This window comes from Streptomyces incarnatus (assembly GCF_001027185.1).
Lineage (GTDB): Bacteria > Actinomycetota > Actinomycetes > Streptomycetales > Streptomycetaceae > Streptomyces > Streptomyces puniciscabiei.
This window is the reverse complement of the sequence record NZ_CP011497.1, coordinates 932187-989206: the sequence shown is the minus strand read 5'-3', so window position 1 is coordinate 989206 and position 57020 is coordinate 932187. Positions and strand designations below refer to the sequence as shown.

Annotated in this window: 50 protein-coding genes and 4 pseudogenes (2 of these 54 cut by a window edge); 33 read left to right on the top strand and 21 right to left on the bottom strand. The window is 71.6% G+C overall.

The features are described 5' to 3' along the window. Together ABB07_RS04345 and ABB07_RS04340 are read left to right on the top strand one after the other, a co-directional pair. On the top strand, window positions 1-969 hold the 3' portion of the coding sequence (locus ABB07_RS04345) for a sodium/solute symporter (protein WP_208897430.1). It extends 768 nt beyond the left edge of the window; the window shows 969 of its 1737 coding nt (coding positions 769-1737); the start codon falls outside the window, past its left edge; the stop codon is at window positions 967-969. Between the two features lie 423 nt (window positions 970-1392). After that, a complete protein-coding gene (locus tag ABB07_RS04340; protein WP_208897429.1) occupies window positions 1393-2589 on the top strand; it encodes a sensor histidine kinase in 1197 nt (398 codons plus the stop codon). Between the two features lie 76 nt (window positions 2590-2665). Here the strand turns inward: ABB07_RS04340 and ABB07_RS04335 are convergent. Both ABB07_RS04335 and ABB07_RS04330 read right to left on the bottom strand, forming a co-directional pair. Next, a pseudogene (locus ABB07_RS04335) lies at window positions 2666-3671 on the bottom strand (zinc-dependent alcohol dehydrogenase). Further along, window positions 3664-4095 (bottom strand): tautomerase family protein, encoded by a 432-nt coding sequence (locus ABB07_RS04330; RefSeq protein WP_208897428.1) that lies wholly within the window; start codon window positions 4093-4095, stop codon window positions 3664-3666. Before ABB07_RS04330 ends, ABB07_RS04335 begins: the two are co-directional and overlap by 8 nt. A gap of 119 nt (window positions 4096-4214) precedes the next feature. Between ABB07_RS04330 and ABB07_RS04325 the strand changes: the two genes are divergently transcribed. Continuing rightward, complete coding sequence (locus ABB07_RS04325) at window positions 4215-4805, top strand: TetR/AcrR family transcriptional regulator (protein ID WP_208897427.1); 591 nt, start codon at window positions 4215-4217, stop codon at window positions 4803-4805. A gap of 81 nt (window positions 4806-4886) precedes the next feature. Here the strand turns inward: ABB07_RS04325 and ABB07_RS04320 are convergent, their stop codons facing one another. After that, complete coding sequence (locus ABB07_RS04320) at window positions 4887-5657, bottom strand: maleylpyruvate isomerase N-terminal domain-containing protein (protein ID WP_208897425.1); 771 nt, start codon at window positions 5655-5657, stop codon at window positions 4887-4889. A gap of 332 nt (window positions 5658-5989) precedes the next feature. On the opposite strand from ABB07_RS04320, the gene ABB07_RS04315 reads away from it, so the two are divergent. Genes ABB07_RS04315 through ABB07_RS04305 form a run of 3 tightly spaced genes read left to right on the top strand, consistent with a single transcriptional unit; the run spans window position 5990 to window position 9300 of the window. After that, window positions 5990-6784, top strand: coding sequence for an SDR family oxidoreductase (locus ABB07_RS04315; protein WP_208903272.1), 795 nt, complete (start codon window positions 5990-5992; stop codon window positions 6782-6784). Window positions 6785-6820: 36 nt separating this feature from the next. Continuing rightward, a complete protein-coding gene (locus tag ABB07_RS04310) occupies window positions 6821-8263 on the top strand; it encodes a cytochrome ubiquinol oxidase subunit I (protein WP_208897423.1) in 1443 nt (480 codons plus the stop codon). Next, window positions 8260-9300, top strand: a complete 1041-nt coding sequence (locus ABB07_RS04305) for a cytochrome d ubiquinol oxidase subunit II (protein WP_208897421.1) — start codon at window positions 8260-8262, stop codon at window positions 9298-9300. The genes ABB07_RS04310 and ABB07_RS04305 overlap by 4 nt, the downstream gene beginning before the upstream one ends. 29 nt (window positions 9301-9329) lie before the next feature. Here the strand turns inward: ABB07_RS04305 and ABB07_RS04300 are convergent, their stop codons facing one another. Next, window positions 9330-11168, bottom strand: coding sequence for a glycoside hydrolase family 15 protein (locus ABB07_RS04300; protein WP_208897419.1), 1839 nt, complete (start codon window positions 11166-11168; stop codon window positions 9330-9332). Window positions 11169-11380: 212 nt separating this feature from the next. Here ABB07_RS04300 and ABB07_RS04295 point away from each other — a divergent pair, with 212 nt between their 5' ends. From ABB07_RS04295 to ABB07_RS04265, 7 genes are all read left to right on the top strand, one after another. Then, on the top strand, window positions 11381-11716 hold the full coding sequence (locus ABB07_RS04295) for a hypothetical protein (protein ID WP_208897417.1): 336 nt from the start codon (window positions 11381-11383) through the stop codon (window positions 11714-11716). 12 nt (window positions 11717-11728) lie between these two features. Continuing rightward, window positions 11729-12460, top strand: coding sequence for an SDR family oxidoreductase (locus tag ABB07_RS04290; RefSeq protein ID WP_208897415.1), 732 nt, complete (start codon window positions 11729-11731; stop codon window positions 12458-12460). 255 nt (window positions 12461-12715) lie between these two features. Next, a complete protein-coding gene (locus ABB07_RS04285; protein WP_208897413.1) occupies window positions 12716-14626 on the top strand; it encodes a glycoside hydrolase family 15 protein in 1911 nt (636 codons plus the stop codon). Beyond that, window positions 14619-16034, top strand: coding sequence for an MFS transporter (locus ABB07_RS04280; protein ID WP_244189212.1), 1416 nt, complete (start codon window positions 14619-14621; stop codon window positions 16032-16034). Before ABB07_RS04285 ends, ABB07_RS04280 begins: the two co-directional genes overlap by 8 nt. Window positions 16035-16178: 144 nt before the next feature. Next, the gene (locus ABB07_RS04275) at window positions 16179-16610 is read left to right on the top strand and encodes an SHOCT domain-containing protein (protein WP_208897409.1); all 432 of its coding nucleotides are present in this window, start codon (window positions 16179-16181) and stop codon (window positions 16608-16610) included. Between the two features lie 66 nt (window positions 16611-16676). Continuing rightward, a complete protein-coding gene (locus ABB07_RS04270) occupies window positions 16677-17105 on the top strand; it encodes a DUF7144 family membrane protein (protein ID WP_208897407.1) in 429 nt (142 codons plus the stop codon). A 116-nt stretch (window positions 17106-17221) separates the two neighbouring features. Continuing rightward, window positions 17222-18568 carry a diacylglycerol kinase family protein gene (locus tag ABB07_RS04265; RefSeq protein WP_208903271.1) on the top strand — a complete coding sequence of 449 codons (1347 nt, stop codon included), beginning with the start codon at window positions 17222-17224 and terminating at the stop codon, window positions 18566-18568. Window positions 18569-18731: 163 nt separating this feature from the next. Here ABB07_RS04265 and ABB07_RS04260 read toward each other — a convergent pair whose 3' ends face one another. From ABB07_RS04260 to katG, 3 genes are all read right to left on the bottom strand, one after another. Continuing rightward, a complete protein-coding gene (locus tag ABB07_RS04260) occupies window positions 18732-19562 on the bottom strand; it encodes a class II glutamine amidotransferase (RefSeq protein ID WP_208897405.1) in 831 nt (276 codons plus the stop codon). A 93-nt stretch (window positions 19563-19655) separates the two neighbouring features. Continuing rightward, on the bottom strand, window positions 19656-20375 hold the full coding sequence (locus ABB07_RS04255; protein WP_244189211.1) for a YihY/virulence factor BrkB family protein: 720 nt from the start codon (window positions 20373-20375) through the stop codon (window positions 19656-19658). Between the two features lie 274 nt (window positions 20376-20649). Further along, window positions 20650-22842 carry a catalase/peroxidase HPI gene (gene katG, locus ABB07_RS04250; RefSeq protein WP_208897404.1) on the bottom strand — a complete coding sequence of 731 codons (2193 nt, stop codon included), beginning with the start codon at window positions 22840-22842 and terminating at the stop codon, window positions 20650-20652. Window positions 22843-23262: 420 nt separating this feature from the next. On the opposite strand from katG, the gene ABB07_RS04245 reads away from it, so the two are divergent. Continuing rightward, the gene (locus tag ABB07_RS04245) at window positions 23263-25509 is read left to right on the top strand and encodes an RICIN domain-containing protein (protein WP_425264677.1); all 2247 of its coding nucleotides are present in this window, start codon (window positions 23263-23265) and stop codon (window positions 25507-25509) included. 92 nt (window positions 25510-25601) lie between these two features. On the opposite strand, the gene ABB07_RS04240 is transcribed toward ABB07_RS04245, so the two are convergent. Further along, a complete protein-coding gene (locus ABB07_RS04240; protein WP_208897402.1) occupies window positions 25602-25874 on the bottom strand; it encodes a hypothetical protein in 273 nt (90 codons plus the stop codon). 64 nt (window positions 25875-25938) lie between these two features. Between ABB07_RS04240 and ABB07_RS41710 the strand changes: the two are divergent. Further along, a pseudogene (locus tag ABB07_RS41710) lies at window positions 25939-26019 on the top strand (hypothetical protein); the annotation flags it as partial. A 187-nt stretch (window positions 26020-26206) separates the two neighbouring features. Here ABB07_RS41710 and ABB07_RS04230 read toward each other — a convergent pair. The 6 genes and pseudogenes from ABB07_RS04230 to ABB07_RS04210 all read right to left on the bottom strand — a co-directional run bounded on the left by ABB07_RS04230 (window position 26207) and on the right by ABB07_RS04210 (window position 29167). After that, on the bottom strand, window positions 26207-26578 hold the full coding sequence (locus tag ABB07_RS04230; RefSeq protein ID WP_208897400.1) for a DUF2255 family protein: 372 nt from the start codon (window positions 26576-26578) through the stop codon (window positions 26207-26209). Window positions 26579-26634: 56 nt separating this feature from the next. Further along, window positions 26635-26897: pseudogene (locus ABB07_RS40515) on the bottom strand (IMP dehydrogenase); the annotation flags it as partial. Between the two features lie 46 nt (window positions 26898-26943). Beyond that, entirely contained in the window at window positions 26944-27351 is a 408-nt protein-coding gene (locus ABB07_RS04225) for a (R)-mandelonitrile lyase (RefSeq protein ID WP_208897399.1), read from the bottom strand. A gap of 68 nt (window positions 27352-27419) precedes the next feature. After that, window positions 27420-27752 carry a carboxymuconolactone decarboxylase family protein gene (locus ABB07_RS04220; protein WP_208897397.1) on the bottom strand — a complete coding sequence of 111 codons (333 nt, stop codon included), beginning with the start codon at window positions 27750-27752 and terminating at the stop codon, window positions 27420-27422. A 245-nt stretch (window positions 27753-27997) separates the two neighbouring features. After that, on the bottom strand, window positions 27998-28525 hold the full coding sequence (locus tag ABB07_RS04215; protein WP_208897396.1) for an MFS transporter: 528 nt from the start codon (window positions 28523-28525) through the stop codon (window positions 27998-28000). Window positions 28526-28768: 243 nt separating this feature from the next. Continuing rightward, window positions 28769-29167 (bottom strand): VOC family protein, encoded by a 399-nt coding sequence (locus ABB07_RS04210; protein WP_208897394.1) that lies wholly within the window; start codon window positions 29165-29167, stop codon window positions 28769-28771. Between the two features lie 98 nt (window positions 29168-29265). On the opposite strand from ABB07_RS04210, the gene ABB07_RS04205 reads away from it, so the two are divergent. Continuing rightward, window positions 29266-30255: a helix-turn-helix transcriptional regulator gene (locus tag ABB07_RS04205; protein ID WP_208897392.1), complete on the top strand. Its 990-nt coding sequence runs from the start codon at window positions 29266-29268 to the stop codon at window positions 30253-30255. A gap of 60 nt (window positions 30256-30315) precedes the next feature. Here the strand turns inward: ABB07_RS04205 and ABB07_RS04200 are convergent, their stop codons facing one another. Both ABB07_RS04200 and ABB07_RS04195 read right to left on the bottom strand, forming a co-directional pair. Then, window positions 30316-31536, bottom strand: coding sequence for a metallophosphoesterase (locus tag ABB07_RS04200; protein ID WP_208897391.1), 1221 nt, complete (start codon window positions 31534-31536; stop codon window positions 30316-30318). Window positions 31537-31758: 222 nt separating this feature from the next. Then, window positions 31759-32355 (bottom strand): GNAT family N-acetyltransferase, encoded by a 597-nt coding sequence (locus ABB07_RS04195; protein ID WP_208897390.1) that lies wholly within the window; start codon window positions 32353-32355, stop codon window positions 31759-31761. A gap of 1353 nt (window positions 32356-33708) precedes the next feature. Here ABB07_RS04195 and ABB07_RS04190 point away from each other — a divergent pair. From ABB07_RS04190 to ABB07_RS41945, 3 genes and pseudogenes are all read left to right on the top strand, one after another. After that, entirely contained in the window at window positions 33709-34038 is a 330-nt protein-coding gene (locus ABB07_RS04190) for a hypothetical protein (RefSeq protein WP_208897389.1), read from the top strand. Window positions 34039-34197: 159 nt separating this feature from the next. Continuing rightward, window positions 34198-35211 carry a glycine-rich protein gene (locus tag ABB07_RS04185; protein ID WP_279617373.1) on the top strand — a complete coding sequence of 338 codons (1014 nt, stop codon included), beginning with the start codon at window positions 34198-34200 and terminating at the stop codon, window positions 35209-35211. Then, window positions 35208-35366, top strand: a pseudogene (locus ABB07_RS41945) (Ig-like domain repeat protein); the annotation flags it as partial. The gene ABB07_RS04185 and the pseudogene ABB07_RS41945, both read left to right, overlap by 4 nt. Window positions 35367-35842: 476 nt before the next feature. Here ABB07_RS41945 and ABB07_RS04180 read toward each other — a convergent pair. Continuing rightward, complete coding sequence (locus tag ABB07_RS04180) at window positions 35843-35980, bottom strand: hypothetical protein (RefSeq protein WP_208903836.1); 138 nt, start codon at window positions 35978-35980, stop codon at window positions 35843-35845. A 436-nt stretch (window positions 35981-36416) separates the two neighbouring features. On the opposite strand from ABB07_RS04180, the gene ABB07_RS04175 reads away from it, so the two are divergent. The 4 genes from ABB07_RS04175 (at window position 36417) to panD (ending at window position 39979) form a co-directional block, all read left to right on the top strand. Next, window positions 36417-37244 (top strand): alpha/beta fold hydrolase, encoded by an 828-nt coding sequence (locus ABB07_RS04175; RefSeq protein ID WP_208897388.1) that lies wholly within the window; start codon window positions 36417-36419, stop codon window positions 37242-37244. 116 nt (window positions 37245-37360) lie between these two features. Then, entirely contained in the window at window positions 37361-37726 is a 366-nt protein-coding gene (locus ABB07_RS04170; protein ID WP_208897387.1) for an alcohol dehydrogenase catalytic domain-containing protein, read from the top strand. After that, window positions 37657-38418, top strand: coding sequence for a zinc-dependent alcohol dehydrogenase family protein (locus tag ABB07_RS04165; RefSeq protein ID WP_208897380.1), 762 nt, complete (start codon window positions 37657-37659; stop codon window positions 38416-38418). The genes ABB07_RS04170 and ABB07_RS04165 overlap by 70 nt, the downstream gene beginning before the upstream one ends. A gap of 1141 nt (window positions 38419-39559) precedes the next feature. After that, the gene (gene panD / locus ABB07_RS04160; RefSeq protein ID WP_208897378.1) at window positions 39560-39979 is read left to right on the top strand and encodes an aspartate 1-decarboxylase; all 420 of its coding nucleotides are present in this window, start codon (window positions 39560-39562) and stop codon (window positions 39977-39979) included. Between the two features lie 513 nt (window positions 39980-40492). Here the strand turns inward: panD and gndA are convergent. Beyond that, window positions 40493-41935, bottom strand: a complete 1443-nt coding sequence (gene gndA, locus ABB07_RS04155) for an NADP-dependent phosphogluconate dehydrogenase (RefSeq protein WP_208897376.1) — start codon at window positions 41933-41935, stop codon at window positions 40493-40495. Between the two features lie 273 nt (window positions 41936-42208). On the opposite strand from gndA, the gene ABB07_RS04150 reads away from it, so the two are divergent. Then, entirely contained in the window at window positions 42209-43408 is a 1200-nt protein-coding gene (locus ABB07_RS04150) for a transglycosylase family protein (RefSeq protein ID WP_208897374.1), read from the top strand. Here ABB07_RS04150 and ABB07_RS04145 read toward each other — a convergent pair. After that, window positions 43398-44564, bottom strand: a complete 1167-nt coding sequence (locus ABB07_RS04145; protein WP_208897372.1) for a DMT family transporter — start codon at window positions 44562-44564, stop codon at window positions 43398-43400. The genes ABB07_RS04150 and ABB07_RS04145 overlap by 11 nt on opposite strands. 228 nt (window positions 44565-44792) lie before the next feature. Here ABB07_RS04145 and ABB07_RS04140 point away from each other — a divergent pair, with 228 nt between their 5' ends. The 7 genes from ABB07_RS04140 to ABB07_RS04110 all read left to right on the top strand — a co-directional run bounded on the left by ABB07_RS04140 (window position 44793) and on the right by ABB07_RS04110 (window position 54443). After that, window positions 44793-45542, top strand: a complete 750-nt coding sequence (locus tag ABB07_RS04140; protein ID WP_208897371.1) for a (2Fe-2S)-binding protein — start codon at window positions 44793-44795, stop codon at window positions 45540-45542. A gap of 40 nt (window positions 45543-45582) precedes the next feature. Then, on the top strand, window positions 45583-46734 hold the full coding sequence (glgA, locus tag ABB07_RS04135) for a glycogen synthase (protein ID WP_208897369.1): 1152 nt from the start codon (window positions 45583-45585) through the stop codon (window positions 46732-46734). 50 nt (window positions 46735-46784) lie between these two features. Next, window positions 46785-48005: a glucose-1-phosphate adenylyltransferase gene (gene glgC, locus ABB07_RS04130; RefSeq protein WP_208897367.1), complete on the top strand. Its 1221-nt coding sequence runs from the start codon at window positions 46785-46787 to the stop codon at window positions 48003-48005. Window positions 48006-48021: 16 nt separating this feature from the next. Further along, window positions 48022-48306 carry a hypothetical protein gene (locus ABB07_RS04125; RefSeq protein ID WP_208897365.1) on the top strand — a complete coding sequence of 95 codons (285 nt, stop codon included), beginning with the start codon at window positions 48022-48024 and terminating at the stop codon, window positions 48304-48306. Window positions 48307-48532: 226 nt separating this feature from the next. Beyond that, window positions 48533-50854, top strand: a complete 2322-nt coding sequence (locus tag ABB07_RS04120; protein WP_208897363.1) for a GH92 family glycosyl hydrolase — start codon at window positions 48533-48535, stop codon at window positions 50852-50854. Between the two features lie 153 nt (window positions 50855-51007). Further along, on the top strand, window positions 51008-52339 hold the full coding sequence (locus tag ABB07_RS04115; protein ID WP_208897362.1) for a wax ester/triacylglycerol synthase family O-acyltransferase: 1332 nt from the start codon (window positions 51008-51010) through the stop codon (window positions 52337-52339). A 610-nt stretch (window positions 52340-52949) separates the two neighbouring features. Next, on the top strand, window positions 52950-54443 hold the full coding sequence (locus tag ABB07_RS04110) for an SDR family NAD(P)-dependent oxidoreductase (RefSeq protein ID WP_208897360.1): 1494 nt from the start codon (window positions 52950-52952) through the stop codon (window positions 54441-54443). A gap of 150 nt (window positions 54444-54593) precedes the next feature. Here ABB07_RS04110 and ABB07_RS04105 read toward each other — a convergent pair whose 3' ends face one another. Beyond that, window positions 54594-54989 (bottom strand): hypothetical protein, encoded by a 396-nt coding sequence (locus ABB07_RS04105; RefSeq protein WP_208897358.1) that lies wholly within the window; start codon window positions 54987-54989, stop codon window positions 54594-54596. A gap of 409 nt (window positions 54990-55398) precedes the next feature. Between ABB07_RS04105 and ABB07_RS04100 the strand changes: the two genes are divergently transcribed. Both ABB07_RS04100 and ABB07_RS04095 read left to right on the top strand, forming a co-directional pair. Then, window positions 55399-55572, top strand: a complete 174-nt coding sequence (locus tag ABB07_RS04100; protein ID WP_107100716.1) for a hypothetical protein — start codon at window positions 55399-55401, stop codon at window positions 55570-55572. A 62-nt stretch (window positions 55573-55634) separates the two neighbouring features. Continuing rightward, window positions 55635-56129 (top strand): GNAT family N-acetyltransferase, encoded by a 495-nt coding sequence (locus tag ABB07_RS04095; protein WP_208897356.1) that lies wholly within the window; start codon window positions 55635-55637, stop codon window positions 56127-56129. Between the two features lie 3 nt (window positions 56130-56132). Here the strand turns inward: ABB07_RS04095 and ABB07_RS04090 are convergent, their stop codons facing one another. Beyond that, window positions 56133-57020, bottom strand: partial view of an amidase gene (locus ABB07_RS04090; protein WP_208897355.1) — the 3' portion only. 456 nt of this gene lie beyond the right edge of the window; the window shows 888 of its 1344 coding nt (coding positions 457-1344); the start codon falls outside the window, past its right edge — the gene reads right to left on this strand; its stop codon occupies window positions 56133-56135.

Below are 57020 nucleotides of genomic sequence, written 5' to 3'. Positions count from 1 at the left end.
CTCGGCGAGGGCCGGCACCGGATCGGCGCGCGGACCGCCCTCGGCTTCCCGGCCGGCGCCCGGGTCCCCCTGCCGGACCCCGCGGCCGGCCGCGCCGCGCCCTCCAGCTGGGCCAGGCCGCTGTCCGCGGACCGCGCACAGCACGGCCTGTACGCCACCTACGGCCTGATCCTCGCCACCTTCCTCGGCACCATGGGCCTGCCGCACGTCGTCGTCCGCTTCTACACCAACCCCGACGGCCGCGCCGCCCGCCGCACCACCGTCAGCGTGCTCGCTCTACTCGGCGCGTTCTACCTCCTCATCCCCCTGTACGGCATGCTCGGCCGCCTGTACGCCCCCGACCTGCTGCTGACCGGCGACACCGACGCCGCGGTCCTCGTCCTGCCGCAGCGGCTGATCGGCGGGGCCGCCGGGGACCTGCTCGGCGCCCTCGTCGCGGGCGGCGCCTGTGCGGCGTTCCTGTCCACGGCGTCCGGGCTCACCATGTCCGTCGCGGGCGTCCTCGCCCAGGACGTGCTGCCCACGCTCGGCGTGCGCCACTTCCGGCTCGCCACGCTGCCCGCGATCGCGGTGCCGACCGCCGCCGCTGCCGTGGTCAGCGATCTGCCGGTGGCCGACGCGGTCGGCCTGGCCTTCGCCGTCTCGGCCTCCTCCTTCTGCCCGTTGCTCGTCCTCGGCATATGGTGGCGCGGCCTGACCCCGCCGGGCGCGATCGCCGGGCTCGTCCTCGGCGGCGGCTCGGCGCTCACCGCGGTGACGGCCACCATCGCCGGCGGCGCCCGCTCCGGCTGGCTGCACACCCTGCTGGCCTGGCCCGCGGTGTGGTCCGTCCCCGTCGGCTTCACGGCGATGATCCTGACCTCGCTGGCCACCCGCGGCCGCGTCCCACCCGGCACCGCCGCCACCATGGCCCGCCTCCACCTCCCCGAACCACCGGCCCCCGACCGGCCCCGGCCGGCGACGACTTGACCGAGGAGCCGCTGTGCAGACCGACGACACGGACAGCCGGGCCGGTGCGCCCGCCGACGACCGTCCCGACACGCCTGCCGACCGAGGCGGCAGAGCGGGCCGGCGGGGCAGCGGAGAACACGAGAGGCTCCCGGACCGGCCGAAGGACGACCCTCCACGGCCCCGGCAGGAGCGCCCGGCTGGCTGGCCCGGGCGCGAGCCCGACGCCAGCCGGTATCGGCCAGGTCCCGGGGCCGGCTGGCATCGGCGAGGTTCCGGTGCCGGGTGGCATCGGCGAGGTTCCGGTGCTCGGTGTCACGGGAGCGGCCCCCATGACGGTCGGTTCCGGCACCGAGGAGACGCCGTACGGAGGACCGGTCACGCGCTCGGTGGCGCCCCTCGGTGCTCCGCCACCCGCCCCCTCGGCCCGAACCCGCGTCGCCCATGACCGTCCTCGGTACCGCGGCGCTCGCTCTCGCCGGGTTCGCGCTGTTCGTGCTCGGTGCCGCTCTCGGGCACGCGGCGGCGCGCCGGCAGCAGGAGCACGCGGCCGACGCCGACGGGGCCTGGCACGCCCTCGCCCGTGGTCTGCACACCGCCGGGCTCGCCGCGGCACCCCTGCGCACCGGGCTCACCCCGGACACCGCCCGCAGGGCGGTCCGCAGGCTGCGCCCCCTGCTCGGCACCCCCGCCCTCGCCCTCACCGACGACACCGCCGTGCTCGCCTGGGACGGTGCCGGCGAACACCACCGCGCGGAGGTGACGGCACGCCTCGCCCGTCCACCCCGCGCCCGGGCCTTCCCGCTGTCCTGCGACGACGCCGGCTGCCCCGTCCGCTGGGGCGCCCTGGTGCCGCTCACCGCCGACGGCGGCACCTCCGGTGCCCTCGCCGTGTTCGCCACCGCCGAATCCACCGCTCTCGTCCGGGCCGCCGGGGAAGCGGCCCGCCGGCTCTCCCTCGAGTTCGAGCTCGCCGGCCTGGACCGGGCCCGGACCAGCGCCCATGAGGCCGAGGTCCGGGCCCTGCGCGCCCAGATCTCCCCGCACTTCGTCTACAACTCCCTCGCGAGCATCGCCTCCTTCGTCCGCACCGATCCCGAGCGCGCCCGCGAACTCCTGCAGGAATTCGCCGACTTCACCCGCTACTCCTTCCGCCGGGGCGGCGAGTTCACCACTCTCGCCGAGGAGTTGCGCTCCATCGAGCAGTACCTGGAACTCGCCCGCGCCCGCTTCGGCCGCCGCCTGAAGGTCACCCTGCGCATCGCGCCCGAGGTGCTGCCGGTGACGCTGCCCTTCCTCTGTCTGCAGCCCCTCGTCGAGAACGCCCTCAAACACGGCCTGGAGGGGTCCGTGGAGCGCATCGGCGTCACGATCGTCGCCGAGGACGAGGGCACCGAGGCCCGGGTCGTCATCGAGGACGACGGCATCGGCATGGAACCGGAACGCCTGCGCGCGATCCTGCGCGGCACGGCCGGACCCGCCACCGGCATCGGCCTGAGCAATGTCGACCGCAGGCTGCGCCGGGTCTACGGCGACGACCACGGCCTCGTCATCGAGACCGGAGTCGGAGCGGGCACGAAGATCACCCTCCGCGTCCCGAAGTACCGCCCCGGCATCCAGGCCGGCCCGGCCCAGCCCTGAAGGCCTGCCGTCACATTCCCGTCTGCCCCGCGACGCCTGGCACGCTCCCTTGGCACCCGGTGTCGTTCCCCGCCGCTCAGCCGTCGGCGCGGACGAAGACGGGCTTGAGGTGTTTCTCGGGCAGGGCCTCGGGGAGCCGCTCCCAGTCGAGGACGTGGGAGACGACACGGGCGGGGTCGACGCGTCCGGAGCGGGCGAGGTCGAGGGCGTCGGGGATGTGGCCCCGGACGTTGTCGCGGGCGATGCGCAGGGTGACACCGGTGAGGTACATGTCGAGCAGGGGCAGCTCACCGGGGCGGAAGTGGTTGCCCGCCGACTCGCACATGCCCTCCGGTACCAGTGACTTGACGGCGAGGGCCAACTGGTCGACCCGCCCGGTCGCCTCCACGGCGATGTCGAAGCCGTGCCGGACGGGCTCGAGAAGCTCGGCGGTGGCGGCGCCGTAACCCCGGGCGATCTCGCGGTGTTCCGGGTGCGGGTCGACGTACAGGACCTCGGACGCGCCGAGCGCACGCGCGATGTCACAGACGTACAGCCCGATGCTGCCGCGCGCGACGACCAGGACCCGGGCGCCGGGCCTGGCCTTCAGATGCGGGGCCACCAGGCGCCAGGCCAGGGACCAGTTGTCGCTCGCCGAGGCCATGGCCACCGGGTCCAGACCGGCCGGCAGCGGGACGAGCATGGCGTCCGCGTACGGGACCCGGACCAGGTCGGAGAAGAGCCCGCCCCAAGTGCCGCCGATGGGCGCGCCGTACATGGCCATGTGCGGTACGGCCGTGCAGTGCGCGGTCAGTCCGCCGCGGCAGTCGCCGCAGCTGCCGCAGCTGATGGACCAGGGGACGACCACCAGGTCACCGGGCCGTACGGCGGTCACCGCGTCGCCGGTTTCCACGACCCGCGCCACGCACTCGTGTCCGAGGGCGAAGGGCGGGTCGATGAAGCTGTGCCCGGCCAGGATCGCGGTGTCGACAGGCGGTGGCTGCCACCGGCGCGACGATCGCCTCCAGGTCCGACCGCAGCCCCGGATCGGGCGCCTCGCGCCACTCCACGGTGTCGCGGGCGACGTAGGTCAGTTCACGCATCGGCCCGCTGTCCCTTCGCGAGCCCGACCAGGTCGGCGTAGCGGATGACCGAACCGCCGGCGCCCCAGGTGCCGTCGGGCTGCTCGTGCACCAGCACCCACACCCGCAGGGCTTCGTCCGCCGGGAGCCCTGCGGCCGCGAGGACGGTCCTGGTGGCGTCCTCGACCAGCCCGGCCTTGCGCCGCTCGGACAGGGCGCCCTCGGGCACGGTGACGTCCACGAGGAAGCGCGGCGCGTCGTCCTCGGCGGTGGCCTGCGCCCCTTCGGGCAGCTCGACGAGGTGGCTCCACGCCTGCGCGCGGAAGAACGCGGTGTCGGGCGCGCCTTCCCAGCGCAGCAGTACGGCGGCCAGGTCCCGCTGGACGTTCCCGCGGCCCTCCTCGGTCAGGGCACCGGACGGCACGGTGAGCCGGATCATCGGCATGGCGAACTCTCCCCTCGCGCTTCTGCGCACGGTCACGACGGCCTCGGTCTATAACAGTCGTTATAGCCGGTGGTCACGCTAGACTATGACGAGCGTTATAGCCAGAGGGGAGTACGGCCGTGCCCAAGCCCAGCGCGCCGTCGCGCGAGCGCATCCTGGTCGGTGCCGCCGACATGATCAGCCGGCGCGGCCTGAACGCGACCAGCATCCGCGAGCTGGCCAAGCACGCCAGCGCGCCGCTCGGCTCGACCTACCACTTCTTCCCCGAGGGCAAGCAGCAACTGGCCACGGAGGCGGTGCGGTACGCCGGAGAGGCGGTCGCCCGGATCCTGCGCAAGGAGCTGGACGCGGGCCCGGTCGCCGGCCTGCGCGCCTTCCTGACCCTGTGGCGCGGCATCGTCGTCGACAGCGACTTCCGGGCCGGCTGTCCCGTGCTGGCCGTCTCCGTCGAGGAACCGCCGTCCGAGGAGATCCCGCCGGCCCTGCTCGCCGCCGCCGAGGTGTTCGAGGGCTGGCAGCGGCTGCTGACCGAGGCGCTGACCGCGCACGGCGCCGACCCCGACCGGGCGCCCGCTCTCGCCACCCTCGTCGTGGCATCGGTCGAGGGCGCCATCGCCCTGTGCCGCGCCCAGCGCAGCATGCGGCCACTCGACCGGGTCGCCCGGGAACTCGAGACCCTGATCACCGCCGCCCTCGACCGCCGTGCCTGACAGCTCGGCACGCCTTCGGCCCGGAGCCGCACCGAGCCACCGTCAACCCTGGTGCGGCAGGAGAGACGCGCGGAACCGTTCTCAGTAGCCGCCCAGCAGGGCCCGTACCCTGAGCAGCGTCTCCGGGCCGGCCGAGCTGTGCCAGCGGTTCGGGTCGGCGGGACGGCGGCCCCACAGCAGCAGGACGCGTACGGCGGCGTCGCTCTCGATCGTCGCGGGGCCCTCGGGAGCGGCGAGCCGGATGCCGGTGCCGTCGGCGTCGGCGGTCACGACGACGTCGTCGGTGCCCGGCGTGCGCAGGCGGCCTTCGACCCGTCCGTCGGGTCCCAGGTCGAGCCGGGTGCGGCCCTTCGCCAACAGCGGACGGCCGACCGAGACCACGCTGTGCTCCGTCATCCAGGGCTCGTTGAGCGCCTGTACGGCCGTGCGGTCGTCCCCGGTGAGGTCCCAGCGGTGCAGGATCAGCTCCTCACGCATGTGTTCCGCGAAGAACGGGGCCGTCACGGTCCGGCCCGTCCACCGCACCTCCGTGCCCGGGGACAGGTCCTGGGCGGCGGCCGCGGCGACCTCGGTGAGCTCTTCGCAGCGGCTCATGAACGCCGCCCAGAGCTCGCTGTCCGGCAACCGCCGGTAGGGCGCCTCACGCTCGAAGCCCCTGGTCTCCACCGGCGACCCCTCGAGGAACGCCCGGAGCACCCGGGCCAGTTCCTCGGCGTTGCCCGTCTGGTGGATCAGGACGTCGCGTACCGTCCACGCCTCGCACCAGGTGCCGTCGTCGGGCCGGCGCCCCTGGACGGCGTGGACGAACGGGGCCAGCTCCGGCAGCGTCTCCTCGACCCGGGAGGGAATCATGCGCCATGAGTAGCCTGCCCGGTCGCCGGGCAAACCGGCCGACGCCCGACGGACGGCGACGGCAGGGCCCTCGCCCAAGCCCGCCACGTGCGCGGCCACCTGCCGGAACGGCTCGGCCTGCCCTCCGCGGGCGACCCGGCCCCCGACCGGGCGAAGAACCTCAGCCGGGCAGCGCAACGCGGTCGGCTCCGGCATGCCGCCCCTCCCGGGCGGTGCTTGTCTGGTGCCCGGACCTCCGGGCGACGGGCCCGGCGGAGACGGGCACGCAGGCGGAGGAGCAGGGCATCGTGAGTTCGACCGAGGGCACACCCCAGGGCGTGGTCCCCGCCCACCTGCTGCGGGGGCAGAAGGCGCTGGTGACCGGCGCGAACTCCGGGATCGGCAGGGCGACGGCCATCGCCCTGGGCCGGGCGGGGGCCGATGTCGTGGTGAACTACGTGGCCGGCCGCGACGAAGCCGAGCAGGTGGTCGAGGAGATCACCGGATTCGGGGTCCGGGCGGCCGCCTACGAGGCCGACGTGTCCGACGAGCAGCAGGTCGTCGCCATGACGGAGCGGATGGTGAAGGAGTTCGGCACCATCGACATCCTGGTCGCCAACGCGGGGCTCCAGCGGGACGCGGCGGTCACGGACATGACCCTCGCCCAGTGGCAGAAGGTCCTGGACGTCAACCTCACCGGGCAGTTCCTCTGCGCCCGCGAGGCGGCCAAGGAGTTCCTGCGCCGCGGGGTCGTCCCGGAGGTGTCGCGCGCGGCCGGGAAGATCATCTGCATGAGTTCGGTCCACCAGATCATCCCCTGGGCCGGCCACGTCAACTACGCCTCGTCCAAGGGCGGCGTGCAGATGATGATGGCGACCCTCGCCCAGGAACTCGCCCCGAAGCGCATCCGGGTGAACGCCGTCGCCCCCGGAGCCATCAAGACCCCCATCAACCGCAGCGCCTGGGAGACGCCGGACGCGCAGCAGGATCTCATGCGGCTGATCCCCTACAAGCGGATCGGCGACCCCGAGGACATCGCCCACGCCGTCGTCGGCCTCGCGTCCGACCTCATGGACTACGTCGTGGGCACCACCCTGTACGTCGACGGGGGGATGACGTTGTTCCCGGGCTTCGCCACCGGCGGCTGACCCACCCCACCCGCGCCGGCCCCGGAGACACCTCGCATGCACACGGTCCTGCTGCTGGCGGACGTGCCGCCGCAGACGCTGCCGGCCAGATCGATGATGGCCTTCACCCTGGCCTCCCACATCGTCCTGGTGCCGCTGGGCGTGGCGCTGCCGCTCATCACGCTCGTCATGCACGGCTACGGCCTGCGCCGCGGCGATGCCACCGCCCTGCTGCTGGCCCGGCGGTGGTCGGCCGTGATGGCGGTCCAGTTCGCGATCGGCGTCGTCACCGGGACCGTGCTGTCCTTCGAGTTCGGGCTGCTGTGGCCGGGCATGATGGGCCGGTGGGGCGATGTCTTCGGCATCGGGTTCGGCGTCGAGGCCTGGGCGTTCTTCCTGGAGGCCGTCCTCATCGCGGTCTACCTCTACGGCTGGCGAAGGCTGCCCGCCCGCACGCACTTCCTGCTCGGACTGCCGCTGCCGTTCGTGGCCCTGCTCGGTGCCTTCGGCATCCTGGCCGCCAACTCGTGGATGAACACCCCCCGGGGCTTCACCCTCGACGCCGCGGGCGACCCGGTCGACGTGAAGATCCGGCAGGCGGTCTTCACCCCCATGTTCGGCCCGCAGTACTGGCACTTCGTCGTGGCGATGTTCGTGACGGCGGGCTACGTCGTGGCCGGTGTCTACGCCGTCGGATGGCTGCGCGGCCGCCGCGACCGCTACCACCGGCTGGGTTTCACGATCCCCTTCACGCTCGCCGCCGTGTGCACCCCCGTGCAGTTCGTGCTCGGCGACTCCATCGCCCGGCAGGTCTTCCACAAGCAGCCGGTGAAGTTCGCCGCCATGGAGATCGTCTGGAAGACCGACACACACCAGCCCGAGTACCTCTTCGGCCGGCTGCATCCGGACGGCAGCATCTCCGGCGGCATCCGGATCCCCCAACTCGACTCCGTCCTCGCCGGATTCCACGCGTCCACCGAGGTGACCGGGCTGACCTCGGTGCCCGCGAACGACCGGCCGACGGCCACCCAGGCCACCCTCGCCCACTGGGCCTTCGACATCATGGCCGGGATCGGCTCCCTGCTGGCGCTGCTCGCCCTCTGGTACGCGGCGTTGTGGGTGCTGCGCCGCCGGCTGCCCGCAAGCCCCTGGTTCTTCCGGTGCGCGGCCGTGGCCGGCCTCGCCTCCGTCGTCGCCGTCGAGTGCGGCTGGATCACCACCGAAGTGGGCCGCCAGCCGTGGATCGTGTACCAGAACATGCGCGTCGCCGAAGCGGTGACGGCCACGCGCTCCACCAGTCTGTGGATCATGTTCGGCCTGGTCGCCGTGGTGTACGCGTTCGTCTTCGGTTCGTTCCTCGCGGTGCTGCTGAAGATGCGCGCCCGCTGGCGGCTCGCCGGCCGGCCGGGCGGGCCGGGGCCACCGGAGGAGACGGCGCCGCCGGACCCGCCGGAGACGGACACGCCGTACGGGCCGCGCTCCGCCGGGAGCCGGCGGTGATCGCGGGCGTCATCGCCGTCGTCCTGCTGCTCGCCGTCGCCGCCTACGCCTGCGGCGGCGGTACCGACTACGGAGCCGGCTTCTGGGACCTGACCGCCGGCGGAGCGGAGCGCGGCAGGCGACCGCGATGGCTCATCGACCACGCGATGGAGCCCGTCTGGGAGGTCAACAACGTCTGGCTGATCTTCGTGCTGGTCATCATGTGGACGGGTTTCCCGGTGCTCTTCCAGCAGGTGTTCACCACGATGTGGCTGCCCCTGGCGCTGGCCGCGGTCGGCATCGTGCTGCGCGGCGCCGGTTTCGCCCTGCGCAAGCCGGTCCGGCGGCTGGCCGGCCGGCGCCTGTACGGTGCCGTCTTCGCCGTCTCCTCGCTGCTCACGCCGTTCTTCCTCGGCGCCGCGGCCGGGGGAGTGGCCTCGGGCCGGGTGACCGCGACGACGACGGCGTCGACCGACGCCTGGGCCAATCCGACGTCCCTGCTGTTCGGGCTGCTCGCCATCGCGGCCACGGCGACGCTCGGCGCCGTCTTCCTCGCCGCGGACGCCCGGCGCTTCGCCGCGCCCGACCTGGACCGGTACTTCCGCCGCCGGGCCCTCGCCGCCCTCGCCGCCGTAGCCGTGCTCGCCGTTGTCACCCTGTTCGTCACCCACGGGGACGCGCCGCACGTGTGGCACGGGCTCACCCACGGCGTGGGCCTCGTCTTCGTCGTGGTCGCGGCGCTGGCCACGCTCGCCACCGCAGGGCTGCTGACACGTCCTTCCGGAGCCTGGTCACGGGTCACGGCGGTCGGCGTGGTCGCGTCGGCCGTCATCGCCTGGGGCATGGCGCAGCGCCCCTACCTCGTCCCGACCTCGCTGACCGTCGCCCAGGGCGCGGGCGCGCACACCACCCTGCGCTGGCTCGGGCTCGTCACCCTCGTCGCCGTCGTGCTCGTCGTCCCCGCCGTCGCCCTGCTGTACTGGCTGGACACCCACGGCGAGCTGGAGGGCCTCACCGACGCCGACCTGCGGCGCGGCGGTGCCGGTGACGAGGGCTGACCTCGGGGTGAGCACGCCCCCTGACCGGACTACCGCCGGTCGAGTGCCTCGTTCAGGGTGAGGGCCGAGTCGATGAGGGCGAGATGCGTGAACGCCTGGGGGAAATTGCCCAGTTGACGGCCCGTCGGGTCGATCTCCTCGGAGTACAGGCCCAGATGGTTGGCGTACCCCATCATCTTCTCGAACACCAGCCTCGCCCGGTCGATCCGGCCCGCCCGCGCCAGGGCGTCGACGTACATGAACGTGCACAGCGAGAAGGTCCCCTCCGAGCCGCGCAGGCCGTCGGGCGAGGCGTCGGGGTTGTAGCGGTAGACCAGGCTGTCGCTGACCAGTTCCTCCTCCATGGCGTCCAGGGTCGACGCCCACAGCGGATCCTCGGGGCTGAGGAACCCGACCGTCGCCATGCGCAGCAGCGAGGAGTCCAGGACCTCACTGCCGTAGTGCTGGACGAAGGCCCGCCGGTCCTCGCTCCACCCTTTCGCCATCACCTGCTCGTAGACGGCGTCCCGCTCGGCGTGCCAGCGGCCGGCCGCCGACGGCCACCCCTTCGACTCGGCCAGGCGCAGCGCGCGGTCGAACGCGACCCACGCCATGACACGGCCGTAGGTGAAGTCCTGGCGACCGCCGCGGGTCTCCCAGATGCCCTCCTCCGCCTGGTCCCAGTGGTCGGCGAGCCAGTCCAGGTCCGCCCGCATCGAGGTCCATCCCCCGTGCCCGACCTGGAAGCCGTGCCGGTGCGCGAAGTAGATGCTGTCCAACGCCTCGCCGTAGATGTCCAGTTGGAGCTGCGTCGCGGCACCGTTGCCGATCCGCACCGGCGCGGAGCCCGCATAGCCCTCCCAGTGGCCGAGGATCTGCTCCTCCAGTTCGGAGGAGCCGTCGACCTTGTACATGATGTTGAGCGGGCCCGTGTCCCCGCTGCTGCCGGCCCGCTCCTTGACCCGGTCGCCCAGCCAGATGATGAACGCCCGGGCCTCCTCCGTGAAGCCCAGTCCCAGCAGGGCGTACACGGAGAAGGAGGCGTCCCGGATCCAGGTGAAGCGGTAGTCCCAGTTGCGTTCGCCGCCCAGTTGCTCCGGCAGGGCCGCCGTCGGGGCGGCGACCACGGCACCGCTGGGGGCGAAGGTCATGAGCTTCAGCGTGATCGCGGAACGCTCCACCACCTCCCGCCAGCGGCCGGTGTAGCGCGACTGCGCCAGCCAGGACCGCCAGAACGCCACGGTCTCGTCGAAGAGCCGTTGGTAGGCGTCGAGGCGGATCTCCTCGGGCGGCCCCTCGGCGCCCGTCTCCAGGAGCAGCCCGCGGTGCTGGCCGGCCCGCAGGGACAGCGAGAGGTGCAGGTCGGCGTCCCGGTCCGTGAGGAGGTCCAGAAGCTGTTCGTCCTCCGGTTCGCGGATGGGGTGCACGGTGAGCTGCGTGCCGTCCTCCGCGGCGAAGACCGCTCCGTGCTGGGTGATGTGCAACTGGTGGCTCTTGCGCCCGTAGTCGAACCGCGGGGCGACCTCCACCTGGAACGTCATGCTGCCGCGCACACAGCGGACCAGGCGGACCAGCCGGTGCCGGGGAGTGGCCGTCGTACCGGTCACGGGCATGAAGTCGAGCACCTCACCGGCGCCCGCCTCGGTCATGAAGCGGGTCACCAGGACCGCCGTGTCGGGCAGGTACAACTGCTTCGTCGCATGCGTCTGGTGCGCTGGCCGGACCGTGCAGTGCCCGCCCTTCTCCCGGTCCAGGAGCGCCCCGAACACGCTCGGCGAGTCGAACCGCGGGGAGCAGAACCAGTCGACCTCGCCCTCGGTGGTCACCAGTGCGGCCGTCTGCAGATCGCCGATGAGCCCGTGGTTCTCGATCAGTGGGTAGTCGTCCATCGGGGCGCCCCTCTCGGCGTGCGATTCACCCGGACGCGCCCCCCTCGATCAGCGTAAGCCGCGGGTCCCGCGCCGGCCACGGGGCCGCTGCCGCTCCCCGGGCCCAGGGTGCGGCCCCGTTCGTCCGTCCTCGTCGTGCGGCTCCGTCCCATCTGGCGGATAGTGAGGAGAGGACGAGATTCCCGGCAGCTCCCCGTACCTCAGGAGGCGTGATGCCCCCTTCACGGTTGTTGGCCGCGCTGACCGGCATCACGCTGCTCGGTATCGCGCTCACCGCCTGCCAGGACCAGGCGTCCGGCCAGATCGTGGCGCGCAACGGCGTCAGGATCGTGGAGACCGTCTCCAACCCGTCGACCCACGGATGTCACCGTTTCTCCGAAGGCGTGACCCACATCGACAATCAGACACAGAGCAGCCTGCTCCTGTACACCACACCGGACTGCACCGTGCCGCCGGGTGGACAGAGCACCTTCCTGGACATCGGGGCGTCGGACCGCGCGGTCCTGACCACCGGCCTGTGGCGCAGCTTCTCCTTCGCCCCCGAATGACGGAAACCTCTCATGAAGTTCGCAGTCGTCGGCGGCACCGGTCTGATCGGGTCACGGGTGGTGGAGAACCTGAACGCGGCCGGACATCAAGCCGTACCGCACTCCCTGTCCACGGGCGTGGACATCATCACCGGCGAGGGCCTGGAGGCGGCGGTGGCGGGCGCCGACGTCGTCGTCAACCTCACGAATTCCCCCACCTTCGACGACGCCTCGCTCGCCTTCTTCCGGACGTCGATGGACAACCTTCTGACCGCGAGCGAGAAGGCCGGGGTCGGGCACTTCGTCATCCTGTCGATCGTCGGCGTGGACCAGGTGCCCGAACTGGACTACTACCGGGCGAAGGTGCTTCAGGAAGACATCCTCAAGGCCGGGCCGATCCCCTATTCCATCGTCCGTGCCACGCAGTTCATGGAGTTCATGGACGCGACCCTGGCCATGACCGCCGAGGGCGACACCGTCCGCCTGCCGCGTACGCCGATCCAGCCGATCGCCGCCGCGGACGTCGCCGGCATCGTCGCCGAGGTCGCCGCAGGCAGTCCGCTGAACGGCGTCATCGACATCGCCGGTCCCGACGTGTACGCCCTGGACGAACTCGGGCGCCTCACCCTGACCGCCCAGGGCGATGCGCGCTCCGTCGTCACCGACGACAGCGCAGGCATGTTCGCCACCGTCCACGGAGACGCCATCACCGCCCCGAGCGGCGCCCGGATCGCCCCCACCCACTACACGGACTGGCTGCCCTGAACGGGCCTGTGCCACGACGACCGCAGCCGGGACACCTCCGGGTGACGCGGCTGCTTCACCTCGCCACCGCCCCGACCCGCGTCGGAGGTTCACGGGGCGGTCACGAGGTCGGCGACGCGGTCGCGGAGCCAGGCGGGTCGGTTTTCACCCGCGAGGGGTGAGGCGACACCCCTCGCGCTGCCGGAACGCTGGACCCCGGCGGGCCCGGGAAGAGGCGCCTGCCCGGGGCGCACCTGCGCAGTCGCAGGAGGTCACATGCACCGGTATCCACCCATCGCCGAGCACGGCATGATCGGCGACCTTCAGACAGCCGCGCTCGTGTCCTCCGACGGGACCCTCGACTGGTGGTGCACGCCCCGCTTCGACTCGCCCAGTGTCTTCGCGTCGCTCCTGGACGGCGAGCGCGGAGGAGACTGCCGTCTGGTCGGCGAAGCCCCCGACGGCAACGGCATGACCACCCGGCAGCTGTACCTGTCCGACACGGCCATCCTGGTCACGCGGTTCATGACGCCCGGCGGAGTCGGTGAAGTGGCCGACTTCATGACGCCCACGGAGTCGTCGGCGCCCGAGGACACGCACCGTGTGGTCAGGGTCGCCCGTGTCGTGCGGGGCACCATGGCCTTCACCTTCGCCTGCCGCCCCCGCTTCGACTACGGCAGGGCCCCGCACACGCTCGCACGGACCGGCGAACATGCTGCGGTCTTCCGCGGACCGGGCAGGGACCTGCACATCCAGACCACCACCGGATTCCCGCTCGGAGCCGACGGCGGCGACGTCACCGCCCGCTTCACTCTTTCGGCGGGCCAGGCCGCCGCGGCCGTGCTCACCAGCACGGCAAGCGGCGCTCCCGCTCCCCGGCCCCCGTCTCTCGAAGAGGTCGCCGACGCCTTCGAGTCCTGCCGCGCGTACTGGCTGTCGTGGCTGCGCGCCTGCACGTACCGCGGCCGGTGGCAGGACGTCGTCAACCGCTCGGCCATCACGCTCAAGCTCCTCACCTACCGTCCCACCGGGGCACCCATCGCCGCCGCGACGATGGGACTGCCCGAGCAGATCGGCGGTGAGCGCAACTGGGACTACCGCTACACGTGGATCCGTGACGCCGCGCTGTCCGTCCGGGCGCTGATCGACTTGGGATTCCACGAAGAGGCGCAGGCCTTCCGCCGCTGGTTGCGGGACCGCATCGAGGCCGGGCCCACCGCTTCCGGTGAGCCCCTGCAGATCATGTACCGCGTCGACGGCGACCCCCACCTGACCGAGGAGATCCTCGGCCACCTGGAGGGTTACCAGGGGTCGCGTCCGGTGCGGGTCGGCAACGCCGCCGCCGATCAGCTGCAGCTCGACATCTACGGCGAGGTCTCCGATGCCCTGGTCGTCGGTGACGACATCGGCGCGATCCGTGGGTGGAAGGCGCTCAGCGGCGTCCTGGACTGGCTGGCCGACCACTGGGACCGGCCGGACGAAGGCATCTGGGAAACCCGTGGCGGACGGGAGAACTTCACCTTCAGCCGGCTGATGACATGGGTGGCCTTCGACCGTGCCATCGACGCGGCCACCCGCTTCTCCCGCCCGGCCGACACGGCCCGCTGGACCGGCGCCCGGGACGCGGTCTTCGAGCAGATCCTGGAGCACGGCTGGGACGACAAACGGCGGGCCTTCGTACAGCACTTCGGCACCGATGTCCTGGACGCCTCACTGCTGCTCATGCCGAGGGTCGGCTTCCTCATGCCACAAGACCCCGACTGGGTCAGCACCCTGGACGCCATGAACGAGGAACTGGTCAGTGACAGCCTTGTCTACCGATACGACCCCGCGGCGTCTCCCGACGGCCTGCGCGGCTCGGAAGGCACGTTCAACCTGTGCAGTTTCTTCTACGTCGAGGCCCTTGCCCGCAGCGGCAGGCTCAACGAGGCCCGGCACGCCTTCGACAAGATGCTCACCTACGCCAACCACGTCGGCCTGTTCGCCGAGGAGATCGGTCCCTCCGGTGAACAACTCGGCAACTTCCCGCAGGCGTTCACCCACCTCGCTCTGGTCACCGCGGCCATGGCGCTCGACGAGGAACTGGGCAGGGCGGAGACCAGGCCCCCGACCGGCGACCACAGCCATCCGGCGACCCATGGCTTCACCACGCCACCCGAGGGCGGGACCGGAGACACGAGTGGCTGAGACGGTGGCGCGGACGGAGCGGGCAGGACACGGACGGGTCCTGGCCGCCCTGGCCCTCGCCCAGTTCATCTGCAGCTTCGCCGGCTCCAACATGAACGTGATGATCAACGACATCAGCAGGGACCTGGACACCACCGTTCAAGGCGTACAGGTGGCGATCACCGTCTTCCTGCTGGTGATGGCCGCGCTGATGATCCCCGGCGGCAAGCTGACCGACCGCTACGGCCGCAAGCGCTGCTTCCTGACCGGGCTCGTCGTCTACGCGGCCGGCGCCCTGCTGAGCGCGGCGTCCCCAGGGCTCGGCGCCCTGATCCTCGGCAATTCGATCCTCGAAGGCGTGGGCACCGCCCTGCTCATCCCACCCGTCTACATCCTCACGACTCTGCTGTACCCGGACATGACCTCCCGCGCCCGCGCCTTCGGGGTCATCATGGCGCTGGGTGGCATCGGTGCCGCTGCCGGACCGCTGATCGGCGGACTCATCACCACGGGGATCAGCTGGCGCGCGGCCTTCGTGTTCCAGGCCCTGGTCATCGCAGTGATCGTCATGCTCGGTCGCCGCATCGACGATCCGCTCCCGCCCGATCCGACCCGCTCCTTCGACACCGCGGGAGCGGTCCTGTCCGCGGCCGGTCTCGTTCTCGTCGTCATGGGCATCCTGGCCGCGGACAACAACATCTGGCTCATGATCGCCCTACTGGTGCTCGGCGCACTCGTCCTGTGGTGGTTCGTCCGTTCCGTACGGGCCAAGGAAGCCTCTGGGCAGGAGCCACTGCTGTCGCTCACCCTGTTCCGCAATCGCACCTCCAACCTCGGGCTCGTCACCCAGAACGTCCAATGGCTCATGCTCCTGGGTTCGTCCTTCACGGTGGCGGCGTACCTGCAGGTCGTACGCCACTACGACGCCATACAGACCGGTGTCGTCTTCACCGCGGCCACGCTGGGGCTGCTGGTCACGTCGCTGTCCGCCGAGCGACTGGCCAAGCGGCGCCCCCAGCGCACCCTCATCATGGCCGGCTTCGTCGTCTGCATCGTCGGCGTGGCGGTTCTGATCGCCCTGGTCGCCGCCTACTCGACCGCCTGGGCCTTCGTTCCCGGACTCCTGCTGATCGGGCTCGGGCTCGGTGTCATGCTGACGCCGTCGGTCAACGTCGTGCAGTCGAGCTTCCCCGAGGAGCAGCAGGGGGAGATCTCGGGTCTGTCCCGCAGCGTGTCGAACCTCGGCTCCTCCTTCGGTACGGCCATAGCCGGCACCATCCTGGTCTCCGGGCTGACCAAGGGTGCCTACGCCGCGGCGATGGCCGCCCTGGCCGTCACCGGGCTGGGCGGCCTCGCCGCGGCAGCGCTGCTCCCGCGGGGAACGGGCGCGGGCCCGGCCACGACGCCGCCACCGCACCACCGACCGTGACCGCTGATTTCACGCACGTGTGTGCCGTTCGCCCATCGACCGCGTGCCCTCTCACCCGTATCGGGTGAGGCGGCACGGGCGACCGACGTGCCCAATCTGAACGTGGCGGATCCGATGTCCGAGGACCGTAGGAGAGAAACGACCATGAGTTCGCACACGTATCTGGCGTACGACTACCCGCTGCTGAGCGCCTTCTGGACCGTCTTCTGGATCGGTCTGTGGGTCCTGTGGTTCTTCGTGCTGTTCAGGATCGTCCTCGACATCTTCCGCGATGACGATCTGGGAGGTTGGGGGAAGGCCGGCTGGCTCACCTTCGTGATCGTGCTGCCGTTCCTGGGCGTCTTCGTCTACGCCCTCGCTCGCGGGAAGGGCATGGGCCGACGCGAGGTGGCGTACGCGCGGGCGCGGCAGAAGGAGTTCGACACCTACGTCCGCGAGACAGCGGGCGCCGCCGGGCCCAGCAGCGCCGACGAACTGGCGAAGCTGTCCCAGATGCGGGCACACGGCGACATCACGGAGGAGGAGTTCGTCCGAGCGAAGGAGCTGGTCCTGAGCGGTGGCCGTGGGGGCGTCTGACCGCGCCACAGCCCTTCGACACCGTCGGATCCCGGTGATCCGGCGAAGCACACAAGGAGGTAGGTCATGACTGCGACACATGCGGCCCACCCGGAATCGGCGAAGCAGCAGTGGGCCGGCGGCCTGATGGTGTTCGGCGCCGTCATGCTGACGATCTGCGGCGTGCTCGACATCTTCCGCGGCATCATGGGCATCGCCCAGGACAACGTGTTCGTCACCACGAACGGATACGTCTTCCAGTACGACCTCACCGGCTGGGGCTGGATCCACGTCGTACTCGGCGCGGTCGCCGTAGTGGTCAGCATGGGCCTGTTCCGGGCGGCGACGTGGGCTCGGGTCGCCGGCGTGGTGATCGCCGGGTTCCTCATCCTCGCCAACTTCCTCTCCCTGCCGTACTACCCGTTGTGGTCGATCGTGGCGATCGCGATCTCCGGATTCGTGATCTGGGCGCTGTGCGTCGTGCGGACGGAGCGGCCCACGGCCGGTTTCCGGTAGGGCGTCACGCCCGTCGCGATGTCCTGCCCGCAGCGTGAAAGGAAGGGGAGGCGCACGGCGTGCGACAGCTACGGCGCCCGGACCCGCGTGCCGACGGGACGGCAGCCGACCGCGGAATGCCCGTGGCGTGGGCCCGGCTGGCCCTCCTCGCCCTCATGGGCAGCGCGCTCGTGCTGCTCGCCGCCGCCGGGCTGAAAGGCCTGCTCTGGGTGCTCATCGCGGTGGCGGGTGTGGCCCTCACGGCCGTCGGCCTGTGGTGGGTCCTCGCCCACTCCGGAGTCGCCCGGGCCGCAGGAGCCGTCATCGCCGTGCTGGTTCCCCTCGCGACGCTCGCCCTGGTCGCCACGCACGGCATGCTGTGGCCGGCCTGCCTGTCCTTCGGCCTGTGGATCCTGGCACTCGCGGCCGCCCGGATGGCGATCACCCCGGCGGGGCCCTCCGCCGGGCGCGGACACGAGCCCGGACCGGTGCCGGCGGCGCTGCACCCGTGGGTCGTGATGAACCCGCGTTCCGGCGGGGGCAAGGTGGAGCGCTTCCACCTGGCGGAGCGGGCGAGGGAGGCGGGCGCGCGCGTCGTCGTGCTGGATCCGGGGCGACACCAGGACGTGGCGGCCCTGGCCCGGCGTGCGGTGGCCGAGGGGGCCGATCTGCTGGCCGTGGCCGGCGGGGACGGCACCCAGGCTCTCGTCGCCGAGGTCGCGGCCCGGCACGATGTGCCGTTCATGGTGATCCCGGCCGGAACGCGCAACCACTTCGCCCTCGATCTCGGTCTCGACCGCGACGACCCGGCGGCCGCCCTGGAGGCGTTCACCGATGCCGTCGAGTTCCGCGTCGACCTCGGATTCGCCGCAGACCGGGTGTTCGTCAACAACGCGTCCTTCGGAACGTACGCGGCTGTGGTGCGCGAACCCTCCTACCGGGACGCGAAACTGCGCACGGCGCTGGAGGCGCTGCCCGTTCTGCTCACCGGCCCCGAGGCGCCACGGCTGCGCATGAGTGCCGGACACACGCGGATCGAGGGACTGCAGGCCCTGCTCGTCAGCAACAACCCCTACCGGCCCGCCGTCGTCGACTCGGTGCATCCCGGACTCCGGGAAAGCCTGGACTCCGGACGGCTGGGGGTGCTGTGCGTGCGCGTCGACACCCCGGGCCGGGCGGCACGGCTGTCGACCCGGCTCCTGGGTGGCCGGCGGTCCCCGGGCGTGACCCGGCTGACGGCCCGCGAAGTGGTCGTCGAGGCCGACACGGACACCGTTCCGGCCGGTATCGACGGTGAGTCCCTCGTACTGCCCGCTCCGGTGGTCTGCCGAGTGGTCCCCGGTGCCCTGCGGGTGCGTGTCCCGCGCCACCGTCCGGGAACGCCGCCGAACCGGCCGCCGGCCGACTGGGGACGAGTGCTCCGCCTGGCCCTGGGCCGTCCGACCCGGCAGCACAGCTCGGCGGCCGCCGGACCGGATCCTTGAGCTCGGCGAACACCAGGTGCACGTGTTCCGCGTTGTCGGCGAAGAACAGCGGCGCGTCGAACCGGTGGATGACGGGGCCGGGCAGTCGCTCGGCGTGCGGGTGGGAGCGGATGTCGTGGAAGCCCTCGGCACCTCCGCACGGCCGGCCCGCCGTACCACCGGTTCAGTACCGTGGCTCGAACGCGTGGAGGGTGTCCTGGCCCGGGCGGACGATGCCGTAGCTGCTCTCCGGGACCTCGTTCCAGGCCCCTGGGAGGTCACCCAGCGGCTCGGAGACGACGAGACGTGTCTCCTCCGAGATCTCCCGCAGGAACGAGCTGTCCGGGTGCAGCGCGCGCAGGGCGTCCACCTCGGTGCTGTAGTACAACGACCGCGAGGCGCCCACGCTGGAGTACCGGAAGGCCCACAGACTCTCACCGTCGGCCACGGCCACCGTCATCTGCAGGGGGTGTTCCACGCCGTGCCGGTGACCCGTGCTCTCGACCAGACCGGCCATGCGCGCGACGGCACCGGGCGGGTCGTCCACGAGGCCGAACGTCAGCGCGAGGAAGAACATGAGCTCGGAGTCCGTCGACCCTTCGATGTCGGGGTACAGGGCGGGGGCGACGGCCAGCGCGAGGTCACGTCTGAGCCGGTGGAACTCGTTGATCACGCCGTTGTGCATCCACAGCCAGCGGTCCTTGCGGAAGGGATGGCAGTTGGTCTGCTGCACGGCGGTTCCGGTCGTGGCCCGGATATGGGCGAGGAACAGACCCGAGCGGACGTGGTGGGCGACCTCCTGGAGGTTCCGGTTGTTCCACGCGGGGCCGACATCCCGCAGAACCGCCGGTGTGGCCAGGCCCTGGCCGTACCAGCCGACCCCGAAGCCGTCACCGTTGGTGGTCTCCACCCCCAGGCGGGAGTGCAGGCTCTGATCGATCAGGCTGTGTTCCGGCTGGAACAACACCTGGCTGAGGAGAACAGGTGTGCCCGAGTAGACGATCCAGCGGCACATGTCCGCACCCACCTCGCTCGGTTCCGGTCACCACAAGTATGAGTTGCCCGGTCGGTTGTGGCACGCCCAGCCCGGTTCAGGTGTTCCGGTCCGTCAGCGGTGTGAGCGCATGGCGCGGCGCCTGGCGAACTCGTGTCCGGCGACGGCACCGAGGTGGATGACCACGCCCACGGCCACCAGCCAGGAAAGGATGACCATGACGACGCCCACCGGGCCGTACTTCTGGTTGTTGGCCACGATGGTGTCCGAGAAGAAGCGGGAGGAGAACCACCCGAGGCCGGTCCAGGCGACACCGGTGGCCAGCGCCGCGGGCAGGAGGAAGCGCCAGGCGACCGCGCCTGTGAGCAGCAGACGCATGGTCCCCCACCAGAAGAACAGCGCCAGGACGAAACCGGCCAGGCTGCTCAGCTGCGCTCCGAGTGCCGCGCCGGCCCCGGCCCGGGCCGCGCCGTAGGCGACCAGCACCGCCAGCCACACGAGCTGGGCCCCCAGGTCCCGCCACCAGCGTGGTGGCACGCCGAAGAGGAACTGGTACCACCCTTGCAAGGTGCCTGCCACGGCGACCGCCCCCGCGATCAACAACAGAGCGCTCATCAGCGTGAGGGTGACCGAACCGGGATTGGGTTTGAAGAGACCGGCCACGGCCTGCGCCGCCGGCTCGTTCAGGCCGAGCCATCCCGCCATGACATGCGCGGCGTTCTGGCCGAACGCGGCGGTGACCAGGATCAGGAAGGGGAAGAAGCAGAGGAAGGCGAGCGATGCCAGCTGGAACGAATGGCCGAAGAAGTCCGCTGCGCTGAGGCGTCCCCACAAACGACCCGCCGCACTCGCCTCGAAGCGCCTGCCCGCCGCCTGCCACGCGTGGCCCAGCCGGGTCCAGCGCAGGGTCCCGCCGCGACCTTCACCGGGAGATCTCCGCCACCTTTGCACATCAGGCAGTACACCGTGCCGAGCGGCCCATGTCGCGCAGGCTCGAGAGGCGTCGAGCCAACCGGCGCCGGTGAGGTGTCCCTGGCTCAGGACCGCGGAGCGCCACGTGCCGCGTCCCGGCCGGCGGATGAGGGCCGACCGGGACGTCGGGCGTGGCTCAGGCGAGGTCGAACCGGTCGAGATTCATCACCTTGTTCCACGCCGCCACGAAGTCACGTACGAACTTCTCTCCCGCGTCCTGGGCCGCGTAGACCTCCGAGACGGCTCGGAGCTGGGAGTGCGCACCGAAGATCAGGTCGACGGCGGTGGCGGTCCACTTGACCTCGCCGGTGGCGCGATCGCGGCCTTCGAAGACGTTCTCGTCCGTGGCCGACGCCTTCCACTCCGTGCCCATGTCGAGCAGGTTGACGAAGAAGTCGTTGGTCAGGGCTCCCGGCCGGTGGGTGAGGACACCGTGGGGGGACCCCTTGAAGCCGGTGTTCAGGGCCCGCATGCCGCCGATCAGCACCGTCATCTCGGGCGCGGTCAGCGTCAGCAGGTTGGCGCGGTCCAGCATGAGGGTCTCCGGCGACAGTTTCTCGCCCTCCGGAAGGTAGTTGCGGAAGGCGTCCGCCTTGGGCTCCAGCACGGCGAACGACTCCGCGTCGGTCTGCTCCTGCGAGGCGTCCGTACGCCCCGGTGCGAACGGAACCGTGATGTCGTACCCGGCGTTCCTCGCGCCCTGCTCGACGGCCGCGCACCCGCCGAGGACGATCAGGTCGGCGAGCGAGACCCGCGTTCCGCCGGTCTGGGAGCCGTTGAAGTCCTGCTGGATCCGCTCGAACGTGCGCAGTACCTCGGTCACCTCGGGGAGGTCGTTGAGCTCCCAGTCCTTCTGCGGCGCGAGCCGGATGCGTGCTCCGTTCGCCCCGCCGCGCTTGTCGGTGCCGCGGAAGCTCGCCGCCGACGCCCAGGCCGTGGTGACCAGCTGGGAGAGGGAAAGGCCCGAGCCGAGGATCCTCTCCTTGAGGGCGGCGATGTCCTCGTCGCCGACCAGTTCGTGATCGACGTCGGGAACGGGGTCCTGCCACAGCTGCGGCTCGGGAATCCACGGGCCGAGGTAACGCGAGACGGGTCCCATGTCGCGGTGCAGCAGTTTGTACCACGCCTTGCCGAACGCCACCGCGAGCTCGTCCGGGTTCTCGTGGAACCTCTTCGTGATCGGGCCGTAGACCGGGTCCACCTTCAGCGCGAGGTCCGTCGTCAGCATCATGGGGGCGTGCCGCTTCGACGGATCATGGGCGTCGGGCACGGCGTTCCTGGCCGCGGGATCCTTGGGAGTCCACTGGTGGGCGCCGGCGGGGCTGCTCGTCAGCTCCCACTCGTACCCGTAGAGATTGTCCAGGTACCCGTTGTCCCACTGGGTCGGCTCGGTGGTCCACGCGCCCTCAAGGCCACTGGTGAGCGCGTGGGGGCCGGCGCCGGTGCCGTATGTGTTCCGCCAGCCGAGGCCCTGCTGCTCGATGGGGGCGGCCTCGGGTTCCGCGCCGATGTAACTGGGGTCGACCGCGCCATGGCACTTGCCGAAGGTGTGGCCGCCGACGATGAGCGCGACCGTCTCCTCGTCATTCATCGCCATGCGCCCGAACGTCTCCCGAATGTCCCGGGCGGCCTCCACCGGGTCCGGGTTTCCGTTGGGGCCCTCCGGATTGACGTAGATCAGTCCCATCTGTACGGCGGCGAAAGGACCGGTGAGTTCCCGGTCGCCGCTGTAGCGCTCATCTCCGAGCCAGGTGTCCTCGGGCCCCCAGAAAATCTCCTCGGGTTCCCAGATGTCCTCCCGCCCGAAACCGAACCCGAACGTCTTGAACCCCATGGATTCCATGGCACAGTTTCCGGCGAAGACCAGAAGGTCGGCCCAGGAGATTTTCCGGCCGTACTTCTGTTTGACCGGCCACAGCAGACGGCGCGCCTTGTCCAGGCTCGCGTTGTCCGGCCAGCTGTTGAGGGGGGCGAAGCGCTGTGCGCCGCTGCCGCCACCGCCGCGGCCGTCCGCGATGCGGTACGTCCCCGCGGCATGCCAGCTCATCCGGATGAAGAGCGGCCCGTAATGGCCGTAGTCGGCGGGCCACCAGTCCTGGGATGTCGTCATCACCTCGAAGACGTCGCGCTTCAGCGCGTCGACGTCGAGGGTCGCGAATTCCTTCGCGTAGTCGAAGTCCGCGTCCATCGGGCTGGACCGGGGCGAGTGCTGGTGGAGAACCTGAAGGTCCAGCTGATTCGGCCACCAGTCCCGGTTCGTCCTCGGCCGCCGAGTCGGTGTGGGTGTCGGTGAAGGGATTACCGGATTCTCGCTTTCACTGCCGGACATGCCCGTACCTTCTTCCTCTCTCGGTGTTTGCTGGAAGACGTGCTGTACCGCGTCCGTATGGTCGCGTACCGCAGGGCACACCTCTATGAAACACGCAGAGCGCCCCGCACGACAGACGTGAGAGAAGGGGCGTTCCTTTCTGCGCCCGTGTTTGCGCCCGTGCCATTTCCGGCGCAGGCCGAATCGAATACGACAGCCCCCGGACCCGCCGGGGAGCCCGGACGGGAGCCCGGTCGCGGCGCGGTGACGGACGCCGCCGGCCCTGCGCGGGGGACCGCAGTGATCGCTGCCGGCCGAGGGGCGCCCATCTCCCTTCTGCCACAAGATAATTCACGTCTTATATTTTGTATTGACTGCCGGGCGGACTGCCCCTAGCGTCCGATCCGCATCGCGCCCCACATCGCGACCGAGGAGACACGTGTGACCGACGTTCCCGCCGCCGTCCCCGCCCGCGCCCCCCGCCGGCACAGACGCACGGCCGCCCTCACGATCGCCTTCCTGCTGCCGGCCGCCGCCGGTATCGCGCTGGTTACCGCCCCGAGCGCCGCCGCCGCGACCATCCCCACCGCCCCCACCGCCGTCGTCAACGCGGGCAGCGGCAAGTGCGTCGACGCGCGCGCCGGTGCCACCGGCAACGGCACGGCCGTGCAGCAGTACACCTGCAACGGCACCGGAGCACAGTCCTGGCAGTTCACCCCGACCGACAGCGGCTACTACCGGATCGGCGTGGCCTCAGCGCCGGACCAGGTCTGGGACGAGACCGGCGTCTCCACCGCCGACGGCGCGCCGACCCAGCTGTGGCTCTACGGCGGCGGCGCCAACCAGCAGTGGCAGCCGGTCGCGGAGGCCTCCGGCACGTACCACTTTGTCAACCGCAACAGCGGCAAGTGCCTCGACGTGCCGTCGGCGTCCACCGCCGACAGCGTCCAGCTGCAGCAATACACCTGCAACGGCACCGCCGCCCAGTCCTTCTCGCTCTCCGCCGGCATCACCCCGCCGGCCGACACCCCGGACTTCGGCCCCAACGTCACGGTGTTCGATCCATCGATGCCGGCGTCCACCATCCAGTCGAAGATCAACCAGGTCTACAGCACCCAGCAGAACAACGAGTTCGGCACCCAGCGCAACGCCCTGCTGTTCACCCCCGGCACCTACGACGTCGACATACCCGTCGGCTACTACACCCAGGTCGCCGGGCTCGGGCTGTCACCGGACCAGGTGTCCATCACCGGCGGCGGCGTGCACGTCGAGGGGCACGCCAGCGACGGCAACGCCACCCAGAACTTCTGGCGCGACGTCGAGAACATGTCGGTGAGCCCCAACTCGGGCAGCACCATGTGGGCCGTCTCGCAGGCCGACCCGTTCCGGCGCATGGACGTGCACGGCGGCATGAAGCTGTGGGACGACACCCACGGCACCGGCACCAACTGGTCCAGCGGCGGCTACATCGGCGACTCCCGGGTCTCCGGCCAGATCAACTCCGGCACCCAGCAGCAGTTCCTCACCCAGGACACCGCCATGAACGGCGGCTGGACCGGGCACAACTGGAACATGGTCTTCGTCGGCGACACCGGCGCCCCCGCGACCAGCTTCCCCAGCCCGCAGTACACCACCGTCGCCCAGAGCCCCGTGATGCGCGAGAAGCCGTTCCTCTACGTCGACGGCTCGGGCACCTGGCAGGTGTTCGTCCCGTCGGTGCGCACCAATGTGCAGGGCCCGGACTGGACGAACGGCAACGCCCCAGGCACCTCGCTGCCGATCAGCCGGTTCTACATCGTCAAGCCCGGTGACACCGCCACGACGATCAACAACGCGCTCGCCGCGGGCAAGAACCTGATCGTCACCCCGGGCGTCTACCATCTGTCCGCCCCGCTGAACCTCACCCGCCCCGACACCGTGGTCCTCGGCCTGGGCCTGGCCACGCTCGTCCCGGACAACGGCGTCACCGCGATCACCACGGCCGATGCCGACGGCATCGACATCGCCGGGCTGCTGATCAGCGCGAACACCACCAACTCCAGCACCCTCATGCAGGTCGGCCCGACCGGCTCGAGTGCCCGTCACACCGCCGACCCGATCGTGCTGCACGACGTGTTCTTCCGCATCGGCGGCGACCTCGCCGGCAAGGCCACCCAGACACTGGTCGTCAACAGCAACGACGTCATCGGCGACGACCTCTGGCTGTGGCGCGCGGACCACACCAACGGCGTCGGCTGGACGACCAACCCGGCCGCGGGCGGGCTGATCGTCAACGGCGACAACGTCACCATGTACGGCCTGGCGGTCGAGCACTACCAGAAGTACCAGACCACCTGGAACGGCAACGGCGGCCGCACGTACTTCTACCAGAGCGAGACCCCCTACGACGTCCCCGACCAGTCCAGCTGGACCACCAGCGGCGGCGACCTCGGCTACGCCTCCTACAAGGTCGCCAACTCGGTCACCTCCCACGAGGCCTGGGGCGTCGGCGTCTACGCCTACCTCCGCGACAACCCCTCCGTCGTCCTCGGCCACGCCATCGAGGTGCCCACCACATCGGCGGTGAAGTTCCACAGCATGGTCACCACGGTCCTGGGCGGCGACGGCACCATCAACCACATCATCGACAACACCGGCAACCAGGTCACCCCCAGCAGCAACGTGGCGTACCTGGTGAGCTATCCGTAAGTCCGGCAACGGTCCCGACGGCACGCAGGGCACGGATCGACGATCGACCCGGCATCGCGCCGCCGCCCTGCATCTCGCCCCGCGAACGCGGCCTACCCCCTATTGGGCGGAGTCGGCTCACCTGGTGGGAGATCTCGTTCCCTCTGGGCGAGCAGGGTGCCCGTGCTGTTCAGTTCGCGCCCGTCGGCGGTGTCCGTGACCTTGACCCGAGCTGCCTGCTCCGTCGACCCCGCGGCCTGCGAGATGCGGACGGGGCCGCCGGTGCTGGCCAGCCGCGTGACCACGCCGGACAGCGCCTCGTACGAGAGCGTCAAGGTGCCCGTGGCGAGGTTCGCCTCGGCACTGCGTGCGGTCAGCGAGGTCACCTGGACGCCGTGCAGGGCGAGCTGCAGTTGCTTGACCGGCAGGTAGCCGCCCTGGGCATTGTTCGTGGGGCTGCTGCGGCACCCGGTGGCGGGTGACCTGACCCTGGAGCGGTCCACCGTCACCTGCGCCGAGGATCCCGAACAGCAGCTCGTCGTATGGACCGCCGAACCCGGCAGCCCGACCCATACGGCGCTTCGTGACCTGGCCGCGAGGATCGAGGCGTCGCCCGAGGGGCTGGAGTACGACGAGTTCGGGACCGTGCATGGCGTCTGCTCCTGCGCCGGACCGGGCTGCGGTGGCGGTTCGGCGGCCGGTTCCGGTGTCGTCCGGCTCATCGGGGTTCCAGTCGAAGGGTCGTGGCGCGGCCGGCGACCATGGGGTCGACGTACGCGCCGCCGTAGCGGCCGTACTTGGTGCGATAGAGGGTGTCGATACGGTCGTTGGTGTCCTCGTCCGTCACCTCGGTGAAGGTGACGTCCTTGTCGACGCCACCGGAGCGGATGTGTCCCGCGTGGGTCGCGCGCGCCGTGCGCCACCAGGCGCCATCGGTGCCGCGGTAGGAGCGGACGTACAGGTCGTCACCGTCGCGGACGACCCAGATCGGCACCGGCCCCCGCAGGGTGCCGTCGCGCCGGAGCGGCGCCATCTCCAACTCGTCGGCGGCGCCGATGCGGTCGAGTTCGTCGCTCGTCCAGCTCGTCATCGGTGGTTCTCCCATCTGCCTGGTGCGGCGGGACGTGATGCGTCCGGGGTGTTGCGCGGACGCAGCAGGGCCTTGACGGCGCGGGGCTCGTCCATGGCCTTGTAACCCTCGGCGACCTCGTCCAGGGGAAGGATGAGGTCGAAGACACGGCCCGGGTTGATACGGCCGCTGAAGACACGGCCTGCGCGGCGGCCCCGCCCCCGTGCGCGCCTTCCTTCCCGTCCTGATCTACGCCGACGAACCCGACGTTGCCGCGGATGCCGACGCACTCCAGGACCGAGTCGGCGCCGAGGCCGTTCGTCACCTCCTCGCCCCGGGCGTCGCTCGCACAGTGGTGCCTCGCGTCCTTCTCGCTCTGCCGGGGGTCAGGAACGCGTACGGGTGCTGACGCGCGGGCCGTTGTACTCGTCGTCCGGGACGTGTTCGAGCCAGGTGGTGTCGTCCGTCTCCCACAGGGCGAGGTGGGTCATGAACCGGTCGGGCGCGGCGCCGTGCCAGTGCTCCTCCCCCGGGGGTGTGTGGATGACGTCGCCGGGGTGGGCCTCGATGATGTCGCCGCCACGGGACTGCACCAACGCGATGCCCTCGACGATGTACAGGGTCTGGCCCAGGGCGTGGGAGTGCCAGGCGGTGCGGGCGCCGGGAGTGAACCGGACCATGTTGGCCCGCATCCGGGAGGGCTCCTCACCGCGGTGGATCACGTCGGCGTAGGCGTCGCCGGTGAACCATTCGGCGGGAAGCTTCATGGTCGGGGGCTGTTTCAGCAGTTCCATGGTGTCTTTCCTAAGTTGCTGCCGCAGGGGGGCGCGACTTCCGCATTACGGAGGCGGTGGGGCGTGCCTCAGCCGGACTGTTCCGCCTTGTCCACGATCGCCTTCAGCTGGGTCATCGCCGACATGGCGTTGGGCCATCCGGCGTAAAAGGCCAGGTGGGTGATGGCCTCGACCAGTTCGTCCTCGGTCACGCCGTTCTCCAGCGCCTTGCCGAGGTGGAAGCCGAGCTGGTCGGTGCGGTAGAGCGCGGCGAGAGCGGTGACGGTGACCAGGCTGCGGTCGCGCGGCGACAGACCCGGCCGCTCCCAGATGTCGCCGAACAGGACCGTGTCGGTCACCTCGGCGAGTTTCGGGGCGAACTCCTGGATCGCCGGCGGCGCGAACTTCTTCCGTTCGGTCATGGGGTGGTGCTCCTGGCATGTGTGCGGTGCGTGTGCTCGGTGGCTTTCGAACTTCCCGGCCTTCGGCCGGACGGTGGATACGGTGCTCGACTGCCTCAGGCCCGAATGCCCGGCGGGAAAACGGGTGGCAGCCGGCACGCAATCCCGACCGGCCGCGTCATCGACCCTGCCACCTGTACGCGGGACCGCAAAGGGGAGAATTCCATCCTGGACAAGGATGATCCAGGGATGAATCCTTCCCCCCTTCACCCGTTCCTCAAGGCGCACCGGTCCGCATTCAGCCCGCGAACTGTCGGCCTGCCCGGCCCCGGTGGCCGGCGGCGTGTGAGGGCCTGCGGCGCGACGTAGAGGGTGCGCCGGCCGCCCGCACCGGCGATGAGCCCGCTGATCGTCCGGGACACCAGGATGCCGGTGAGGATGCCCGACCCCACGGTTCCCACCACGCTGCCGCGGTTGTCGTCCTCGGCCAGGTCACCGCCGAGCGGGGCGAGCAACTGGCCGGAGACGGTCGTCACGCCCAGCAGGGTGATGGCCACCAGCAGGATCCCGAACGAGGGCGCTGGCGCGCACCCCAGCAGCGCCACCGCTGAGCACAGCAGCATGGCGGGTATGAGCCTGCGCCGGTCGTATGCGTCACCGAGCGGTTCGACGAGCAGGGTGCCCGCGGCGTAACCGAGTTGGGTGGCGGTGACGAGCCACCCCGCGGCGGCGGAGGCATGCAGGTCCCGGGACCCGGCATGCCCTGATCCGGGCCAAGGGAAAGGCCCCTTCATGCCGGAGGCAGAAGGGGCCGCACCCGAGAATTGAAGATGGCGGTTCCGCACCGGTCGCGGGGAACAACCGACGACGGCAGTGTGCCGTTGAAAGGTGGCGTGACCTGGCCGCCATTTCGGCCGGGCAAGTCCATACCGTCGGACTCAGAGCCGACGGGCGGGCAGTAGCGACCGGCAGCCACTGCAGGTCGCGGAGGGAGCCCTGGGATCACGTGGGTCCCGCGTGAGCGGCTGGGCGTGGTGTCAGCGTGCGTACTTTTCGATGGCCTCCGGGGTGACGGGGGTGAAGAAGTTCACGAGGTTGCCGTCGGGGTCGCGGACCAGCAGGGACCGGTTGCCCCAGGGCATCGTGGTGGGCTCCTTGACGATGTCGGTGACGAAGCCGGTCAGGTTGCGGTGAACGCGGTCCACGTCGTCGACGAGGAACTCGGTGATCACGCTGTGGTTGTCCGCCGGGCGGGCAGAGCCCGGGGCGAACAGCGGGACGGTGCGGGTGCCGGCGATCGCGAGGGTCGCGCCCGCGGTCCTGAGTTCGGCGAAGTCCTCGGTGGCCCGTATCGCCCGCGTCCCGGTGGCTCGCTCGTAGAACTCCACGAGGCGTGCGACGTCGCTGGTGATGATGCGGATCGAGACGAAGTCCATGGGAATCTCCTTGGCCGTGCCGGAAGCAAGACGTGCACGTCGCAAGCTAGGAGAAATAGTGGACAGAACCGGTCCTGTATGCGCGTTAGGCTGCGAACATGCCTCGACCCACCGGCCGCGTGCTGACACTCCTGGAGCTGCTGCAGTCGGGCGGCACCCGGACCGTGGCCGAACTCGCCGGCCGTCTCGGTGTCGAAGGGCGCACCGTGCGGCGGTATGTGGACCAGCTGATCGACCTGGACGTGCCCGTGGAATCGGTGCGCGGCCGCTACGGCGGGTACCGGCTGGCTCCCGGGTACCGCTTGCCTCCGCTCATGCTCAGCGACGACGAGGCGCTGGCCGTGCTGCTCGGCCTGGTCGCCGGCCGCCGGGCAGGGCTGACGACGACGGAGCGCACGGCGAACGAGACGGCGTCGGCGAAGATCCGGCGGGTGCTGCCCCAGCACATCGCCCGCCGGCTCGACACACTCCTGGAAGCACTCGCCTTCACGGATCAGCCCGGCGAGTTGGACCACCCGGACGCCGATCTCCTGCTCACCATCGCCGATGCGGTGCGCCACCGCCGGCCGGTCTCGATCCGCTACACCGACCGCGACGGACGGCGCAGCGAACGCACACTGCACGCGTACGGGATCGTCGCCCATGCGGGCCGGTGGTACGTCACGGGCGAGGACGCCCGGATCGGCGAGGACCGTACCTTCCGCCTCGATCGCATCGCAGACGCGAGAACCCTGCCCGGCTCGTTCGAAGCGCCCGCGGGCCCCGGTCCGGCACAGCGCGTACTGTCGGCGTTCGCCACGGCCGAGTACCGGCACGAGGTGACCTTGCGGATCCACGGGACGGTCGAGCAGATCCGTGCCCGCCTTCCCGCCGGCATCGCGAGCCTGGAGGAGTACGAGCCCGCGGCAGGCCAGGACCGGGCGACCGAGCGCTGGCTGCGCGTCGAGCTGCGGGCGGAGCGGCTCGACTGGCTGCCTCCGGTACTCGCCTCACTCGACCGGCCGTTCGTCATCGAGCGCCCCGACGAACTGCGCGACCTCGTCATCGCGCTCGCCGATCGCCTCGCGGCGTGCGCCCGCCGAGCCTGACAGCGAGGAACCAATGTCATGTGACGGCACAACTGGGCACCGCACGTTGACGCGCCCCGTCTACGCCGAGGTGGGCGGGTGCGGGGAGCGGAGCACGAGCAGGGTGATCTCGCTGGGGGCGAAGACGCGGAACGGCGGGCCCCAGAAGCCGGTGCCGCGGCTCGTGTAGAGGAGGGTGCGGAGGCCGTGGTGGCTGAGTCCGGCGAGGGCGGGCTGGTCGATGCGGACCAGGTGGTGGAAGGGCCAGATCTGGCCGCCGTGGGTGTGGCCGGAGAGCTGCAGGTCGATGCCGGCGGCTGCCGCCCGGTCGACGAACTTGGGCTGGTGTGCCAGCAGCAGGACGGGCAGGTCGGGGTCGGCGCCGTTCAACGCTGCGGCGAGGTGGGCGCGGTGGCCTGCCAAGCCGGAGGACTCGGCGGTGACGTCGTCCACGCCGGCGACCACGAGGGTGTCGCCTCCGCGTTCGAGCAGCAGATGGCGGTTGCGCAGCGGCTCCCAGCCCAGCTCGTCCATCAGGTCGACCCAGCCCTGGGCCTCGCTGTAGTACTCGTGGTTGCCGGTGACGTACACCCGGGCCCGGGTGGCCCGCACGGTGGCGAGCGGCGCGGCCTGGGCGCGGCGGCGTTCGGCCGTGCCGTCCGCGATGTCGCCTGTGTGGCAGACCAGGTCGGCTTCCAGGGTGTTCACCGTCTCGCACACCCGCGCCGACCAGCGGGCGCGATCGAGCGGGCCGTAGTGGGTGTCGGTGATGAGGGCGACGCGGAGGCCGTCCAACCCGGGGCCCAGCCGGGGGAGTTGCACGTCGAGCCGGCGCACGCGTGGCACGCGGCGGGCCTCGGCGTACCCCCAGGCGAGCAGTACGGCGGCTACGCCCAGGACGGCCCAGGTGACGATTCGGGCCCGGTCCTGACTCTCACCGACGCCGGCCACGGTCAGGGCGAGCCGCAGGAGGACGCCGAGCAGAACGGACCAGGTGAACAGGACCCAGCTGGTGCCCAGCAGGGTGTCGCCGACGATCGCCGCCCGGTCCTGCTGGCGCCGGCCGTGGCCGCGCACCATCGCGAGCGGCATACCGACGAGGCCGAGGACGAACAGGGCGGTGCCGGCCGGCGTGACGGGCAGCGGCCAGTGCTGGCCGGTGTACAGGAGCACCCAGCAGGGCACGGCCCACAGCAGGACGGGGGCGATCAGGGGGATGTAGCGCATCAGGCGGTGCAGTCGGCTCTGCCGCGGCGCTTGCGCTTCGCTCTCGGCGGGTCGGGTGTTGCTGGTGTCGGTCACGCTGCCCCTCCCTGGCCAGGCTGCCGTCTCGCGCACTGTATCCGGTCGCCCTCGGACCGGCCGGACCGGCGTTCAGGGGCGCGCGGTCCCTGGGGGCGAAGGGTCCTCCGCGGGATGGGAGGACTCCACTGCAGACACCTTCCTTGGCATGAGCCGCCACCAGGCGCTGTCCGCGGGTGCGCTGTTCATGCAGGCTGAGAGTCGCTCTCCCGCAGTGCCTCCTCAGAGGGCGTTATGTGACTCCCTGTCGGGAATCGGCTCGGACGACGGCTGCCACTCCCGCCTGAGCAGCCCGTAGACCCACGAGTCGGAGACGTCGCCGTTGACGACGCAGTCCTCCCGCAACGTTCCCTCACGCACGAAGCCGAGCTTCTCCAGCACGCGGGCAGAAGCCCCGTTGCGCGTGTCGACCTCGGCCTGGACGCGATTCAGGTCCAGCGTGTCGAACGCCCACCCCAGCAGAGCGCGCGCGGCCTCGGTCGCGTAGCCCTGGCCCCACGCCGCATCGCCGTAGCAGTAGCCGAGCAACGCGCTGCGGAAGCCCGGATTCCAGTTGTGCAGGGTGCACCAGCCGATGAACGCCCCGTCGGAGACACGATCCACGGCCAACCGCGCCCCGGTGCCCTCCTGTTCCATCCGCCGGCACGTAGCGATGAACTTCTCGGCACGCGAGCGTTCGGTCCACGGTGGCGAGTCCCAGTAACGCAGGATGTGGGCGCTGCTGTGCAGTGCGAAGAGGTCGTCGGCATCCGCGTCTTCGAAGGCACGCAGCCGAAGACGAGCGGTGTGCAACGAGGGGGCAGGCAGCGACGCTTTCATGTTCCCTTCCCTGGCCGGTGGCCGACCAATCAGACATCCGATGCCGGTCAACCGCAACGGGTTTTCTCGGCGGGCCGGCAGACGTGTCCGCTCATCGGCGCGACCGCGCGCCCCCCACAGGGCGGCACCTGAAGTGATGCTCGGTTCGGCGTTTCGGCTGGGCCGAGCAGGCTGATTGCGGCCCACTGGAGGGGCTGCGGCCGTGGCAGGGTGAACAGCCCCCGCTCGGCCAGCCGCTTGACCTTAAGACGGACGTTGTTGATGTTGCTTCTCCCGCGCCCCTTCGGCCTGCGCGGCGATCTCCCGCTCCTCCAGCCGCGCGCCCAGAGACCCGCAGATTCAAGGCTGAACGCTACCGCATGTAGCATCTGCCAATCCACCCTGTGGGATTCGCCTGTAGATGCGGTTCTCGGGGACTGTTACGCGTCTGCGAGCCGCGATGAGCCCCGGCTCGTACGGGTTCCGTCTCCCGCAGCCGAAGGCTCCCCAGCCGCCCCCGGACCCGTGACGGCCGCTCCCTCGAAGCGGTCGGTTCTTCTCCTGCACGGCGTTTCACCGCGCTGCCCTGCCCCTGCGCAGCGCTGCACTCAGAGAGGAAGAGTCCGATGAAGACCACATTCCTGCCGCGCCTGATGGCCGGGAAGGTGATGGTGACGGGCGCCTTGCTGGTCCTGGCTGTGCCCGGGGTCGCGTACGCCGACACCGTGAGCGTGACCGTGAAGACCCCTGGCGCCACCCTTGGCCCCGTCGGCACCTTCTCCGAGATCTCCACCCACGCGGACTGCGGCAGCGGTCTCGTCTCCGGTGGTGGCATCGACCAGGCCATCGGCACCGGTACGTCGTCCAACGGCAATCACGTGAACGGCACCGGGCCCAGCTCCGACGGCTCCACCGAGTACACCGGCACCACCGGTGTCGTCGGCACCGACAACACCCACTGGCTCGGCATCGGCGGCAGCGGTGGTGCGGTCAACAGCTCGTTCTCCTCCACTCCTTACGCGGTGTGCTTGACCAGCAACCTGATCAGCCACACCCAGATCGTCATGAACAAGGCCGCCGGTCCGACCAATTCGGCGTCGCCGCTCGCGGTCACGGCGACCTGCCCGGCCAACACCGTGCTGCTCGGCGGCGGCGCCCCGGACCACCCCGGCCGACGTCGGCAGCCTCAAGCCGATCGCGAGCTTCCCCACCTTCGACAACTCCGCGCACGACTACGGCCTGAAAGCCGCGGCCGACGGAGAGACCAACCCCGACTCCTGGACGGCGGTCGGCTACAACGGCGGCGGTGGCGGCACCACCAACACCACGTATGCGTACGCGATCTGCAGCGGCAGCGGCATCGACGTCAGCGGTGTGACGGTCAAGGTCCACTACAGCGAAGTGAGCGGCCCGACCTCGGCCACCGCGGGGCAGACCGTGACCGTGGGCTGCGGCACCGACGGCAAACTGGTCAGCGGCGGCGCGGCCATCAGCGGCGGCGGCGTCACGACCACCGACTTCACCGGGCCGGGCTCGGGAGGCGATCACCTCAACGGCAGCTTCCCCAGCGACAACAGCGGCAATCCGGTCAGCGACGGGACCACATCGGCCGCGTACTGGACCGCCTACACCCACACCGGTGGAGCCGGCTCCGCCAACACCTACTCGGACGTCTGGGCGCTCTGCGCCAACGACGGCGCGTGACCCACCGGTTTGATCCCGCTCCGCGGGTGGGGCCGCCCGCCTGCGGAGCACCCGTTCCCCGTCTCAGCTGCCCACAGGGCCGGAGAAACTGTGTCAACACCCATGAGCGACAGCAGCCCGACCTCCCGTCGGACCGTCTTCAGATCCAGGATGATGTCGGTGGCCGGCACCACCGGCCTCCTCGCCGCCACGATCGTGCCCCTCACCGCGGCCGCCGGCGCGGCGAGCGCGGCCGGGCCCTGCGGCACCGGCGGCCTCTTCACCACCTCCCCGCAGCCCACGTGCACCTACGACTCCGTGGGCACGGACACCTTCACCGTCCCGGACGGCGTGACCGCCGTCGACATCGACCTTTTCGGTGCCGAGGGCGGCAGCGCGGCGGGCTACATCGACCCGCACCCGGCGATCTCCGGTGCGCCCGGCGGTCTCGGCGGCGAGACCCGCGCCACCCTGCCGGTGACCCCGGGCCAGACCCTCCAGCTCACCGTGGGCGCGGCCGGCATGCCCGGTTCGTCCCGGCACGGTGAGTTCGCCCGTCCCGGCGGCACCGGCCACGGGCGCGGCGGTGGCGGCGCGCACGGCGGCGGCGGTTCGGGCGGCGGCGGCTCGGACGTGCGGGTCGGCGCCTTCGACGGCTCCGACCGCGTCCTGGTGGCCGGCGGCGGCGGTGGCGCGGGCAACGGCGGCACCATGCTGCACGGCGGCGCCGGCGGCGGTCCGGTCGGCCAGGACGGTGGCCAGAGCAACGGCCCGCTGGGCTCCGGCCTGGCCGGTGGCGGCGCCACCCAGACCGCGTCCGGCCACGGCAACCCCAATACTTTGTACGGCGGCCCCGGCACCCCCGGCATCGACCTCGACCCGATCACCAGCGAGCCCAACCCCGGCAGCGGCGGAACCGGCGGCAACGGCGGCGCGGGCGGCCCCGGCGGTGGCGGCGGTGGTGGCGGCTGGCACGGCGGTGGCGGCGGCTCCGGCGGCGGCAACCGGGCTATTTCCCGGGCGCGGGCGGTGGTGGCGGCAGCAGCTACGCGGATCCGTCGGCGACCGACGTCTCGCTCCTCCAGGGCGTCAACCACGGCAACGGCAAGGCGATCGTCACGTTCCAGTACGGGACGTCGGTCACGCTCGGCGCGGACACCCCCACCCCGCTGTTCGGCCACGCCGTCACCGTGACGGCCACCGTGGCCTCGGCCAACGCGGCCGCGGGCACCCCCACCGGGTCGGTCACCTTCTCGGACGGTACGACCACGCTGGCGACCGTACCGCTCGAAGACGGAAGGGCGACCTTCACCACCAGCAAGTTCCAGCCCGGGGCACACCAGATCACCGCCGGCTACGGCGGCGACCCCACCTTCACTGCCGGTGCCACGGCCGTGCCCACCGACCTCACCACCGGCTTCAGCCGGCCGTGCCTCACCGACCACGACGGCCCACTGACCGTGGCCGCCGACCAGTCGCTGTGCATCGCCCCCGGCGCCGTGCAGAACGGCCCGGTGGAGGTGCGGCCCGGCGGAGCGCTGGCAGTGTCGGACGCACGGATCAACGGCCCGGTGGTCTCGGACGGCGCCCCCAGCACGCCCTCGCCGCAGCCCTCCCGGACGCACAGGTGCAGACCAGCGTCGGAACCGCCTACACACTCAGCGCCCCCAGTGCGGGGGATGCCTGATCCCGGCTCAGCAGTCACGGCTCGACCGGTGCAACAGGAAGTGCAGCGTCGCCGGTACGCGAATGGGCTGCCGGGTGCCTCGGGTGGCACCCGGGGCGGTGGAAGCGGGCCGGCTCCCGAGTGTGCGGAGCATCGGGATCATGGACGAGGCCGGCAGGCTCTCATGCGGGTCAGCAGCCAGAGCAGTCCGTCCGGCGGGCCGCCCATGAGTGCGGCCCAGGTCTGCTGGTCCTGGCCGTACACGCGGCCGCGCAGCAGCCGCTCATCGCTGTTCATCCGTCCAGCGTTCCAGCCGCCACCGACAACGGAAGGCCGCACGGCGACGGGCCCGGCCTGGACGGAGGAGGCCGGGAGGGCGGTCCGCCGCGGGAACAATCCCTGCCACCGGCCGCTGCCCCCACGGGCCGTTCGAGGGCCCGCTGCTCCTTCAGAGGGCCCGGAGCAGGGAGCGGGCACGACCGAGTACGGAGCTTGTTCACACCGGCGTCGCGCACCCGTCGTTCCCGGTCCAGTCGCCGCGGGTTCCCCGGCGCGCTGGAGTGGGGTTTTGCGAGTAGCGTGGCTGATACGACGTGCTCATCGGCCGCTTCCGCTGTCGGCCTCTCCGTCGACTTTTGCGTCCGCTACCGGTCGTGGCGTGACATTCCCCTTGCGGCCCGGGCGCTGAATTCTCATGAAGCGGAATTTCCGGAAAAGCGCTGGAGGGGCGATCATGGCCTTCGCCACTGCCGAGGACGGCACGCAGATCTATTTCAAGGACTGGGGATCGGGTCAGCCGGTGGTCTTCTCCCACGGCTGGCCGCTGATCGCGGACGCGTGGGATCCGCAGCTGATGCTGATGGCGGACAACGGCTTCCGGGCCGTGGCCCACGACCGGCGCGGGGGCGGACGCTCGGGCCAGCCCTGGAAGGGGAACGACCTCGACACGTACGCCGAGGATCTCGCCTCCGTCATCGAGGCCCTCGACCTCCGCAACGTGATCCTGGTCGGTCACTCGACCGGTGGCGGAGAGGTCACGCGTTACATCGGCCGTCACGGCACGGGCCGCGTCGCCAAGGCGGTCCTGCTGGGCGCGATCCCCCCGTTGATGCTCAGGACGGATGCGAATCCGGAGGGGCTGCCGATCGAGGTCTTCGACGAGATCAGGAAAGGCGTGCTGACGGACCGTTCCCAGTTCTACAAGGACCTCAGTGCCTCCTTCTACGGCGCCAACCGTGAAGGAGCGGCCGTCTCCCAGGGAACGCGCGACGAGTTCTGGCTCTGGAGCATGACGGTCGGCATCAAGGCCGCCTACGACTGCGTCAAGGCGTTCTCGGAGACCGACCTCACCGAGGACCTGAAGACGTTCGACATTCCCACGCTGATCATTCACGGCGACGATGACCAGATCGTCCCCATCGTGGCCTCCGCGGAGAAATCGTCACAGCTCGTCAAGGACGTGACCTTCACAGTCTACTCGGGCGCTCCGCACGGTCTGTCGATGGTTCCCGAGTTCGCGGAACGGTTCAATGCCGACCTCCTCGAATTCGCCCGCGGCTGACCAGGCGGCTTCGGGCGCTCCGATGACAGCCAGGATGCCGGTCTCAGCATCGCTCCTGTCGGCACTGCCCACCGAGTTCCTCGGGCTGAGACGGAAGGTCACTCATGCCTCGCTCCATGCGCGCGCTCGTGGCCGTAAGGGCCGGCGAGCCCGTCGATGTCCTGCGGCTGGAATCCCGGCCCGTGCTCACGCCGGAGGCTGGTCAGGCGCTGATCCGTGTGAAGGCGACTCCGATTCACGCCAGTGATCTGCACGTGCTGCGTGGCCGCTACGGTTTCACCCCGGAGTTCCCCGTTGTCGGGGGCCACATGGAATGCGTGGGCCGTATCGAGGCCCTGGGCCCTGCCACCGAGGGACTGAAGGCAGGTGAGCGCGTGGTGGTTGCTGCGGTACCGGCGGTCCCCGGGCCCCTGTGGCCGGCACCTGGCAGGAATACCTCGTTGCCGACACGCGAAGGCTTCTGCCGGTCGGCGATCAGCTGAGCGACTCCAGTGCCTGTCAACTTGCCGTCAACCCGTTGACCGCGCTGCTTCTCGTGACGCGCGAACTCGATGTACAGCCCGGTGACTGGTTGTTGCAGACGGCCGCGGGCTCCACCGTGGGCCGGCTCGTCATTCAGCTGTCCAGGCATCTGGGTGTTCGCACGATCAATGTCGTGCGACGACGTGGTGCCGTTGAGGAGATCAAGGCGCTCGGTGGTGACGAGGTCATCTGCACCGAGGACGAGGACCTGTCTCGGCGTGTGGCTGAGATCGCGGGGCCGGTCGGCGTGCGGAAGGCCATCGACTGTGTCGCGGGTCCCGTGGGTGCTCAGGTGTCCCAGGCGTTGGCTCCGGGAGGGGAACTCGTGGTCTACGGCGCGCTCTCGACCCATCGGCAGACCGATCCTGCGGCGCTGACGATCCCGCTGCAGGCACGCTCGGTCATCTACGAGACGAAATCGGTCCGTGGTTTCTGGCTGAACCGCTGGTTCGGGACCGCCTCACCCGAGATTGCACTGCACGCGCTGTCCCGGGTTCGGGGTCTCGTCGACGACGAGGTGCTGAGCATCCCCCGGGGCCGGCCGTTCCCGCTCGAACGCTTCGCTGAAGCCGTCTCACTCGCAGAAGCGCCCGCGCACGGCACCAAACCACTCTTCGTCTTCGAAGACGGCGGGGACGAAGGCGACAGGTAGCGCACGAGGGTGCCAGGCCGATGAGGACCACGGGATCGCCCGACTGTGGCTGTGCATCGGCCTCGGAGGCGCAATCAACCCCTCGGGCATTCACCGACCCCCGCCGGCGGGCCGGGCCGCACCATTGACGCCGCTTCGGCTACGGTCCTCTGGCACGACCGAGCAGGAGACCGACAGGAACACGTTGCTCGCAGAACCCAACAGGACTTCTCCTTCGGCCCCGACCATCCCCTGCGTCGGCACGACCATCACGTCGACACCGCGGGCGGGTTCGCCGCGGCACAGTACGTCTACGACACCGTGGAGGCGGACGGGATCCGCCTGCCCACCAAACGCCGGGCCTGTACGTGGCATGTGCCGGTAGGGGCTGACGGCCGCGCGCCTCGTACCGTTCCAACGGCCCACTCATGCGGCGGGGTTGGCCGGCCAACGCGGCGCGCTGAGACTCGGCAGGAACACGTACTCGCCGCGGAGCGGATCACCTCGTCGCTGGAGTGTCTGGTCACCCTCCCCGGTGGCGACTGCCGGACGCGAGTCGACCCGTCGCGGCTCGCTTCCCCGAGGACCGGCGGCAGGTCGCCCACTCCCGGGCTGCCGCCTATGAGGAGGCGGAGCGCGGAAGAGAGGCGGTGCGGCTCGAGCCGGCCGAGGAGCGGGTCGCACAGGACCAGGTGGCCACAGATGCCAAGCGTGCCCAACGCCTTGCTGTGCCGGAGGCCGAAGTCAAGTCGGCTCAGAACCAGGCAGACGGTCGGCCGCCCGCGTCGGCACCCCTGCGCTCGGTCACTGTCCGCCCGGCCCCGGCGCCGCGAGGATGCGTCGATCCGGCAGCTCTCCGCGTCACCGGCATCCGCCGGACCACCCACTCGCCCTATGGCCCTCATGTGCCTGATGCACCGTCAGGTAAGTCAGTATCTGATCAGCATCAGTTCCCGCACACTCCGAGACGGGTGCCCGAACAGACGCTTGGTCAGCGGCCTCACAACAGTCCGGCTCGCCCGGAAGCGCACGCAGGGAGCCTTCTCCTCGGAGTGAAGCGATGTTCCTCACAGTCTTCGAGTCCGGCGCACGCCAGCGGTAGAGTGAAGACCGCCCTTGACCTGCACAAAGCAGGCAGGGAGCCGTCTTCCAGGAGTCCAAAGTGCTGCGTACTCTGTTCAAGTCCAAGATCCACCGCGCCACCGTCACCCAGGCCGACCTGCACTACGTGGGATCGGTGACGATCGACGCCGATCTGCTCGATGCCGCCGACCTGCTGCCGGGCGAGCTGGTGCACATCGTGGACGTCACCAACGGCGCCCGGCTGGAGACGTACGTCATCGAGGGTGAGCGCGGGTCCGGGGTGATCGGGATCAACGGGGCGGCCGCCCATCTCGTGCATCCCGGGGACCTGGTGATCATCATCAGCTATGCCCAGGTCAGCGACGCCGAGGCGCGCGAGCTGAAGCCGCGCGTCGTGCATGTCGACGCCGGTAACCGGATCGTCTCCCTCGGCGCCGACCCGTCCGAGCCGGTACCCGGCTCCGACCAGCGGCGCAGCCCGCAGGCCGTCCGGGCCTGACCGAGAGGCCGCGGCGGACCGGGCCCGGAGCGTGCCGGGCCCGGAGCGTGCCGGGCGGCGGCGGCTCGTCCTGTCGGGTGAGTGGCCGTACGGGGGTCGGGTAGGCGGGGGAGTAGTCCAGAGGCGACGTCCCGCGACTGCCCGGAGGACATCATGACGAACCCGCATCCCGACCCGGTCCCCCCGGGCCCGACTCCGGGTCCCGGTCCCACCCCGCCGGACCCCTACCCGAGCCCCGTCCCGCCTCCCGAACCGGGCCCCCAGCCGACACCGCCCCCGCCGGGCCCCGACCCGACGCCGCCCCCGGCGCCCCCGGCCCCCGGCCCCCCGGAACCTTCACCGTCCCCCATCCCACCGGGCCCGGAGCCGGTTCCGAACCCCGAACCGGGCCCACCCCTCACCTGAAGGACACCGGGCGCGGCAGCGAGGGGCGCGAGGAACTGCGCGACGAGCCACGACGCAGCCGCAGCCGCGTCGCGACAGTTCCTCCCACCCCTTTGGGCGGACACCTCTTTAGGCGGACACCTCCGACCGGTCCCCACCCCACAACGTGTGGAACGCCCCCTCCCGGTCCACCCTCCGGTACGTGTGCGCCCCGAAGAAGTCCCGCTGCCCCTGCGTCAGAGCCGCCGGCAGGCGAGACGCCCGCAACGCGTCGTAGTACGCCAGCGCCGCCGCGAAGCCCGGCGTCGGCACCCCCTGCCGCGTCGCGGCGATCAGCACCTCCCGCCAGTCGTCCTGGGCGTCGGCGATCTCGCGTGCGAAGGTCTCGTCCGACAGCAGGCTCGGCAGATCGGCGCGGGCGTCGTACGCGGCGCGGATGCGGTCCAGGAACGCGGCGCGGATGATGCAGCCGCCCCGCCAGATCGAGGACACCGCGCCGAGGTCGATGTCCCAGCCGTACTCCTCGCTGCCCGCGGCGATCTCGTGGAAGCCCTGCGTGTACGAGACGATCTTGGACGCGTACAGCGCCTGCTCCACCCGGTCCGCGAAGGCGGCCGCCTCCTCCTTGCCCAGCGGCGCCGCCTTCGGGCCCGCCAGCCCCTGGGAGGCCTCGCGGAGCTTCGCGTGCCCGGACAGCGAGCGCGCGAAGACGGCCTCGGCGATGCCGGACACCGGCACGCCCAGGTCCAGCGCGATCTGGACGGTCCAGCGGCCGGTGCCCTTCTGCTCGGCCTGGTCGACGACCACGTCCACGAAGGGCTTGCCCGTCGCCGCGTCCACGTGGGACAGCACCTCCGCCGTGATCTCGATCAGGTACGAGTCGAGACGGCCCGTGTTCCACGTGCGGAAGATCTCCGCGATCTCCGCGGGGGAGTAGCCGGCGACATCGCGCAGCAGCTGGTAGGCCTCGCCGATCAGCTGCATGTCCGCGTACTCGATGCCGTTGTGGACCATCTTCACGAAGTGCCCGGCGCCGTCGGGGCCCACGTGCGTCACGCAGGGCGCGCCGTCCGCGGCCTTCGCGGAGATCTTCTCCAGCATCGGGCCGAGGGAGTCGTACGACTCGCGCGGGCCTCCCGGCATGATGCTGGGCCCGTGCAGGGCGCCCTCCTCGCCGCCGGAGACGCCCATGCCCACGAAATGGATGCCGTGCCGCTCGCGCAGCTCCCGCTCGCGGCGCCGGGTGTCCGCGAAGTGCGCGTTGCCGCCGTCGATGATCATGTCGCCGGGTTCGAGGAGCGGCGCGAACTCCTGGATCACCGCGTCCGTCGGCTCGCCCGCCTTCACCATGATCACCAGGCGGCGCGGGCGCTCCAGCGCCGCCACGAACTCCTCCGCGGTCTCGGTCCCGATGAAGTCGCCCTCGTGCCCGAACTCCTCCACCAGCGCCTTGGTCCGCGACGACGTACGGTTGTGCACGGCGACCGTGTAGCCGTTGCGGGCGAAGTTCCGGGCGAGGTTGCGGCCCATGACCGCGAGGCCCGTGACACCGATCTGCGCTGAAGTGCTCATACCGCCTGCTCCCTGGCTGCCTAGTGACTACGGCTCCGTCCGTACGGCTCCTCGCCCATCCTGACGTGCCGCTCCGGCGAGCGCACATCCGACCCGCCACACCCTCAGTACGAGTCCAGGCCCGCCGAAGCCTCAGTCTTCGCGCAAGCCGGTCAACGAAGGTCCGTTCCCGGCCACTTGAGTGGTGTGAGAGGCCGGATTTCCGTCTTGTCATGGCCTGTTCGCGGCACTTACTTTTGGCCCCTCCTGACGCATGCCGAGGGGAATTCGGACATGGCCGTACGCGGCCGGCATCGCCGGTACCAGCCGAACAGGATCAACCGCGCCTCACTCACCGTCACGGCGGGCGGCGCCGGCCTCGCGATCCCGCTGGTCGCCGCCGGCACCGCCGACGCGGCCGACCCCAGCACCTGGAACACGGTCGCCGCCTGCGAGTCCAGCGGAAACTGGAGCATCAACACGGGCAACGGCTACTACGGCGGGCTGCAGTTCACCCAGTCCACCTGGGAGGCGTACGGCGGCACCCGGTACGCCCCGCGCGCCGACCTCGCCACCAGGCAGCAGCAGATCGCCGTCGCCGAGCGGGTCCTCGACGGGCAGGGGCCGGGCGCCTGGCCGGTCTGCTCGGTGCGGGCGGGGCTGACCCGGGGAGACGCCGACCCCGGCGCGCACACCGACAGCACCAGCACGCGCCCCGCGAGGAGCGCCGGCGCGCGCCCCGCGAGGAGCGCCGCGCTGGAGGACGTACAGGCGCACACCACGCCGCAGTCCCGCGCGGGCCGGGCCGAGATGTACACGGTGGTGCGCGGTGACACCCTCTCCCAGATCGCCGACGAGCACCACGTCCACGGCGGCTGGCACGCGCTCTACGCCGGCAACCGCCGGACGATCGGCGCCGATCCCGACCTGATCCTGCCGGGCCAGCGGCTCAGCCTGCGCGGCGCGGCCGCCACCGGGACCAGCTCCCGGAAGTCCCCGAACGCGCCTGAGAGGAAAGCCACTTCGGAGCACCGGACCGCACCGCACCGGACCGCACCGCACCGGGGCAAGAACACCAGGAGCACCGGCCGTACGCTCGTCGCCCCCGTCGACGCGCCCATCGGCACCGGCTACCGCGTGGCCGGCTCGCACTGGTCGAAGGGCTACCACACCGGGGTCGACTTCCTCGTGCCGACCGGCACCTCCGTGCGGGCCGCGGAGGCCGGGCAGGTGGTGGACGCGGGATGGGGCGGCGCGTACGGCTACCAGGTGGTGATCCGGCACGCCGACGGCCGCTACACCCAGTACGGCCACCTGTCGGCCATCTCGGTGCGGACCGGGCAGGACGTCGCCACGGGCGGGCGCATCGGCCGTTCCGGAGCCACCGGGAACGTCACCGGTCCGCACCTGCACTTCGAGGTGCGGACCGGACCGGAGTTCGGAACGGACATCGACCCGCTCGCCTATCTGCGGGCCGGCGGCGTCAGGATCTGACGCACGAACCGGGCCGGTCGTCCAGGGCCGGCAGGGGTGCCCCGACGATCGCGGGCAGCGCGAGGTACGACGCGGACAGCGCGCGGAGGTCCGGCGGTTCGCCGCCGCCCTCCCCGCCGGGGACCGGTCCCGGCATGAGGCAGCCGGCCGGGCCCGGCACGAACGGCTCCCGCGGCACCGGCGCGCCGGACGCGCCGCCGGCCCCGGGGAGCCCGCCCCGCTCCGGCTCGGCCGCGGCGGCCGCCCCTCGCTGCTGGGGCATGACGGGGAACGCGTCCGCGGCGAGGACCGGCTCCGGGCCGCCGTCCGGCGGGGCGGGCGGCTCGGCGCGCTCGATCCGCTCGGTCGTCAGCATGATCAGACCACCCGCCGCCACCACCCCGCAGCCCACGGCGAGCGCGGTGCCCTCGCCGCCGTAGCGGAACGTCTCGCCGAACATCAGGATGCCGACGGCGGCCGCCAGCACCGGATTGACCACCGTGAGCGTCGCCAGCGGGGCGGCGAGGCCGCCGCCCCGGTAGGAGGCCTGGGACAGCAGGACACCCGCGACGGCGAACAGGGCGATCACCGCGAGGGACGGCAGCTCGTCCAGGTCGACGCCGTGCGTCCAGTCGACGGCGACGGTCTTGGTGAACACCGACGACATGCCGAACGCGATGCCGGAGGCGGTGGCGAGCAGCACGCTGCGCACCGCCGGGTGCCGGTGCGCGGCCCGGCCTGCGCCCATCAGCGCCACCACCGCGCCGCCGGTGACCAGCGCCATCGCCACCCGCTGGGCCGCATCGAGCGCGTGGCCGCCGGAGGAACCGACCAGGGCCAGCAGCCCGGCGAGGCCCACGGTGGCCATGACCGCGCCGCGCCAGGCGGTCGCTCCGGCCCTGCGGCCCACCCACAGCGCCGCCAACGGCAGGGCGAAGACGATGGTCAGCGCGCCGAGCGGCTGGACCAGGCTGAGCGGGCCGCAGGCCAGCGCCACCACGTGCAGCACGCCACCGAGACCGTTGAGCGCCATGGCCGCCCACCAGCCGGGCCGCCGCAGCGGGAGGTACGCGCTGCCCGGAGCGGAGACCGCCACCTGCTCCTGCACGATCGCGCCGGCCGCGTAGGCGAGGGCCGACACGAACGACAGCAGCACGGACAACGCGAGTGCGCTCATCGGCGTCTCCAGTGCGGGCGGCGGGGGCCCTGAGCCCGGCGCGGCGTACGGTCGGCTTCCATGGCCAACACTCTGCCCGGCCGCGCTCTTCCCGTCGTCGTCCCTGAGCACGCAATGCGTCCTACTGCCGATGGAGTACACCAGCCGCGCGATCATCCTCGCGACGGGTGACGGAAGGCCGACACCTCGTGTCCGGAGCCGGGAACGCGCCTGATACCAGTACTGTCCGTGGACCTCGACCCCGCTCTCGCCGCCCTCCGCCCGCTCGGCGGCTTCTTCGTCCTGCGTACGGTCCCCGGCCCGGACCCGGTCACCGGCCGACCGGATCCCGGGCGGCTGCCGACCCTCGCCGAGGCCTACGCACGGGTGACGCCGGACGCGTTGGCCGCGCGGGTGGCCGTGGTCGCGGAGCGGCTGGGCACCAGCGAGCCACGCGTGGCCGCCTCCATCGCCCACCAGGGCCTGGCCGCCCGGCTGTGGTCGGCGGCCCTCGGCTGCGCCGTCCGGTACGGCCGGCTGCCCGACCTCGACCCGCGCCTGCTGCGCTGGGACCCGCTCGCCGGCGCCCCGGACGACCTGTGCCTGACCGAGCTGCGCCCGCTGCCCGGCGACGCCGCCGGCCTGGCCGCCGCCGTGCTGCACGGACACCTGGAACCCCTCACCGAGGCGCTGAGGGCCGGATACGGCAGCGCGCCCGGACTGCTGTGGGGCAACGCCGGCTCCGCGCTCGCCGGGGCGGCCCGCGAAGTGGACCGCTGGGCCCGCGCCCACGGCCGTACCGACCTGGCCGGCCGGGCCCGCGCCCTGACGGACGAACTCTTCGCCCACCCCCTCCTGCGCACGACCGGCACCCGCACCGGCACCGCCTTCCGCCGCCGCAGCTGCTGCCTGTACTACCGGGTGCCCGGCGGCGGGGTCTGCGGCGACTGCTGCTTCACCCGGCCGCCGCGCTCTTCCCCAGGGGCCGCTTCTGGGTGACCATGAAGGGAACCTGCCACCGGTACAAGGGGGTTGTCGGGTGCGAGTGGGACTGCTGACCCGGGAGTACCCCCCGGACGTGTACGGCGGCGCCGGTGTCCACGTGGAGTTCCTGGCCCGGGAGCTGGCCTCGCTGGTGGACCTGGAGGTGCACTGCTGGGGCGAGGGCCGCGGCGTCGGCGTCGTACGCCACCGCCCCTGGTCCGTCCTCGACGGGACCAACGACGCGCTGCGGACCTTCTCCGTGGACCTGTCCATCGCCGCCGCCCTCGAAGGCCGCGAACTCGTCCACTCCCACACGTGGTACGCGAACCTCGCCGGCCACGTCGCCAAGCTCCTGTACGGCGTCCCGCACGTGGTCACCGCGCACTCGCTGGAGCCGCTGCGGCCCTGGAAGGCCGAGCAACTGGGCGGCGGGTACGCGCTGTCGGGCTGGGCCGAACGCGCCGCGATCGAGGCCGCCGACGCGGTGATCGCCGTGTCCGGCGCCATGCGCGAGGACATCCTCGCCTGCTACCCGGCGCTCGACCCGGCCGCCGTGCACGTCGTGCACAACGGCATCGACACCCGCCTGTACCGCCCCGACCACGGCACCGACGCCCTCACCCGGCACGGCATCGACCCCGCCCGCCCGTACGTCCTGTTCGTCGGCCGGATCACCCGCCAGAAGGGCGTGCCCCATCTGCTGCGCGCGGCACGGGACATCGACCCGGGCGTCCAGGTCGTGCTGTGCGCGGGCGCCCCCGACACCCCGGAGATCGACCGGGAGTTCCGGGAGCTGTTCGAGGAGCTGAGCCGGGCCCGTGCCGGGGTCTTCTGGATCCCGCAGATGCTGCCGCGCCCCGAGGTGATCCAACTCCTCACCCGGGCCGCCGTGTTCGCCTGCCCCTCGGTGTACGAACCCCTCGGCATCGTCAACCTGGAGGCGATGGCCTGCGGCACCCCGGTCGTGGCCTCCCGGGTCGGCGGGATCCCGGAGGTCGTGGACGACGGTCGTACGGGCCTCCTGGTCGACGTGGACGACGCGTTCGAGGCGGGCCTCGCCCGTGCGCTGGACACCGTGCTCGGCGACCCGGAGGCGGCCCGGCGGATGGGGGAGGCCGGACGGGAGCGCGCGGTGGGGGAGTTCGGCTGGGACGCGGTGGCCCGGCGCACGGCCGCGCTCTACGAGGAGGTCCTCAAGCAGGCTTAGTCCCGTGTGCTCGGGGCATCCATGGTGGAACCAGGGTGAGGGGAGCGGCCATGCGTCGTGGAGGGCCTTCCGTACTCGGGATCGTACTGGCGGGCGGGGAAGGCAAACGCCTGATGCCGCTGACCGCCGACCGCGCCAAACCAGCCGTCACGTTCGGCGGCACCTACCGCCTCGTCGACTTCGTGCTGTCCAACCTGGTCAACGCCGACGTGCTGCGGATCTGTGTGCTGACCCAGTACAAGTCGCACTCGCTGGACCGGCACATCACCACCACCTGGCGGATGTCCAGCCTGCTCGGCAACTACGTCACACCGGTCCCGGCCCAGCAGCGCCTCGGCCCGCGCTGGTACCTGGGCAGCGCCGACGCGATCCTGCAGTCGCTGAACCTGGTCCACGACGAACAGCCCGAGTACGTGGCCGTGTTCGGCGCCGACCACGTCTACCGCATGGATCCGCGCCAGATGCTCGCCCAGCACATCGACGGTGGGGCGGGCGTGACGGTGGCCGGCATCCAGGTGCCGCGCGTGGAGTCCTCGTCCTTCGGGGTGATCACCCCGGGCTCGGACGGCCGTACGGTGCGGCGTTTCCTGGAGAAGCCCGCGGACCCGCCGGGACTGCCGGACGACCCGGAGACCGTGTTCGCCTCGATGGGGAACTACATCTTCACCACCAAGGCGCTGATCGAGGCGCTGCACCGGGACGCCGAGGACGAGAGTTCCCTGCACGACATGGGCGGCTCGATCCTGCCCCAGCTCACCGTGCGCGGCGAGGCCCAGCTGTACGACTTCGGCGAGAACCACGTGCCCGGCGAGACCACCCGCGACCAGGGGTACTGGCGGGACGTGGGCACCCTGGACGCCTACTACGAGGCCCACATGGACCTCATCGCCGAGCGCCCGGCGTTCAACCTGTACAACCGTCAGTGGCCCATCTACACGCACTCGTACCAGCTCTCCCCGGCCCGCTTCAACGCGGGCGGCATCGCGAGCGAGTCCATCATCAGCGCGGGCTGCCTGATCCGCGGTCAGGTCACCCGGTCGGTCCTCTCCCCGGGGGTACGGGTCGACCCGGGCGCGGTGGTCCAGGGCTCGGTGCTGCACGACAACGTGCGCATCGGCCGGGGCGCGGTGGTCCGCGGCGCCGTCCTGGACAAGAACGTCGAGGTCCCGCCCGGCGCCACCATCGGCGTCAACCCGGAGCGGGACGCGGAGCTGTACACCGTGTCCAAGGGCGGGGTGATCGCCCTGGGGAAGGGACAGCGGGTGCCCTAGGGATAGGGTCCGCCGCATGCGATGTGCGATATGCGGCTCCGGCCGGCTGAGCCCGGTCGGTGAGCTCAGCTCGGGGGAGCGGTCGTTCGAGCGGCTGCGGCTGAGGTTCCGCCGGCCGGGATTCTTCAAGCCCCGGCCGGAGTTCGAGGCCGGCCTCGGGCGTGCCTGCCGCGACTGCGGGGCCCTGTTCGCCTTCCTCACGGAGTACGGGCGGCGGGAACTGGACGCCATGGCCGAGGACCTGATCGAGGCCGAGGACGCCGCACCCGCCCCACACCCCTGGGACCCGCCCGCGGGTTAGGGGCTGCGCATGTCCGCCGCTCCCGCGCTCGCGTTCCGGCGGCCTCCACCCGCGACCTGGCTCGGCGCGCAGCCACGGAGCTTCGAGCCGCCCCTCTGACGAACCGTCATCGTCCGGCCGGTGCACGGCGCGACGCGTTCGCCCGATAACCGTACCTTGCCCGGTTCTGAGTCGTTCGACCTTCAGGATGCAGACATCGATGTCGAACCTGCGGAGGTCATGCGACATGAGAGGGACCCGGCGTACGAGGCTGTGCCTGGCCGGGGTGATGGCAGCGTCCACGCTGATCGCCACCCCCGCCGCACGGGCCGCCGAGCGGACCGACGGCCACCTCACCGACCTGGTCAACCCGTTCATCGGGACCCAGGACGAGGGCAACACCTTCCCCGGCGCGGCCGTGCCCTTCGGCATGGTGCAGCTCTCCCCGGACACCGGGCACAACACCGGCTACGACTACACGCAGAACCGCATCCGCGGCTTCTCCCTGGTCCATCTCTCGGGCGTCGGCTGCCGCATCGGCGGCGACCTGCCCGTGCTGCCCACCACCGGCGAGGTCACACAGACGGACTACACCCGGTACGCGGCCGGCTTCTCGCACCAGGACGAGACGGCGAGCCCCGGCTACTACCGGGTCGGCCTCTCCTCCGGCATCCGTGCCGAGCTGACCGCGACCGAGCGCACCGGCGTGCAGCGCTACACCTTCCCCGCCACCGACAAGGCCAACGTCCTGCTGAACGCGGCCCAGTCGCTGCACAAGGGCGTCTCCAGCAGCGTCGAGATCCTCGACGACCACACCGTGCGCACCGAGATCACCGGCCACGGCTTCTGCCGGGACACCGGCCCCTACACGGTCTACACCGTCACCCGCTTCAGCCGGCCCTTCACCGCGTACGGCACGTGGGACGGCGCGACCCTCGCCCCCGGCTCCCGCAGCGGGCGCGGCGGCGCCTACGTCCGCTTCGACGCGACCAGGGACCGTACGGTCGAGGCGACCACCGCGATGTCGTACGTCGACGCACGCGGCGCGGCAGGGAATCTGGCCGCCGAGGGCGGCCGGACCTTCGACGCGGTGCGCGAGCGGGCCCGCGAGGAGTGGGAGAGGCGGCTCGCCGCCGTCCGCGTCCAGGGCGGCACCGGCACACTGCGGCGGACCTTCTACTCCTCGCTGTACCGGTCCTTCCTCGCGCCGAACGTCGGCAGCGACGCCGACGGCCGCTACTTCGGCTGGGACCGCCGTGTCCACAGCGCCCAGGACTTCACCTACTACCAGAACTGGTCGCTGTGGGACACCTACCGCACCCAGGCCCAGCTGCTCGCGCTCCTCGCGCCGCGCGAGGCACGGGACATGGCCCGCTCGGTCCTCGCGATCGACGAGGACGGCGGCTGGCTGCCCAAGTGGGGGTACGGCCCCGTCGAGACGAACGTCATGAGCGGCGACCCCGTCACCCCCTTCCTGACCACGGCGTACCACACGGGGCTGCTCAAGGGCTTCGAGGAGCGGACCTACCGTGCGCTGAAGAAGAACGCCGACGGCGTGCCCCCGGCCGCGTACCCGGGCATCGGCCGGGAGGCCAACACCGAGTACCTCGCGCAGGGCTTCGCCCCCTTCGACCAGGACCGCCCGCTCGCCAAGATGGGCGACTCCGACTACCACCACGGCGCGTCCGTCACACTGGAGTACGCGCTCGCCGACGCCATGCTGGCCCAGATGGCGCGCGGCCTCGGCCATCACGCCGACGCCGCCCGCTACGCGGCACGGGCGCAGAGCTACCGGAACATCTTCGACCCCACGACCGGCTTCTTCCGCGCCCGCGACGCATCCGGCGCCTTCACCGGCTCGGCCGACCCGGCGCGTGGCACCGGCTTCCACGAGGGCACCGCCTGGCAGTACCAGTGGCTCGTGCCGCAGGACGTGCCCGGCATGGTGCGGCTCATCGGCGGCGAGCGCGCCGCCAACGACCGGCTGGACTCCTTCTTCGCCTACGACAGGCTGCTCGCCGACCCCGCGAGGACGGCCCGCGAGGTGTGGGTGCACGGCGACGCGTACGCGTACTACAACGCCGACAAGTACAACCCGATGAACGAGCCCGACCTCATCGCCCCCTACACCTATCTGGCCACCGGCCAGCCGTGGAAGACCACCGACGTGGTGCACGCCGCCCTGACCCTCTTCACCGACGGGCCCACCGGCATCACCGGCAACGACGACCTGGGCACGATGTCCGCGTGGAACGTGCTGTCGTCCATCGGGCTCTTCCCGATCCAGCCCGGGTACGGCACCTGGGGCCTGTCCACGCCGGTCTTCGACCGCGTCGACCTCACCCTGGACCGCCGGTACTGGCCGAGCGGCCGGCTCACCGTCACCGCGCCGGGCACCTCCGCCGCCGACCGGTACATCCAGAGCGTCCGCACCGACGGAACCCCGCACGGGCGGACCTATCTGACGACGGGTGCGCTGCGCTCCCTGCGCTCCCTCGCGTTCACGGTCGGCCCGCGCCCGTCTGAGTGGGGTACGTCACCCGGGGCGGCACAGCCGGTCCTGAAGTGACCTCACATAACTCTAGGTCCCGCCCTGGTCACAGGGGCGGGACTTAATCTTCTGTTAACTGAGCGTAGCCTGATCGTACTTGACCGTAATCGGGTGACAGAGATTGACTGCGAGTGACTGCAGATCCACCCGTCGTCGACGTGAGGCACGCCCTTGACTTCCCACCTGCTCGCTCCACTCGACCTGGCGTTCTGGAACATCGAGTCCGACCGGCATCCGATGCACCTCGGCGCGCTCGGCGTCTTCGGCGCGCACTCGCCCACCGCCGGTGCCCACGCCGCCGACCTGCTCGCCGCCCGCGCCGCCGCCGTGCCCGGCCTGCGCCTGCGCATCCGCGACGTGTGGCAGCCGCTCGCCTTCGGCGGCGCCACCCGGGAGCCGGATCCGGACTTCGACCCGCTCAACCACGTACGGCTGCACGCCCCGACCGCCGACTTCCACGCCGTCGCCGGCCGGCTCATGGAGCGCCCGCTGGAACGCGGCCGGCCGCCGTGGGAGGCGCATGTGCTGCCCGGCGAGGACGGCATGTCGTTCGCCGTGCTGTTCAAGTTCCACCACGCCCTCGCCGACGGGCTGCGGGCGCTGAAGCTCGCCGCCGGCATCCTGGACCCGGTGGACCTGCCCGAGCGGGCGCCCCGCGCCATCGAGCCGCCGCGCGGGCTGCTGCCCGACATCCGCAAGCTGCCCGGGCTCGTCCCCGAGCTGGTCAAGGGGGCGCTGTCCGACGTGGGGCGGGCCCTGGACATCGGCGCCTCCCTCGCCCGCTCCACCCTCGGCATGCGGCCCACGTCCGCGCTGACCTCCGCGCCGAGCGGCACCCGCCGCACCGCCGGGGTCGTGTTCGACCTCGACGACGTGCACCGGGTGCGCAAGACCGCCGGCGGCACCGTCAACGACGTGCTGATCGCCGTCGTCGCCGGGGCGCTGCGGCGCTGGCTGGAGGAACGCGGCGACAGCACGAACGGGGTGGCGCCGCGCGCCCTCATCCCCGTCTCCCGGCGGCGTCCGCGCACCGCGCACCCACAGGGCAACCGGCTCTCCGGATATCTGATACGGCTCCCGGTCGACGAGCCGGATCCGCTCGGCCGGCTGGGTGCGGTGCGCTCCGCGATGGTCCGCAACAAGGACGCGGGGCCGAACCGGGGTGCCGGTGCGGTGGCGCTGCTGGCCGATCACGTACCGGCGCTGGGGCACCGGCTCGGTGGACCGCTGGTCGGCCAGGCCGCCCGGCTGTGGTTCGACATCCTCGTCACCAGCGTGCCGCTGCCGGGGCTGGGGCTGCGGCTCGGCGGCCACGAGCTGCGGGAGGTGTATCCGCTGGCGCCGCTCGCGCCGGGGCAGTCGCTGGCGGTGGCCATCTCCACGTATCGCGGGCGCGTGCACTATGGGCTGGTCGCCGATGCGGAGGCTGTGCCGGACCTGGAGCGGTTCGCTCACGCGGTGTCGGCGGAGGTGGCGGTGCTGTTGGACGCGTGTGGCGTGTGACGGGGTGGGGGTCCGGGGTGGGGATGCCCGCCCGCCCACCCGTGCGGCTTTCGTCGTCGGGTGCGGGTGGCCCCTGTGGGGCGGATTCGCCGTCGGCGGCCGCGGGGCCGTGGGCGGGGGCGGTGGATGCGCCGGCGGCGGCTCTGGCCTCGTCCGCGCGCTGCCTTGTCGGCGCGCTGCCTCGTCCGCGCGCTGCCTTGCCCGTGCACTGCCTTGCCGTGCGCGGGCCATCCGCCCGCGAACCGTATCTGCACCCACCCCTGGAGCCGGCCTCATCACCGTCCACCCGCATGGCAACCGCGTCTCCGCCGGCGGCGGGAGGCGAGCGGGCCTGGGGTGTCGGGCGGGGCTGTGGCACCCGCAGGGCAGGACGGTCTCCGGTTGTCGGGGCGGCAGGCAGGGGAGGAGCCGGATTCGCTCGGCGGCTCGGTGGTGTGTGCAGGGCGGTGGTCCGCGCCGAGGGCGTGCGGCCGAGGCGGGGTGGCGGGGCGTGGCTTCGCTGAGGGTTCGGTCGGGTTTGGCGGTGAGCCTGTGCGCTCCGTAAGATTCCCCGTTCGAAAGCGGGCGCGAGTGGGAGCGCTGCGCGGGTGATCAGGGAAGCGGCAGCGCGATGACGGTGACAGAGGACGGCCCCACGGCCATGGACGAGGTCGTGTACGGCCCCGGCATCGACCCGGAGCGGCTGGCCGTCTGCCTCAGCGTGCTCGAGGAGCTCGACCGGCTCGAGGTCGACCACCCGGACGCGATCAAGGTGCGCCGGGCCACCTCGCACATCTACCGCACGGTCAAGCAGCGCCGCCGCCAGGAGCGCCGGGCCGCCAAGACCGCCCACGACAAGGCGGTCACCGAGGCCACCGCGACCGGCTCCGCCGAGCGCATCGACGACGAGACCGAGGGCATCCTGCCCTCCTCCAAGGTCGAGCCGGGCAGGATCGCGGGCATACTCCAGCGCCCCCGCTCCTGCTACACCTGCAAGCAGCGCTACGTCGAGGTCGACTACTTCTACCACCAGCTCTGCCAGAAGTGCGCCGCCGAGAACCGCGCCAAGCGGGACGCCCGCACCGACCTCACCGGAAAGCGCGCCCTGCTCACCGGCGGCCGCGCCAAGATCGGCATGTACATCGCGCTGCGGCTGCTGCGCGACGGCGCGCACACCACCATCACCACCCGGTTCCCGAAGGACGCCATCCGCCGTTTCAAGGCCATGGACGACTCGGCGGACTGGCTGCACCGGCTCGAGGTCGTCGGGATCGACCTGCGCGACCCGGCGCAGGCCGTGGCCCTGGGCGAGCAGGTCGCCGAGGCGGGCCCGCTCGACATCCTGATCAACAACGCGACCCAGACCGTACGCCGCCTGCCCTCCGCGTACGCCGCCCTGGTCGAGGGCGAGAGCGCGCCCCTGCCCGCCGGTGAGCTCCCCGCCCACCACGTCATCGGCGCCTTCAACTCCGGCGCCGTCGACGGCATCGCCGCACTGCCCGTCGGCACCAGCGGCCTGGACGCCCAGAAGGTCGCCGACCTCGCCCTCGTCGCGGGCAACGCCAGCGTCGCCCGGCACCTGGACGGCACCGCCATCGACGCCGGCGGCCTTGTCCCCGACGTCGTCGACAGCAACACCTGGGTGCAGACCATCGAGCAGATCTCCCCGGTGGAGCTGCTGGAGACCCAGCTGTGCAACTACACGGCGCCGTTCATCCTCATCAGCACGCTGCGCCCGGCCATGGCCGACGCCGCGAAGAAGGCCGCCAGCGGACGCGCCTACGTCGTCAACGTCTCCGCGATGGAAGGCGTGTTCAACCGCGGCTACAAGGGCGCCGGGCACCCGAACACCAACGCCGCGAAGGCCGCCATGAACATGGTCACGCGGACCAGCGCGACGGAGATGTTCGAGACCGACGGCATCCTGATGACCTCCGTGGACACCGGCTGGATCACCGACGAGCGCCCGCACTACGACAAGCTGCGCCTCGCCGAGGCCGGCTTCCACGCCCCCCTCGACCTGGTCGACGGCGCGGCCCGCGTCTACGACCCGATCGTGCGCGGCGAGGCGGGCGAGGACCTGTACGGCGTCTTCCTGAAGGACTACGCGCCCGGCAAGTGGTGACCGGCGCCCCAGGCGGTGGGCGGTGCGACCGTCCCTTTCCCGGCGGGACGGTCGTGCCGGGGTGCCCGGTGCGCAGGTGACGCGTTCTTCATGGCTGCGCGGTCACTTCCGGTACGGCCTGTCGGGCGACGGACGGCTCCGCCCAGGGTGTCAGTCGACGGCCCCGAGCCGGGAGTTGCGGGCCGCGACCAGCTCCAGCACCGTGCGCCAGTCCTCCAGGACGCCGGCGTCGAAGCCCGCCGCACGGCTCTCCTCGTCGGCCTGGCGCAGCCGCAGCAGATCGTCGTCGGCCGGGCCCGCGTCCCCGCGCACCAGCCGGAACACCCGCTCCCCGAGCAGGGAGCGCACCGCCTCGGCCGTACGGAGCGGCCGGTCCGACCCGTCGCCCGGGCACAGCACCGGCCCGATGCCCTGCACCAGCCCCGCCACCTGGAGCTCCTTGTCGGCGGGGCGGCTGCGGCGCAGCAGCGCGGCGCATCTCAGCGCGTGCTGGTGCCGGCCGGCGTACAGCAGATCCATCAGCTCCTCGACGCTGCGAAGCTCCATGCGTCAGTCCTCCCGCGAGACTGCCGTTGCCGCAGAGCAGCAGATCATGGCGAGCTTGCGCCCCGGCCAACGGCACCTGAACTGCGCCGCATGTAGCCCGACTGGGTGAATCGCCGGACGGCCGGGTGATGCGCCGCATGGTAAATGGCCGCATATTAGGAGGTATTGGGGGGCGAAACGACTTCTGATAGTTACACCTTGTTTGCACTCCCGATCGAGCGGGAGCCCGCTCATTTGGGTACTCTGGAGGGGACGGGCAGCAGTACCGGGTCCCACCCAGACCCAGACGTCCGTACCGGCGCCACCGCGTCCGAACTGGCCTTCCATCCAGACCCGAGCGGGCGCCGAGCGCCGGAGCGCAGGCTGTCCGGCAAGCCCCCGAGGGTGACCGACACATAAGGAGTGCGCGGTGACACCGGAGAAGACGAATCGCGACCAGCGCCCCAAGGAACGCACGGAGCGTGCGCACCGGCGGCCCGGAGAACTCGGCAGCCTCGACGTGTGGGCCCGGTCCGCCCCGATCCGCCTGGCGGGCTACGAGGACGACCTCGCCGAACCCCACATCCTGCCCAGCGTGGACTGACCCCCGGGCCGGGCCCTTGGCGAGCGCCGCACGCATGGGCGTGACCTGACAGACTCACGCCCATGCTGATCAGACAAGCCGTGGCCGAGGACTGGCCGCGGATCTGGCCTTTCTGGCACCGGATCGTCGCCGCCGCCGAAACCTACGCCTGGGACCCCGGCACCTCCGAGGACGACGCCCGCGCGCTCTGGATGAACCCGGCCAAGCGTGTGTACGTCGCCGAGGACGCCACCGGAGCCGTGGTCGGCTCGGCCTACCTCACCCCCAACTACGGCGGTCCCGCGGCCCGCGTCGCCAACGCCGGCTTCATGGTCGACCCCGAGCGCACCGGCCAGGGCATCGGCCGCGCCCTCGCCGAACACGTCCTCGCGGAGGCCAGGGCCCACGGCTACCGCGCGATGGTGTTCAACGCCGTGGTCGAGACCAACCCCGCCGTCCAGCTCTGGACCTCCCTCGGCTTCACCGTCCTCGGCACGGTGCCGGAGGCCTTCGAACACCCCCGGCACGGCTGGGTGGGCCTGCACATCATGTACCGCTCGCTGGAACAGCCGGGCTGAGGGTCAGTCCACCGGCGCCGTCCGCCGCCAGGGACGCAGCGCCTGCAGTTCCTCCGCCAGCTCCAGCAGCACGGACTCCGAGCCCGGCCGGCCCACCAGCTGCACGGCACAGGGGGCACCCGAGGGAAGGGTGCCGAACGGGACCGACATCGCGGGCCAGCCGGTCAGGTTCCAGGGCGGGGTGAACGGGGAGTACGCGGTGTTGACCAGCACATTGCGCAGCCAGCCGCGTTCGTGCCACGGGCCGGCCGCGGGGGAGCGCCGGGCCAGGGCCGGGGTGAGCAGGGCGTCATACTCGGTGAAGAAGGGCGTCAGGCGGGCGCTCAGGCGCTCGCGGCTGTCCCCGGTGCGCACCGAGCGGACGAACCGGCGTCCCACCGCCGCGTGCACCCGGGTCCGCCGGGCCAGCCGCGCCCGGTCCAGGCCCTCGGCGTCCACCGCGGTCCCGGCCGTCCAGTGCCGCAGCGCGGTCACGCCCAGCGAGAGGGGATACGGCGGCTCGGCCCGCCGTACCTGGTGACCGGCCCGCGTGAGCTCCCCGGCCGCCTCCCGGACCGCGGTCGTATACGGTCCGCTCACGCTCACCCCGGCGAGCGGACTGCGCACGGCCGCGGCGATCCGCCGGCGCGGTGCCCCGTCCGCGGCCGGGACGGCGGAGGCCGCCAGCACGCCCAGCACCAGCCGCAGGTCCTCGACCGTCGTGGCCAGCGCGCCGTTCTCCGCCATGCCGAACCAGTCGCCGTTGCCGATCCCGGCCGGCACCACGCCGTGCCCCGGCTTCAGCGTGACCAGTCCGCAGTTCGCGGCCGGGATGCGCAGCGACCCCATGCCGTCGTTGCCGAGCGCGACCGGTACCAGGCCCGCGGCCACCGCGGCCGCGCTGCCGCCGGA

What these genes read in the sequence shown, in the direction of transcription:
- ABB07_RS04340 (WP_208897429.1), top strand. Translation starts at nt 1,393, where the DNA reads ATGACCGTCCTCGGTACCGCGGCGCTCGCTCTCGCCGGGTTCGCGCTG.
- ABB07_RS04330 (WP_208897428.1), bottom strand. Translation starts at nt 4,095, where the DNA reads ATGCCGATGATCCGGCTCACCGTGCCGTCCGGTGCCCTGACCGAGGAG.
- ABB07_RS04320 (WP_208897425.1), bottom strand. Translation starts at nt 5,657, where the DNA reads ATGATTCCCTCCCGGGTCGAGGAGACGCTGCCGGAGCTGGCCCCGTTC.
- ABB07_RS04310 (WP_208897423.1), top strand. Translation starts at nt 6,821, where the DNA reads ATGCACACGGTCCTGCTGCTGGCGGACGTGCCGCCGCAGACGCTGCCG.
- ABB07_RS04300 (WP_208897419.1), bottom strand. Translation starts at nt 11,168, where the DNA reads ATGGACGACTACCCACTGATCGAGAACCACGGGCTCATCGGCGATCTG.
- ABB07_RS04295 (WP_208897417.1), top strand. Translation starts at nt 11,381, where the DNA reads ATGCCCCCTTCACGGTTGTTGGCCGCGCTGACCGGCATCACGCTGCTC.
- ABB07_RS04290 (WP_208897415.1), top strand. Translation starts at nt 11,729, where the DNA reads ATGAAGTTCGCAGTCGTCGGCGGCACCGGTCTGATCGGGTCACGGGTG.
- ABB07_RS04285 (WP_208897413.1), top strand. Translation starts at nt 12,716, where the DNA reads ATGCACCGGTATCCACCCATCGCCGAGCACGGCATGATCGGCGACCTT.
- ABB07_RS04275 (WP_208897409.1), top strand. Translation starts at nt 16,179, where the DNA reads ATGAGTTCGCACACGTATCTGGCGTACGACTACCCGCTGCTGAGCGCC.
- ABB07_RS04270 (WP_208897407.1), top strand. Translation starts at nt 16,677, where the DNA reads ATGACTGCGACACATGCGGCCCACCCGGAATCGGCGAAGCAGCAGTGG.
- ABB07_RS04265 (WP_208903271.1), top strand. Translation starts at nt 17,222, where the DNA reads ATGCCCGTGGCGTGGGCCCGGCTGGCCCTCCTCGCCCTCATGGGCAGC.
- ABB07_RS04260 (WP_208897405.1), bottom strand. Translation starts at nt 19,562, where the DNA reads ATGTGCCGCTGGATCGTCTACTCGGGCACACCTGTTCTCCTCAGCCAG.
- katG (WP_208897404.1), bottom strand. Translation starts at nt 22,842, where the DNA reads ATGTCCGGCAGTGAAAGCGAGAATCCGGTAATCCCTTCACCGACACCC.
- ABB07_RS04230 (WP_208897400.1), bottom strand. Translation starts at nt 26,578, where the DNA reads ATGACGAGCTGGACGAGCGACGAACTCGACCGCATCGGCGCCGCCGAC.
- ABB07_RS04225 (WP_208897399.1), bottom strand. Translation starts at nt 27,351, where the DNA reads ATGGAACTGCTGAAACAGCCCCCGACCATGAAGCTTCCCGCCGAATGG.
- ABB07_RS04220 (WP_208897397.1), bottom strand. Translation starts at nt 27,752, where the DNA reads ATGACCGAACGGAAGAAGTTCGCGCCGCCGGCGATCCAGGAGTTCGCC.
- ABB07_RS04215 (WP_208897396.1), bottom strand. Translation starts at nt 28,525, where the DNA reads ATGAAGGGGCCTTTCCCTTGGCCCGGATCAGGGCATGCCGGGTCCCGG.
- ABB07_RS04210 (WP_208897394.1), bottom strand. Translation starts at nt 29,167, where the DNA reads ATGGACTTCGTCTCGATCCGCATCATCACCAGCGACGTCGCACGCCTC.
- ABB07_RS04205 (WP_208897392.1), top strand. Translation starts at nt 29,266, where the DNA reads ATGCCTCGACCCACCGGCCGCGTGCTGACACTCCTGGAGCTGCTGCAG.
- ABB07_RS04195 (WP_208897390.1), bottom strand. Translation starts at nt 32,355, where the DNA reads ATGAAAGCGTCGCTGCCTGCCCCCTCGTTGCACACCGCTCGTCTTCGG.
- ABB07_RS04180 (WP_208903836.1), bottom strand. Translation starts at nt 35,980, where the DNA reads ATGAACAGCGATGAGCGGCTGCTGCGCGGCCGCGTGTACGGCCAGGAC.
- ABB07_RS04175 (WP_208897388.1), top strand. Translation starts at nt 36,417, where the DNA reads ATGGCCTTCGCCACTGCCGAGGACGGCACGCAGATCTATTTCAAGGAC.
- ABB07_RS04170 (WP_208897387.1), top strand. Translation starts at nt 37,361, where the DNA reads ATGCGCGCGCTCGTGGCCGTAAGGGCCGGCGAGCCCGTCGATGTCCTG.
- gndA (WP_208897376.1), bottom strand. Translation starts at nt 41,935, where the DNA reads ATGAGCACTTCAGCGCAGATCGGTGTCACGGGCCTCGCGGTCATGGGC.
- ABB07_RS04150 (WP_208897374.1), top strand. Translation starts at nt 42,209, where the DNA reads ATGGCCGTACGCGGCCGGCATCGCCGGTACCAGCCGAACAGGATCAAC.
- ABB07_RS04145 (WP_208897372.1), bottom strand. Translation starts at nt 44,564, where the DNA reads ATGAGCGCACTCGCGTTGTCCGTGCTGCTGTCGTTCGTGTCGGCCCTC.
- glgC (WP_208897367.1), top strand. Translation starts at nt 46,785, where the DNA reads ATGCGTCGTGGAGGGCCTTCCGTACTCGGGATCGTACTGGCGGGCGGG.
- ABB07_RS04125 (WP_208897365.1), top strand. Translation starts at nt 48,022, where the DNA reads ATGCGATGTGCGATATGCGGCTCCGGCCGGCTGAGCCCGGTCGGTGAG.
- ABB07_RS04120 (WP_208897363.1), top strand. Translation starts at nt 48,533, where the DNA reads ATGAGAGGGACCCGGCGTACGAGGCTGTGCCTGGCCGGGGTGATGGCA.
- ABB07_RS04110 (WP_208897360.1), top strand. Translation starts at nt 52,950, where the DNA reads ATGACGGTGACAGAGGACGGCCCCACGGCCATGGACGAGGTCGTGTAC.
- ABB07_RS04105 (WP_208897358.1), bottom strand. Translation starts at nt 54,989, where the DNA reads ATGGAGCTTCGCAGCGTCGAGGAGCTGATGGATCTGCTGTACGCCGGC.
- ABB07_RS04095 (WP_208897356.1), top strand. Translation starts at nt 55,635, where the DNA reads ATGCTGATCAGACAAGCCGTGGCCGAGGACTGGCCGCGGATCTGGCCT.